The following is a 57,671-nucleotide window of genomic DNA, read 5'->3' on the forward strand; positions in this document are numbered from 1 at the left end:
CCGCCATCGCAGGCAAGCCAGCTCCCACATTTGGATCTTCAGTGGCTCAGATATCGCGGCTATTGATCGCCCGACGCAACGCCACCAGCCACTTCACCAGCTCCTGCGGATCTATCGGTTTAGCTTGGTTCATCATTCATTCCTTCGAATCCAGACCCAGCAACCATAGCCGCGACCCGCCAAAGCCGCGAATCCGCCGGTTATCTTTTTGGGTGATATCAATATGCTATTTGGGTATTTAAATTTTACTTTTTATACCTTTAAAGTTCGCGCTACCCGGCGTTACCCATGCCGGAACGGACAGCGCCCGCCGCATTACCCCTGCGGCGTCATGGACTCAAGATGACCTTCGATTTCGCTTTTATCCTCAGCACCTTGCCGGCGTTTCTCAAAGCCGTGGGGGTGACGCTGCAAGTGGGCTTGATCGCCATTGCCACTTCCTTGCTGGTTGCGCTGATCAACGCCGCACTGCTGGTGTTTCGCACGCCCTATCTGTCACGCCTGGTGGCGCTGTATGTGGAGCTGGCGCGCAATACACCGCTGCTGATCCAGCTGTTTTTCGTGTACTTCGCACTGCCGGCCCTGGGCTTCAATATCTCCGGGTTCTGGGCGGCGATCATCACCATGACCTTCCTCGGCGGCGCCTACCTCACCGAAGTGCTGCGCGCCGGGGTGGAAGCGGTGCCGCTGGCGCAGATCGAGTCGGGCAAGTCCATCGGCCTGTCGGACTGGCAATTGCTGCGTCATGTGATCCTGCCCCAGGCCGGTATCCTCAGCCTGCCGGCGCTGTTTGCCAATTTCATCTTTTTGCTCAAAGAGACCACCGTAGTGTCCGCCGTGGCGGTGCCGGAGATTCTCTACACCACCAAGAGCTACATCGCGCTCTACTACAAAACCTACGAAATGCTCGCCGTGCTGACGCTGATTTGCGTGTTGCTGTTCTTGCCGCTGTCGCTGCTGCTCAGCCGCCTGGAAAGGAGGCTCCAGCATGGCCAGTTCGGGTCTTGAATTGTTGTGGGTGTCGTTGCCGCAACTGGGCAAGGGCGCTGCACAAACCCTGTCGATATCGTTTTTGAGCATCGCCTTCAGCACCGTCGGCGGCGTGTTGTATGGCGTGTTGCGCACCTTGAATAACCGGCTGATCAACGCGGTGCTGCGGGTTTACCTGGAGCTGTTCCGGGCGATCCCGGTGCTGGTGTGGTTGTACTTGCTGTTTTTCGGGCTGCCGATTTTCTTTGGCCTGAGCATTCCCAGTTTCTGGTGCGCTGTGCTGGTGCTGTCGCTATGGGGCGCCAGCGAGGTCGGCGAGGTGGTACGCGGCGCACTGCATTCGCTGCCACGTGGCCAGCGCGAGGCGGGGCTGTCGATTGGTTTATCCGACCCGCAGCTGTACGGCTACGTATTGCTGCCCCAAGCCCTCAAACGCATGACGCCGCCGACCATCAACGTCTACACGCGCATCATCAAGACCAGCTCGCTGGCGGTGCTGATTGGCGTTGTGGATGTGATCAAGGTCGGCCAACAAATCATTGAGCGCACCTACGAGTCGGTATTGATCTACGGCGTGCTGTTCCTGTTTTTCTTCTTTATCTGCTACCCGTTGTCGGCCGCCTCCAAGGTGCTGGAACGGCGCTGGGGCCAGGCATGAGCGCATTGATCGAGTTCCAGGGTTTCAACAAATTCTTCGGCGAGGCGCAGGTGCTCAAGGGCATCGACCTGAGCGTGCAAAGTGGCGAAGTGGTGGTGATCCTCGGCCCCAGCGGCTGCGGCAAAAGCACCTTGCTGCGCTGCCTTAATGGCTTGGAAGTCGCCCACAGCGGCAGCCTGCGGTTTGCCGGCAAAGAGTTATTGGACAAAAACACCGACTGGCGCCAGGTGCGCCAGGACGTGGGTATGGTGTTCCAGAGCTACCACCTGTTCCCGCACATGAGCGTGCTCGATAACATCCTGCTCGGCCCGTTGAAAGTGCAAAAACGCGACCCGCGTGGGGCGCGTGAGCAGGCGGAAAAACTGCTGGCACGTGTCGGCCTGGCTGATAAGCGCGACGCCTTCCCGCGACAGCTGTCCGGCGGCCAGCAGCAACGCATCGCCATCGTCCGTTCGCTGTGCATGAACCCTCAAGTCATGCTGTTTGATGAAGTCACCGCCGCCCTCGACCCGGAGATGGTCAAGGAAGTGCTGGAAGTGATCCAGGGCCTGGCCCGCGATGGCATGACCCTGTTGATTGTCACCCACGAAATGGCCTTCGCCCGCGCCGTCGCCGACCGCGTGGTGTTTATGGAGGCCGGCCGCATCCTCGAACACAACACCCCCGAGGCATTCTTTACGAACCCGCAAACCGCACGCGCGCAGCAGTTCCTGGAGAAGTTCTCCTTTGTTTCAACACTGCCCAAAAAGACCAAGGAATTGGAGCTGATATGAAAAAACTACTGCTGCCACTGTTTGCCGTTGCCTTACTGGCCGGCTGCGATAAAAAGGCCGAAGAGCCCGCCAAACCCGTTGCTGCTGCCAGCTACATCGACAAGATCAAAGCGCGCGACAAGTTGATCGTCGGCGTGTTTACCGACAAACCCCCGTTTGGTTTCGTCAACGAAGCGGGCCGCTATGTAGGGTTTGATACCGACATTGGCCGCCAATTCGCCAAGGACCTGCTGGGCGATGAAAACAAGGTCGAGTTCGTAGCCGTCGAGCCGGCCAGCCGTATTCCGTTCCTGCAAAGCGACAAGGTCGACCTGATCCTCGCCAACATGACCGTGACGCCGGAGCGCAAGGAAGCGGTGGACTTCACCAACCCTAACTTGAAGGTCGCTGTGCAGGCGCTGGTGCCGAATGACAGCGCCGTGAAAAGCCTGGATGACCTGGCCACCCGCACCACCATCGTCACCACCGGCACCACCGCCGATATCTGGCTGACCAAGAACCACCCGGACTGGAAACTGCTCAAGTTCGAGAAAAACTCCGAGTCACTGCAAGCCCTCTCGGCCGGGCGTGGTGATGCTTACGCGCAAGACAACCTGGTGCTGTTCAGCTGGGCCAAGCAGAACCCTGGCTACCGCGTGCTGGAAGAGAAACTCGGTGATGAAGCACCGATTGCGCCGGCGGTGAAGAAGGGCAATATCGAACTGCGCGACTGGGTGAATGCGGAGCTGGCGAAGTTGGGCGAGGAGAAATTTTTGCTCAAACTGTATGACCAGTACGTGCGTAAAGAACTCAGCGATGACACCAAGCCTGAGAGTGTGATTGTTGAAGGCGGTAAGTGGCAGGGCTGATTATGTGCTGACTGCTCTACCGCTATCGCAGGCAAGCCAGCTCCCACCTTTGAATGTGTTCGCAAATCAAAATGTGGGAGCGGGCTTGCCCGCGATGAGGCCGGCCCAGTCATCTCTTATTCCGGCCAATGCCAGGCCGGCCCATCCAGAATCCCCTGGCCGACAATCTGAGTCTGCCCCAGCACCTTCTCCAACACGATGCAATTGCATTGCTCATCCTGCTGCAACGCCGCAATCAGGCGGCTGGCGTGCGACACCACCCACACCTGGCACTGCGTCGAGGCCTGGATAATCAAACGCGCCAACGCCGGCAATAAATCCGGGTGCAGGCTGGTTTCCGGCTCGTTGAGTACCATCATGGTCGGCGGCCGTGGCGTCAGCAGTGCCGCGATCAGCAGCAGGTAGCACAAGGTGCCGTCTGACAATTCCGCTGCCGACAAGGGCCGCAGCAAACCCTCCTGATAAAACTCAATCGCAAAACGCCCGCCTTGCAACGGCTCGATATTCAACCGTGCGCCGGGGAACGCATCACTGACTGCGCGCTGCAACGCCTCGGGGTCGCCGATTTCGCGGATGGTCTGCAATGCCGCAGCCAAGTCGCGCCCATCGTGATGCAGTACCGGCGTGCGCGTGCCCAGTTGCGGCTGGCGCACGGGGGCGTCCACATCGCTGCGAAAGTGATCATAAAAACGCCAGCCACGAATGCTTTCGCGCAGCAGCAACACTTCCGGCGAGCCACGCAGGCTGCCGACCTGATCGAAGAGGCTGTGGTAATTGGGCGTGTGCTGGGCCAGTACATCCCAGGCGCGGCCATCACGGGAGCGCACCATGGGTCCGGAGCGCTGCACCAGCAGGCTGGCCGGGCGGTAGACGTGACCGGCCCAGATGCATTCTTTCTTTACCTCCGGGTCCAGTTGGAACGCGGAAAGGGTCTTTTCCGGCAACCCAAGGGAGATTGCGTAGCTGAAGTCCTCAGCGGCAAACCCCAGGCGCAGGCGTTTGACGCCCTGGCGCACGGTTGGCTCAACGGCCACCTCGCCATTGCGCATGCGTCGGCTGACGTTCTCGGGCCCGGCCCAGAAGGTCGAATCCAGCCCGCCTTCGCGCGCCAGAGCATTGATCACCCCGCCTTGGGCGGTTTCCGCCAGCAGGCGCAAAGCGCGGTACAGGTTGGACTTGCCGCTGCCATTGGGGCCGGTGACCAGATTCAACCGGTCCAGCGGTACCACCAGTTTGTTAATCGAGCGGTAGTTGGCCACCGCGAGGGTCTTGAGCATGTGTATTTAGTCGGCGTGGGAACCCTTGGAGTATGGGATGCTCAATGCAGATAAGGAACCCTGATCTAAGCTCACAGTCGCATACTCACTGTCACATCGCGTCACGCAAAAGGAGCCTGCATGGGCGGTCGTATTTACACCTGTATTTTCGCACTTGGCCTGCTGACGCTGCTGAGCGGTTGCGGCCAGGAAAAGACCGAGCCCAAGGAACATTCGCGGGTGTTTGTGCAGACCGTGCAGCCCGCGGATTTTGCCGCCGCCGTGACGCTGACCGGCGATATCCAGGCTCGCGTGCAAACCGATTTGTCGTTTCGTGTGGGCGGCAAGATCATCCAGCGCATGGTCGACGTGGGCGACCGCGTGACCGCCAAGCAAGTGCTGGCCAAGCTCGATCCCAAGGATTTGCAGACCAACGTCGATTCCGCCCAGGCCCAGGTCGTGGCCGAGCAGGCGCGGGTCAAGCAAACCGCGGCCGCCTTTGTGCGCCAGGAAAAGCTCTTGCCCAAGGGCTACACCAGCCGCAGCGAATACGACGCCGCCCAAGCCGCGCTGCGCAGCAGCCAAAGTGCCCTGGCCGCTGCCCAAGCCCAATTGGCCAATGCCCGCGAACAACTCGGCTACACCGCGCTGATCGCTGACGCCCCTGGCGTGATAACGGCGCGCCAGGCCGAAGTCGGCCAGGTGGTGCAGGCCACCGTACCGATTTTCAGCCTGGCCACCGATGGCGAGCGCGATGCGGTGTTCAATGTCTATGAATCCTTGCTGGTGGAGCCGCCGCCCGATGCGCCGATTACCGTGAGCCTGCTGGACAACCCGAGCATCAAGGCCGTGGGTAAAGTGCGTGAAGTCACGCCCGCCGTGGCGGCCAATACCGGCACCGTGCAAGTCAAAATCGCCCTGCAATCGTTGCCCAAAGGCATGCAGTTGGGTTCGGTGGTCAGCGCCACGGCCAACGGCCCGGCCAAGGCCAGTATCGAGCTGCCGTGGTCGGCGCTGACCAAAGACCTCAACGAACCCGCCGTGTGGCTGATTGACGGCGACGGCAAGGCGCAACTGCACAAAGTCACGGTAGCGCGCTACCTGACCGGCAAAGTGATCATTGGCGATGGCCTCAAGGGCGGCGAAAAAGTCGTGGTGGCTGGCGGGCAATTGCTGCACCCGGGCATGATCGTCGAGATCGCCCAGCAAGGAGTCCAGCCATGAAGCGCCTGACGGCATTGCTTGCCGCCAGCCTGTTGCTGGTCGCTTGCTCCAAAGAGGAAGCGCCGCCCGAGCCCGTGCGCCCGGTGCTGTCGATGCAAGTGAAGTCCGAAGACCAGGAAACCCTCGGCCGCTTCGCCGGCACCATCCAGGCTCGCTACGAAAGCAACCTGGGGTTCCGCGTGCCTGGTCGTATCGCGCGCCGCGCCGTGGACGTTGGCGCCGAAGTGGAGAAGGGCGCCTTGCTGGCAGTTCTCGACCCCACCGATCAGCAAAACCAGTTGCGTGCCGCCCAAGGCGACCTGGCCCGGGTGCAGGCGCAGTTCATCAACGCCCAGGCCAACGCTCGGCGCCAGCAGGAACTGTTCAATCGCGGCGTCGGTGCCCAGGCCCAGCTGGATGTGGCGCAGACCGACCTGAAGACCACCCAGGCGACACTCGATCAAGCCAAAGCCTCGGTCAACCAGGCTAAAGACCAACTCAACTACGCCGAACTGCGCACCGACCACGCCGGTATCGTCACCGCCTGGAATGCCGAGGCCGGCCAAGTGGTCAGCGCCGGCCAGCAAGTGGTCACACTGGCGCGTCCGGACATCAAGGAAGCGGTGATCGACCTGCCTGCCGGGCTCGCCGAGCGCCTGCCGCCGGACGTGGTGTTCCTGGTTGCCGGGCAACTCGACCCAAACGTCAATACCACCGCCATCGTGCGCGAAATCGAACCTCAGGCCCAAAGCGCCACGCGCACCCGTCGTGCGCGCCTGACCCTGGCCGAGACGCCACCTGCGTTTCGCCTTGGCACGGCCATCAGCGTGACCTTGAGCAGCGCCATCGCACCGCGTATCGAATTACCGTTGACTGCTCTGCAGGAAGTCGACGGCAAGACCCGCATCTGGTTGCTCGACACCCAAAGCCAGACCGTGCAGCCGCGTGACGTCACGGTGATCAGCCGTGATGCCAACAGCGCCTTGCTCAACGGCGGCGTCAAACCCGGCGAACGCATCGTCACCGCTGGCGTGAACAGCCTGAAACCCGGGCAAAAAGTCAAAATCGACGAGGGCAGCCCGCGATGAAAGGGAGCTTCAACTTATCCGACTGGGCCCTTAAGCATCAGTCCTTCGTTTGGTACCTGATGTTCGTCGCGCTGCTGATGGGCGTGTTCTCCTACATGAACCTGGGCCGTGAGGAAGACCCATCGTTCACCATCAAGACCATGGTGATCCAGACCCGCTGGCCGGGCGCGACCCAGGAAGAAACCCTTAAGCAGGTCACCGACCGCATCGAGAAAAAACTCGAAGAACTCGACTCCCTTGACTACGTGAAGAGCTACACACGGCCGGGTGAATCCACGGTATTCGTCTTCCTCAAGGACACCACCAGCGCCAAGGCCATCCCGGAGATCTGGTACCAGGTGCGCAAGAAGATCGACGATATTCGCGGCACCTTCCCCCAGGGTTTGCAGGGGCCGTCGTTCAACGATGAGTTCGGTGATGTGTTCGGCTCGGTCTACGCCTTTACCGGCGACGGCCTGTCGATGCGCCAACTGCGTGACTATGTGGAGCAGGTGCGCGCCGAAATTCGTTCGGTGCCGGGGCTGGGCAAGGTCGAGATGATCGGCCAGCAGGACGAAGTGATTTACCTGAACTTCTCCACGCGCAAACTCGCGGCGCTGGGCATTGATCAGAGGCAAGTGGTGCAAAGCCTGCAATCACAGAATGCCGTGACGCCCGCCGGGGTGATCGAGGCCGGGCCGGAGCGAATTTCGGTGCGCACGTCCGGGCAATTCGCCTCGGAAAAAGACCTGGCCAACGTCAACCTGCGGCTCAATGACCGCTTTTATCGGTTGGCGGATATTGCCGATATCAGCCGTGGCTACGTCGACCCGGCGCGGCCGATGTTCCGCTTCAATGGCAAGCCGGCGATTGGCTTGGCCATCGCCATGCAGAAGGGCGGCAATATCCAGTCGTTCGGCAAGGCACTGCACACGCGCATGGACGAGCTGACCGCCGACCTGCCAGTGGGCGTCGGCGTGCATAAGGTTTCCGACCAGGCCGAAGTGGTGGAAGAAGCCGTCGGCGGCTTTACCAGTGCCTTGTTTGAAGCGGTGATCATCGTGTTGGTGGTGAGCTTTATCAGCCTTGGCATGCGTGCCGGCTTGGTGGTGGCGTGCTCGATTCCACTGGTGCTGGCGTTGGTGTTCGTGTTCATGGAATACAGCGGCATCACCATGCAGCGGGTGTCGTTGGGCGCCTTGATCATTGCCCTCGGCCTGTTGGTGGACGACGCAATGATCACCGTGGAGATGATGATCACGCGCCTGGAAAAAGGCGAAACCAAGGAGCAGGCGGCGACTTACGCCTATACCTCCACAGCCTTCCCGATGCTCACCGGTACGCTGGTGACCGTCGCCGGCTTTGTGCCAATCGGCCTCAACGCCAGTTCGGCGGGCGAGTACACCTTCACCCTGTTCGCGGTAATTGCCGTGGCCATGTTGGTGTCGTGGGTGGTGGCAGTGCTGTTTGCGCCGGTGATTGGCGTGCATATCCTCAGTGCCAAGGTAAAACCGCATAACGCTGAGCCTGGACGCATCGGCCGTGCCTTCAATGGCGGCATGCTCTGGGCCATGCGCAACCGCTGGTGGGCCATCGGCATTACCGTGGGCCTGTTTGTGGCCTCGGTGTTCTCGATGCAGTTTGTGCAGAACCAGTTTTTCCCGTCCTCGGACCGTCCGGAAATCCTGGTCGACCTCAACCTGCCACAAAACGCCTCGATCAATGAGACGCGCAAGGCCGTCGATCGACTCGAAGCGATCATTAAGGACGACCCGGATATCGCCCGCTGGAGTACCTATATCGGCCAGGGTGCGATTCGTTTCTATCTGCCTCTGGACCAGCAACTGGAAAACCCCTACTACGCGCAGTTGGTCATCGTGAGCAAAGGCCTGGAAGAGCGCGGCGCCTTGATTGCGCGCTTGCAAAAGCGCCTGCGTGATGACTTCGTGGGCATCGGCAGTTATGTGCAGCCGCTGGAAATGGGCCCGCCGGTGGGGCGGCCAATTCAATATCGCGTGTCGGGCAAAGACATTGATCAGGTGCGCAAACACGCTATCGAACTGGCGACCTTGCTGGATCAAAACACCCACCTGGGCGAGATCATCTACGACTGGAACGAGCCGGGCAAAGTGCTGCGCGTGGACATTGCCCAGGACAAGGCGCGCCAGCTCGGGCTGTCGTCGGAAGACGTGGCGCAGTTGATGAACAGCGTGGTCAGCGGCGCCTCGGTGACCCAGGTACACGACGATATCTACCTGATCAACGTGGTCGGCCGCGCCGAAGATGCCGAGCGCGGTACGCCGGAAACCTTGCAGAACCTGCAGATCGTCACACCCAACGGCACCTCGATTCCGCTGCTGGCCTTCGCCACCGTTCGTTATGAGCTGGAGCAGCCGCTGGTATGGCGTCGCGATCGCAAGCCGACGATCACCATCAAGGCCTCGGTGCGCGATGAGATGCAGCCCACGGACCTGGTGAAACAGCTGGCGCCGACCATCGACAAGTTCAGCGCTGGCCTGCCAGTGGGCTACAAGGTGGCCACCGGCGGCACCGTCGAAGAAAGCGGCAAGGCCCAAGGCCCGATTGCCAAGGTGGTGCCGCTGATGCTGTTCCTGATGGCGACCTTCCTGATGATCCAGTTGCACAGCGTGCAGAAGATGTTCCTGGTGGCCAGTGTCGCGCCGCTGGGCCTTATCGGCGTGGTGCTGGCGCTGATTCCCACCGGCACGCCCATGGGCTTTGTGGCGATTCTCGGCATTCTGGCGCTGATCGGCATCATCATCCGCAACTCGGTGATTCTGGTGACGCAGATCCACGAATATGAAGTGGCCGGCTACACACCGTGGGACGCGGTGGTGGAGGCCACCGAGCACCGGCGCCGGCCGATCCTGCTCACTGCAGCGGCGGCCAGCCTGGGCATGATCCCGATTGCGCGGGAAGTGTTCTGGGGGCCGATGGCCTACGCGATGATTGGCGGGATTATTATTGCGACCTTGCTGACGCTGCTGTTTTTGCCGGCGCTTTACGTGGCCTGGTACAAGATCCGCGAGCCGAAGCAAGAACATCAGGGGAAATAGCGGCGCTGCTTAAATCGCCATCGCAGGCAAGCCAGGTCCCACATTTTGAGGTGTGAATACCTTCAAATGTGGGAGCTGGCTTGCCTGCGATAGCGTCAGACCAAACAACCAACCTCTACGCCTTGCGCCACACACTCGCCAACCAAGGCTGCTGCTCTCGCGGCAACCCGGCGGGTCGGTAGTAATGCTCCAACTCCACAAATCCCGCCGCCGTCAGCAAACCCCGCCACGCTTCCAGGTCGTGATAAGACCCGTACCGAGGCCCATTCCAGCCTTCCTGATTCTCACCCCGAGGGTTGGAACTGAACAACACACCACCCGGCTTCAGCGCCCCATGCAACTGCTCGAGCACCCGTGGCAGTTCCTGTTTGGGAATATGAAACAGCACCGCATTGGCAAACACCCCATCAAAGCGCGCGGCGGGTAAGTCCAGCTTCAGGAAGTCCTGCTGCAACACCTCACAACCGCTGTCTTCACGCGCCATCTGTGCAAAGCGTTCAGAGCCATCGAGCCCCACGGCGATATGCCCCATGCGCGTAAACGTGCGCAAATCCCGCCCTGGCCCGCAGCCGAAATCGAGCACGGTGAACGGCGCCGAACCCTGGATATGCCGCAGCAGGGCGTCGATGTTCTGGCTCACATCGTGGTCGCGGGTGCCTTCACGGAAGTCTTCGGCGACTTTGTTGTAGTGGTCGAGGGTGGTGGTGGTGATCTGGTTGAGGTCGTCGGGGGCGAGTTTCATGGCCTGGTTTCGGGAGGATTGAGGTGAGGCTGACTATACGCCATGGCAGTGTTTAAAAAAAAAGCGGATGTGTTTAAGACACATCCGCCGTCCTTTTTACGCGGCACTCAATCCCTTACCCTATTAGGTTCACCAGCGTCCACGCGCCGAACAGGTGGTCATTACGGCCGCCTGAAGCAACTCCAAGGTTTTGCCAATGGTAAAACACGGCCGTTGCGGGGTCTGTGGTGACACCAAACCAGTAATGGCGAGTCACCGGCAGGCGTACGCCATACACGCGTTGCAAATCATAGACACCATCCCAGCCCACTTGCCTGTTACCGGTGTTAATCCACGCCAGTGCTGCGGGGAAATTGGTCTGCGTTTCGTTAATCACCAAACGATACACCTGGCTGACGTTGACGGTGCAGGACACCGTGTTGCCTGCCGAGTCGGTCGCATCAATAATCGTTGTACCCCAACCCATGCCTACCACCAAACCGCTGGCATTGACTGATGCGATCGTAGGTTTGCGAGACGCCCAAGTCACTTTGCCTGTCCCTCCGCTGGCGATCAATGTAGCCGTATTGCCATTGGATTCCAGCCCCGTCTTTGGCCAGCCGGGGACTTTGATAGAAAGCCCGGACAAGTTAATCGTGGAAGCATTTAACTTAAGTGGGGTGACCAAGTTATACGTCGTTGTCCGCAAGGCAGTCGCATTACTGCCATCGAGTCTCACGCTACCGGTGATCAAGATCTGTGTGTTAGGCGTCACAGTGTCCAGCCAGCTTCGGTTCACTTCTTTATCTTTTATACCGTTAATGGCTTGTTCTGCATCGATTGCAAACTCGATATTCAGCGGGGTTATGTCTTTGGCTTTTAGATCAATTGACACCCGTTGGCCTTTGATCATCAGAGGCCATGTCGCTAAGCTCGCCAGCACTTTGATATTGCTTTTAATGTTGAGGTCGATTGTGCCGTTATTGGGGATATTGTTGAGTAACACCTGTGGAAGGTCCCCTTCGCGCAGCGGTTGCACCGTCACCTCCTGAGGCGCAGAAGTAATCGGTTTGGTGCCAAAGGTGGTCACGGTGTACCGCATTGTCATGACCTTGTTGACCATCTTCGCCAGGATGTCGTCGCTGATCGGGAAGTCGATACGCCCCGTGCTTACACCGTTCTGCGCTGTAATCGTGGCCAATGTCCCGTCCGGGAAAATGATTTCCGGAGTGAATTTTTGCTCAGGTCTCATCCCTGCCACCGACACTGTCAAAAAAGCCTTTTTGGCATGGTCTGGCGCGTAGACGGATATTTTTCCCCCCGGTATGTTGGCAAAGGCCGGTGCGGGTTGGGTGGTTGCGATAGCTTCAACAACGTAGTTGTTTTCTTCAAACAGCATCGCTACGTTTTTGTCCCCTGAATTCGTCAGGTTCACCCAGCACTTGATGTTCAGGCGCGAGCGGTCTTGAAGACGAAGCAGGTTTTCCACGGGTGCGGCCAGGGAATAGCCCTTGGAAATATGATCCGCCGTGACTGTTCCGTCGATAAAGCTATCGGTGTAGGGCGTGCCATCGACGAAAGTACCGGTCAATTGCAGAATCACATTATTGCCGACGCTGATCAGGTCCCACGGCAGCACTCGAATGATGGCTTTATCCGTCAGCCTATAGAGCTGCAATAGCATCTCGGTAGCGCCTGCGTCGACGATAACCGGTGCCGGCCGGTACTCAAGTGGTTTGAGCAAGAACGACTTGGGCTCGGAGGTGAATGTGGTGTGCCCACGGATAAAGCTGTACCACACGCTGATCTGGTTGCCGTCCTTGCGAACGCCCTTGGAAATAACCTGTGGATCGATCAGGGCAGAGAAGTTTTTGCTCTTCGGATTCCACACCGCCGGTACTTCGGCGGTGCTGAGGTTAAACTTCCCGACCCAATGAACAGTCACTCGATCCTGAGCGCTGGCGTTGGTGAAATTGGCCAATACGGTGGCGCCTTTGATCACGGCTTTTGGCAGGATTTCGTACTGCAGCGGGCCGGCTTCAAGCACTTCGGCCGGATCGAGTACCGGCCTCTTGCCGATGGTGAGATAAGCCACTTTGGAGCGAGAGACAACAGGCGGAGTTCCTGACTGCGATACGCGGTACTTGAAGCTGATTTGGGCGTCCTGGTTGTTGTCCACCAGCCTGCGTTCCAGCGGGTAAAGGATGAATGGAAGGTTCTTGCCTTCGGTAGCGCTGTTGATACTGAAGGTGCCAGTGGCCGAGCCCGCCGAATTCATACCCGTCCAGCTCCAGTTGAGTGTGTCGCCCTTGCGTGAGTAAGAGAAAGGAAACGTTACCAGAAACTCGTCGTCATGCAGGCTTGCTGAGTCGATGAAACCGTCTGTGGCCAGTTGAACAATCGGTGCATCCAGTTCCTCGATCCACTTGCCGATCTGGACGTCCAATTTCTCGGACGTGAGGAGGGATGCCGAAGTGCCCTCGCCTTTGTCAACGGTGTAGTAAATCTGCACGCGTTTGCCTTCAAACGTTTTTAGCGTTTCCTTGGTCACGCGACGCGTTCCACCCTCGGCTCCCGCAAATTGCGTGTCTTCGTAAATGAGGTTGCCGTCAGTGGCAACGATCAAAAATTTTTCCTGAAAATTAGGGCTGTAGGGGAAGTAGCGAGGTATCGTTGCGTTAGTGTCTTTGTCGCTGGTCAGTATCCCCGCCAGCAATCCGGCGATGGTCACTGCCGGCAGCGACACTGGCAGCCCCCCCACGTTAACCAGGGCGCTGCCCGACGTTCTCAATACCACCCCAGCGGGGGTATGCGACTCGTACGCCAACCGGAATCGCCCGTTGGCCAAGGATTTGAAGAGATCGTAGGTGAGTGGAATCCTCAGTGTGCTACCCCGGCCGCTGTCTGTCACGGGCGGCAAGCGCACAACCTTGGTTCCCCCATCTTCTTGCAGCAGCGTCACGATGCCCGTGATCATGTTCAGAGGCCTGGGTATGGGGGACGCGCGCAACGGAGTGACCTCCATCTCCAGCAAGGCCTGGCTGTCGGCGCTCAGATCAAGATAATCCGCGGGTTCGCCATTTTTGAGAAAGTAGGGGAAAACCAACAAACTTGGGTCTTTTTCCGAGATCAGTTTGTAGCTTTTGGAAAACTGATAATCACCTCCGGGGCTGTTGCCCACGACATTCCTCACCGTGAACACGACTTCTATCTCGCCATTTGGAATGATCTGGCTGAGCACCTCCGGGCCGATTTTCACTTTGATCGGCCCAGGCCCTTTGGCTTCTTTCTCGGTCAACTGGTATTCGGTGCGGATACCTCCAACGAAGATGACGTAGACATCGTTTTTGCGCGCGTTGAGGGGCTTGTCGATCAGGCAAACGAATCCTTGCGCGGCGATGTCGCTATCAATGATCGAGCCCATGGGCAGATTTTCGATCGACAGACTAAGCCCGCTGTGCCAAGGCTTTGTGACCTCCTGATCAAACCCGGCGGGATGGGTAGGTATGATCAGTACTTTTTCAATGGGGGAGTAACTGTTCTGCAAACTGCCGGCGCGTCGGACTCGACCGCGTATCAAGACTTCGCCGCTCGGCACTTGATTTATTGACAGTAACGCTTTCGCTTTTACGTCGAGGAGAACATCCGATGCGATGGGGCTGTTCATGTCGTTGAGGTAGAGCATGTACTCGTCACCTGCAGCCATCCCAATCCATGGGGGAAATACGAATCTGGCCGGAAACAGATGTCGGATTCCCATCCCCCAAGCGGCGGCTTCATCCTCCCTTGGTTCAGGATCTGTGCCGAAGGGGGCCTGGAGTCGAACGGCAGGCGTATACGAAGTCGGTGGTTGTAGGTCTTCGTCGGAATCCGGAGGTAGGCTGGACATTGGTATCCCCTTACTCGTAATACGCGCCCCGATGGCGCGCAGGTAAACGAGATATGACGCCTGGGGGCTTGACATCGTCTAGCTGTCAAAGTTGACAGTGTCGACGGGCGGTGCGGCAATAGACGTGACGGTCAACTTGCGAGGGAGTCCCTTGGTTTCAGCGCTTGTTCAAACCCCGCGCCAACCGATCCCCACCCAACTGAATCACCGCCACCAACACCACCAGCAGCACAATCACCGTGAGCATGATCTGCGTATCAAAGCGCTGATACCCATACCGATACGCAATGTCCCCCAAGCCTCCAGCCCCAATCGCCCCGGCCATGGCCGACGAGTTGATCATGGTCACCAGGGTAATCGTAAAACCACCCACAATCCCCGGCAGCGCTTCGGGCAACAACACATGCCAGATAATGTGCCAGCGCCGGCAGCCCATGGCCTGTGCGGCTTCGATCAAACCATGATCGACCTCACGCAAACTCACCTCGGCAATCCGCGCAAAGAACGGTGTGGCGGCGATGGTCAGCGGCACCACGGCGGCCCACACGCCATAGGTGGTGCCGACGATCAGCCGCGTGAACGGGATCAGCGCGACCATCAGGATCAGAAACGGTATCGAGCGGAACAGATTGACGAACGCCCCCAGCACGCGGTTCAGCGCTGGTGCCTGGTAGATGCCACCTTTGTCGCTGGTGACCAGGAACACCGCCAGCGGTATCCCCACCAGCAATGCGATCAGCGATGACACGCCAACCATCAACAAGGTGTCGATGGCGCCCTGTAATAAGCGATCAAACCACATAGCCCAGCACCTCCACCTGTTGTGCCCACTGCCCGGCGCGGATGCGTAGTGCTTCGGCGTTATGCGGCGAGCCATTCACTGCCAGCAACAATTGCCCCAGGGCATGCCCCTGAATGCGTTCCACACCGCCTTGCAACAAGCGCACGCGCCCGCCGAGGGCGCTGAACAGTGCGGCCAGGTCCGGTTCGTCTGCGGCGCTGCCGGTGAACTGCAAGCGCAATACCAGGGCCGCGTCAGCCGAGGTCTGGGTGAGTTGCAGGCGGTTTTGCAGCTCTGGCGGCAAGCCGTGTTGCAACGGCGCCAACAGGGTTTTGCTGACCTCGTGCTGCGGGTTGCCGAACACTTGCCACACCGGGCCTTGTTCGACGATGCGCCCGTGTTCCAATACCACCACGCGGTCGCAGATATCGCGAATCACCGCCATCTCGTGGGTGATCAACACGATGGTCAGGCCCAGGCGCTGGTTGATCTCGCGCAACAGGCCGAGGATCGACTGGGTGGTTTCCGGGTCGAGGGCCGAAGTGGCCTCGTCGCACAACAAAATCTGCGGGTCATGCACCAGCGAACGGGCGATGCCCACGCGCTGTTTCTGCCCGCCGGAGAGTTGCGCCGGGTAGGCTGTGTGCTTGTCCTTGAGGCCGACCAGTTCCAACAGTTCCCGCACCTTTTGCTCACGCTGCGGCTTGGGCACTCCGGCGACTTTCAGCGGCAGTTCGACGTTCTGCCACACGGTCTTGGCCGACATCAGGTTGAAGTGCTGGAAGATCATGCCGATGCGCCGCCGCAGCGCCACCAAGCGGTCTTCGTCGAACTCCCCGATGTCCACCTGATCAATCAGTACGCGGCCGCTGCTGGGTTGCTCCAGGCGGTTGATGGTGCGGATCAGCGAGGATTTACCGGCGCCGCTGCGGCCGATAATGCCGAACACTTCACCGTGCTGGATCGCCAGATCAATGCCTTGCAGGGCATGCACGGCGCCGTCATAGGTTTTGCCCAGGTTGATAAAACGCACATGGGCGCGGTTCAGGTCCGGGTGCAACTCTGTCTGCTCGGCGTCCCTGGGCGGCGTGCCCAGGTCGCGCAGTTGGGCGTGGGCGGCGGTCATTTTTTATCTTCCCAGCCGACTTGGTAGAGTTTGCCGAGGGATTTATCCAGCGCCGCACGTACCATTGGTGAGTGCTGGTAAATGTCGACGAACTTGATCACGCGCGGGTCGGTTTTGCTCTTGGGCTGGATCACAAACTGGATCACGTATTCCGGGTGGTCGAGGCCGTCGAACAGCAGCGCCGACTCGGCATCGAAGGTCTTGGACAGGCGGATATAGGCCGGGTAGCCCTGCACCAGATCGGCGTCGTCATAAGCGCGCACCAGTTGCACGGCCTCGACTTGCAGGATCTTGAGCTTTTTCGGGTTGGCGATGATGTCTTCTTCGGTGGCCTTGTAGCCCACGCCCGGTTTGAGGCTGATCAGCCCGGCCTTGGCCAGCAATTGCAGACCGCGACCGCTGTTGATCGGGTCGTTGGCAATCGCCACGCTGGCGCCTTGGGGCAGGTCGTTGATGTTTTTGTACTTCTTGGAATACAGCCCGACGTTATTGATGATGCCCGGTGCATACGGCACCAGGTCAAAACCGGCGGCGGCCTTGGCGTTTTCCAGGAACGGAATGTGCTGGAAGTAATTCACGTCGATATCGCCGGCGGCCAGGCTGACGTTGGGCGCGATCCAGTCGGTGAATTCCACCAGCTCGACTTTCAGGCCTTGCTTGCCGGCTTCAGCGACGGCGGCTTCGAGGGGAATCGCGAAGGCGGCGGTGGTGCCGATTTTCAGCGGTGCGTCGGCGGCGAAAACGGCCGAGCTAAACAAACCGAAGGCCAGGACCAGTGCTTTGACTGGGTGGGAGAGCAGGGTTTTTTTCATAATCGATTTCCAGTCATAAGGTAATGGATAAGAACAATGCGGTCACTTGTGGGAGCTGGCTTGCCTGCGATAGCGGTCTGTCAGCCACATATGTGTTGCTGGCCCACCGCCATCGCAGTCAAGCCAGCTCCCACAGTTTTGGTTCAGTGTCGGTAGGTGGAGCCGGTATGTTGTTCGGGTAGGCGAGCGCCAGCGTGGAAGACTTTTTCGCGCAGTGTTCCCTGCTCATAAGCCGTCTTGTACGACCCACGCTTCTGCAACTCCGGCACCACCAGATCGATAAAGTCGACGTAGCTTTCCGGCGTCACGATGCGCGTCAAATTGAAGCCATCCAGCCCCGTCTCGCTGATCCAGGATTCCAGCTCATCAGCCACTTGTTCGGGCGAGCCAACCAAAGTGATGTAGCGTCCACCCAAGGCGTGCTGTTCGAGCAATTTGCGCCGGGTCCAGTCGTTGTTTTGCAGGTTCTTGGTGGCCGACTGGATCGCATTACTCTTCACGTACTGGATCGGTTCGTCGATTTCGTATTGGGCAAAATCAATCGCCGTGGACGCCGAAAAATGCGCCACGCCAGCCTCCGGGCTGGCGTAGCTCAAGTACTCGGCGTGCTTGGCCCAGGCCAGTGCTTCGGTGGCGCCAACAATCACGTTAAGCCCCATGAACACCTTGATGTCATCCGGGTTGCGCCCGGCCTCGACGGCACTGGCGCGCACCTTGTCCACTTGGATTTTGGTCGCAGCCTTGTTCTGGCCGCTGATGAACACGCACTCGGCATGTTGCCCGGCGAACAGCAGGCCACGGTCCGAACTGCCGGCCTGAAACAACACTGGCGTGCGCTGCGGCGAGGGTTCGCACAGGTGATAACCCTCCACCTGATAAAACTCGCCGTGGTGCTCGACCTTGTGCACCTTGCCCGGTTGCGCATAGACCCGTTGCTTGGGGTCGTTGAGCACCGCGTCGTCTTCCCAGCTGCCTTCCCAGAGTTTGTACAGCACCTGCAGGTACTCATCGGCCTGGTCATAGCGGCGGTCATGCTCGACCTGCTCGGTCAGGCCCATGGCCTTGGCCGCGCTGTCGAGGTAGCCGGTGACGATGTTCCAGCCGACCCTGCCACGGCTCAGGTGATCGAGCGTGGACATGCGCCGGGCGAACAGGTACGGCGGCTCGTAGGTGAGGTTGGCGGTGAGGCCGAAACCGAGGTTTTTGGTCACGGCGGCCATGGCCGAGACCAACAGCAACGGGTCATTGACCGGCAGTTGGATCGACTCTTTGAGCGGCACGTCGATAGCGTTCTGGTACACGTCGTACACGCCGACGATATCCGCGATGAACAAACCGTCGAACAGCCCGCGCTCCAGGGTTTGCGCCAGGTCGGTCCAGTATTCGACCGTTTTGTAGTGCGTCGAGGTGTCCCGTGGGTGGGTCCACAGGCCGTGGTTGATATGCCCGATGCAGTTCATGTTGAAGGCATTGAGCAGGATTTTTTTCTTGGTCATTCAGATGGTCCCCCGCAGTGGTGGGTTTTCATCGTTGAGGTAGTAATTGCCCACCGCGTGGTATTTCCAGCGCACCGGGTCGTGCAGGGTGTGCACGCGGGCGTTGCGCCAGTGGCGGTCGAGGCCGTGCTCGGCCAGGGTCGCCTGGCTGCCGGCCAACTCGAACAAGGTGCTGCCGGCAGCCAGGGAAATTTCCGTGCTCAGGGCGCGCACTTCGGCGACAGCAATCGAGGCTGCTGCGACGGTCTGGGCATTGCTGTCGGCCTGGGCGCGGTCGAGGTATTCACCCGCGCGCTCCAGCAAGGCCTCGGCGGCGTGCAGGCGAATGCTCAAGTGGCCGAAGCTCTTGAGCGTCAGCGGGTCTTCGCTGGCCTTGTCGTTGCCGGCGTCGATCCACGGGCGGGTTTTGGTGCGCACAAAGTGCAGCGCATCTTCAAAGGCGGCGCGGGCAATGCCGGTGTCGATGGCGGCGTGAAGGATCTGCGCCAGCGGGCCGACGGTGGTCGGGCGCTCGAAGGCGCTCTGGAACGGGATCACGTCATGGGCTGCCACCCAGACGTTTTCGAACACCACTGAACCGCTGCCCGTGGTGCGCTGACCGAAGCCACTCCAGTCGTCGATCACGCTCAAGCCCTCGCTGTTGCGGGGCACAAACGCCAGTTGCTGCACGCCGTGTTCATCCACCACCGAAGTAGGGATGCGTTGAGCGTAGATCGCACCAGTGGAGTAAAACTTGCGCCCGGTGATGCGAAAACCATCGCCATCGCGGGTGATGGAGGTGACGCGGTCATGGGCGGTTTTGGTGCCGAGTTCCGCCAAGGCGTTGCCGAAGCGTTGCCCGGCGAGTACTTCGGCGTACAGGCGCTGTTGCTGGGCGGGGCTGCCATTCACGCGCAGCACTTCCAACGCATAAAAATGGTTTTGCGGGATCTGGCCCAGCGAGGCGTCGGCCTGGGCGATCAGGGCGATGACTTTGGCCAGGGTGACGTTGGAAACGCCGGCGCCGCCGTACTCCTTGGGCACGCTGATACCCCACAGGCCGGAGCGCGAAAACACGTCCAGTTCAGGCAAGGGCAGGCGGCGTTCGCGGTCGCGCTGCGCGCTGTCACGGCGGAAGTCTTCGGCCAGGTCGCTGGCGACAATAAGGGCTTGTTCGTCGCTGGTGATGACCGCGACGTTAGGGGAAAAAGTCATGGGTTTCTCCAGATGTCTGGTCGGTCAGATCCAGGAATGTCGAGCAGGCAAAGTGCCGTTCAGTCGATAGGCGCCGATGGCGTGATATTTCCAGCGCACCGGGTCGTGCAGGGTGTGTACGCGGGCATTGCGCCAGTGGCGGTCAAGGTTGAATTCGGCGAGGGTTGCGCGGCTGCCGGCGAGTTCGAAGAGCTTTTCGCTCACCAGCAACGACACTTCGGTGGTCAGCACCTTGGCTTCGGCCACGGCAATCGAGGCGCGGGCGGCCGAGTGCGCGGTGATCGGTGCGGCGCTGACCTCGTCCAGCACCTTGCCGGCTTTGCGCAGCAGGGCTTCGGCGGCGTGCAGTTCGATTTTAAGTTTGCCGATATCGGCGATCACATACAGGTCATCGCTGGCGCGTTCGACCTTGGCGTCGATCCACGGGCGCGAGCGTTCGCGCACGAAAGCGATGGTGTCGTCCAGCGCACCACGGGCGATGCCGGCGTCGATGGCGGCCTGGATCAGTTGCGAGACCGCGCCCTGGATATTCGGGCTTTCGCCGAGGCGCCAGTTGTCGACGACCAACTCTGCGTCCACCGGCACCTGGTCGAGCAGTACCGTGCCGCTGGCGGTGGTGCGTTGGCCAAAGCCCGACCAATCGTCAACGATGCGCAGCCCTGGCGTGCCACGGCGCACAAACGCCATGACTTGCTTGCCGTCATCGTTCAGTGCTTTTACCGCGACCCAATGCGCGAACAAGGCGCCAGTGGAGTAGAACTTCTGGCCGCTGATCACATAGCCGTCATCCTTGGCAGTGAGGCGCGCCTTGAGTTCCAGGGTGTTTTTGGTACCGCGTTCGGGGCCGCCATTGCCTATTCGCCAGCCGTCGAGCACGCTCTGGAACAGCTGCTTTTTCTGGCGCTCGGTGGCGGTGCTTTGCAGCAGGTGCAGAATGCCGAAATGGTTCTGCGGGATTTGCCCGAGGGCCGGGTCCGCCGCGCTGATGATCGCGAACACTTCGGCCAGGGTCACGAATGACACTTGCGGGCCGCCGTATTCACGGGGAATGGAAATACTGCCCAGCCCGCTGCGGGTGAACTGCTCAAGCTGCGACCAGGGCAACTGGCGCTGTTGGTCGCGTTTAGCCGCTTGCAGGCGCGCGGCCTGGGCCAGCTCATGCGCCGCGCTCAACGCCTGGGCGTCGTTGCGCAGCACCGTGGCCGGCAACAGCAGTGGGGCTACGTCCAGATCACTCTGGGGGTGTGTTAGAGCCAAGTTAGACATCAACGCCGCTCCTTGGCTGCACGTAATGCCCTGGCGTTATGCACCGGGGTAATTCTGACCATACCGACCTCGCATTCAATGAAATAGAAACAAAAAAATCAGAGATGTCCGGTGGTCCGGTACATATACCCTAAGCGTGTTAAATCTTTAAATAAACTAACTTCTAGGAATATGCATAGAAGGGCTGTCACCCAGGTTCGCAGGGGGAACCGGGCTGACGCGGTTGATAGATCGTCGTGGCGCTGGCTGGCCGGGCTGGCGGCTGTGGCGCGCAGGTGGCGATATTCAAGGTGCGCACTGGCGCCCAGCGCGAATTATTGCCGACCCGATCGAGAATGCAGTACGTCACGTCCAGGCGGCTGTCGTCGCCTGCTTCGATAATCATGGCCGACGGCACCCACACCTGCACCGGCAGACCCACGCCTTTGGCCTGGATTTGCGGCAGGTCCAGGCGCACGTCGCCCCAGCGCAGGGTGATGGCATCGCCCGTGGCCATGTTCAGGTAGGGCTGGATGGTCAGCGGAATGCCGCGCCTTACCTGGCCGCCGTTGACGCCATAGCGCCGGATGGTTTCGGGCAGGCCCACAGGGGCGAGGTTCTGGTTTTCACCGTCCAGCAACGCAGAAGGGTGGCCACCGGGGTAGCAGGTCTTCACGGGCACCTGGGTGAGGTCTGAGCGTGCCGGGCCGTGGCCGACTTGCATGACTTGGTAGTGAACCCGTGCCGTGCCATCCTGAATAAAACTTTCGGGTACACGCAGGCGGGTCGGCGTGCCGACCTTGCACGCGGTAATCCGACGTGAGTCGGCAAAGCAGTTGTTCCAGAACAGCTCGATCAGGTCGCCCTCGTCCATGCCAGGGTAAGGCGCGATATCCACCTGCAATTGGCTAGCGGCGAGGGCATTGATGCCGTATCGATTCGCCTGGGGCAGGGTCGGGGCGGTGAGCGTGGCCTGGGGTGCGGTGCGCGTCATAAGTAATCTCCTTGATGCAGCCAGCAGCAATCGTTCCGGCGCCCGTGGCGCGATTGCGCGCTGGGTGCCGAAAGGAACGATTCAGTGAGTAGCCGGGATAGGATCCAATCCTCTGAGCGCTAGATAAGAGGGTTGGCTGGCAGGCGTCAATGGCGGCAAAAGGCTAAACGGCGAATTGAAGCAGATTCAGAAAAGGCTGACGGGGCGGGGGATTTTAAGGCGGGTTTGGCGGGGTGTTTTACCCATGGCTGGGAGGGTTTTGTGTAGGACTGTGGTGAGGGAGCTTGCTCCCGCTGGAGTGCGAAGCGCTCCCAGGATTTTGGGGCCGCTGCACAGCCCAGCGCAAGCAAGCTTCCTCACCACACTGCAAGCCAGTCAGTGGGCTAAAAACTTACTCAAAAACTGCTTGGTCCGCTCTTCCTTGGGGTTGGCAAACAGCGCCTTGGCTTCGCCTTGCTCCACGATCACGCCTTTGTCGAAAAAGATCACTCGGTTGGCCACATCCCGGGCGAAGCTCATTTCGTGGGTGACGATGACCATGGTGCGGTTTTCTTCAGCCAGGCTGCGGATGGTCGCCAGCACTTCGCCGACCAGCTCCGGGTCGAGCGCCGAGGTGGGTTCGTCAAACAGAATCACCTCCGGCTCCATGGCCAAGGCACGGGCAATCGCCACGCGCTGTTGCTGGCCGCCGGACAAGCGCCGCGGGTAGGCATCTTCCTTGCCTGCCAGGCCGACCCTGTCCAGCAGTTTGCGCCCCAGTGCGATCGCCGCCTCGCGTGGCATCTTCTTGACCACGATCGGGCCTTCGATGACGTTTTCCAGCGCGGTGCGGTGCGGGAACAGGTTGAAATTCTGGAACACAAAACCCACGTGCTGGCGCAAGCGCCGCACCAGGCCTTGTTGCTGGTTGAGCGGTTTGCTGCTGTCTATCTCGATATCACCGACCTTGATGCGCCCGCTGGTGGGTTCTTCGAGGAAGTTCAGGCAGCGCAGCAAGGTGGTCTTGCCGGAACCGCTGGGGCCAATGATGGCGACCACTTCGCCTTCCTTGACCTCCAGGTCGATGCCGTTGAGTACCACCTGACCTTTGAATTGTTTGGTCAGTTTTTCAACCACGATCATGCTCAGGACTCCAGGTCATGCCGGTTGACCCGGTCTTCCAGGCGATTTTGAAAGTGCGCCAGGATGCTTGCCAGGATCCAGTAGATCAGGGCAGCGGAGAGGTACATGGTGAAGATTTCGAAGGTACGCGCCGACACCAACTGTGCCTGGCGGAACAACTCCGGCACCTGAATGGTGGCGGCCAGCGCCGTGTCCTTGACCAGCGAAATAAAGCTGTTGCCCAGCGGCGGCAAGGCCGTGCGCATGGCTTGCGGCAGAATGGCCCGGCGCAGGGTCTGCGCGCGCGTCATGCCGATACTGGCGGCAGCCTCCCATTGGCCACGCTCGATGGAACTGATCGCGGCGCGCAGGATTTCACAGGCGTAAGCGGCCATGTTCAGCGAAAAGCCGATCATGGCCGCCGGGATCGGATCCAGCTCGATGCCCACTTGCGGCAAACCGTAGTAGATCAAAAACAGCTGCACCAGCAAGGGCGTGCCGCGAAAGAACGACACATAGACTCGGGCGGTCCAGCTCAGGAGCTTGAAGCGAGACAAGCGCATCAAGGCGAGGCCGAAGCCCAGCAACAAGCCGAAAAACATCCCGCCGAGGCTAAGAATCACCGTGTAGTACGCGCCCTTGAGCAGAAAGGGCGCGGAGTCCAGCGCGAGTTGGAAACCTGCTTCCATTATTCAGTGACGTCAGCGTTGAAGTACTTCTCGGACAGCTTCTTCAAGGTGCCATCGGCGCGCAGCTTGTCGAGGGCCTTGTTCACCGCGTCGAGCAGTTCCGGCTCGCCTTTGCGCAGGGCAATACCGGCTTCCTGACGGGAGAAGGCATCACCGGCAGCAGCAGTGTCCGGGGCTTTCTTGGCGTACTCCAGAGCGGCCAAACGGTCGATCAGGATGGCGTCGATACGGCCAATGCGCAGGTCCTGGAACTTGGTGGGGTCATCGTTGTAAGTCTTGATGATGGCTTTAGGCTGGTTGTCCTTGAGCCATTGCTCATAGTTGGTGCCCAGGCCCACACCGACTTTCTTGCCGGCCAGGTCGTTGGCGGTCTTGATGCTGTCGACGTTTTTCTTCAGTACCAGTGCCTGGATACCCGACACGGTGTATGGCTTGGAGAAGTCATACTTCTTCTTGCGTTCTTCGGAGATGGTCACTTGGTTGACCACTGCATCCAGGCGCTTGGATTCCAGGGCGGCGAGGATGCCGTCCCACGGCGTGGCCTGCAGCTTGACCTTGACGCCCAGCTCTTTGGCCAGCGCTTCGGACAGCTCGACTTCAAAACCGCTGAGCTTGCCGCTTTCATCGACAAAGCTGAACGGTGGGTAGGTGCCTTCCAGGCCGATCTTGATCTCGCCGGCTTTCTTGATGGTGTCCAGCTGCTCGCCGGCGATGGCTTGGCCCATCAGACCAGCCCCGAGTGCCAAGCCCAAAGTGCCAACCAGCAACGTGCGACGCAATACAGAAATAGTCATGAACAGCCCCTGTGTTTTTTATGTTGAGCGAAGCAGGTGACGCAGTAGTCGTATCCTGCCTTAAAGCGCGGTGCGCGTCTTCGCCTACGGCGCGACTATAAAGCCAGTTTTTAAGACTTGAAAATAATATAAAATTAATTTGATATTCTTTTGTGGAATATACAGCTGATCTAATGTGGGAGCTGGCTTGCCTGCGATAGCGGTCCGCCAGCTACAGATGTGCTGACTGATCCACCGCTATCGCAGGCAAGCCAGCTCCCACATTTTGATCCGTGTTTATTCAGTTAAACACGGAGTCATACGCAAACAACGCCGGTGCCCCGCCGGTGTGCAGGAAGATGATCGGGCCGTCCTCAAACCGCTGACGCCCGATGCCATCGAGCAAACCGGCCATGGCCTTGCCGGTGTAGACCGGGTCCAGCAGCAAGCCTTCCTGGCTGGCTAACAGCTTGACCGCCGCCAGGGTGCCGGCGTTCGGTTCGCCGTAGCGCGGGCCGAAATATTCGTCCCACAGGATCACTTTGAAGGCTTGCGGAATGCCCACGCCCAGCAACTCGGCGGTGCGTTCGGCCAAGCTTTGTACCTTCGGGAACTGGGCTTCTTCGGTGCGCGACACGGTAATGCCCACCACCGGCAGGTTCGGCAGCACTTCACTCAACGCCAGCGCGAGGCCGCTATGGGTGCCCGCGCTGCCCGAGGCCAGCACCACGGCGGCGAACTCAATGCCGCTGTCTTGGATCTGCCCGGCCAGCTCCAGCCCGGCGCGCACATAACCCAAGGCACCCAAGGCATTGGAGCCACCAATAGGCACGAGGTAGGGCTTCTTGCCGTTGCTGCGCAGCCGGTCGGCGAGGGCGTTGAGTTGGTCGTCGACGTTATCGAGGTTCTCGACCAATTCGACTTTGGCGTCGAACAACTCCAGCAGCAGGCGGTTGCCGTTGCCCAGGTAGTTGGGGTCTTCGGTGCCGGTGGGGTTTTCCAGCAGCGCCACGCAGCCCAGGCCAAGCTTGGCGGCCAGCGCGGCGGTCTGGCGCACATGGTTGGATTGGATGGCGCCGGCGGTCACCAGGGTGTCTGCACCTTGGGCAAGGGCATCGGCGGCCAGGTATTCAAGTTTGCGCAGCTTGTTGCCGCCCATGGCCAGCGGCGTGGTGTCGTCGCGCTTGACGTAAATGTCCCTGCCCAGCCAGGCCGACAGCCGCTCGAGTTTTTCCAGGGCAGTGGCGCCGCCCAGCAGTTCCAGGCGGTTAAAACGGTCGAGCTGTTGTTTGATCATGGCGACGTACAGTGGCTAAGGGATGGGGCGACTATAGGCAGGCACTTTTCAACCGGCAACCGCCAATCGCTTATGTCGGATAGTTCTTAGCATCACACCATTGGTTCTTAAGGGCGGCCAGGGTGCATACCGTAAAGTGATGGCCATATCGTCAGGAGTGAATACTGTGAGTGAGCGTTCCAGTCATTGGCAATTGCAGACCATCGTCAGCCAGCTGCGCAGCGCCCGGGATCAGTGGCGAACGCGCAATGGCCGCCTCAGTGGCGAGCACGGTGGCCGTGAGTTGCCGTCCCGCGAGGCGGTGGCGCAGATTCTTGAAGCGCTGTGCGGCGCGCTGTTCCCGATGCGCCTGGGGCCGGTGGACCTGCGTGAAGAAAGTGAAGATTTTTACGTCGGTCATACCCTCGACGTCGCCCTGAATGCCCTGCTGGCCCAGGCCCGCCTGGAGCTGCGCTACGCCGCGCGCCAGGGCGCCAAGGATGACAGCGAGGTCGACGCCCTGGCCATCCGGCTGATCCAGGACTTCGCCCTGGCCTTGCCTTCACTGCGCAGCCTGTTGGACACCGATGTGCTCGCCGCCTACCACGGCGACCCGGCCGCGCGCAGTGTGGATGAAGTGCTGCTGTGCTATCCGGGGATTCTGGCGGTGATTCACCATCGCCTGGCGCACCATCTATACCGCGCCGGGCTGCCGTTGCTGGCGCGGATCAGTGCAGAGATTGCTCACTCGGCCACCGGCATCGATATTCACCCTGGTGCGCAGATCGGTCCGAGTTTCTTTATCGACCACGGCACTGGTGTGGTGATCGGCGAGACCGCGATCATCGGCGAGCGTGTGCGCATCTACCAGGCCGTGACGTTGGGCGCCAAGCGCTTCCCGGCGGATGAGGACGGGCAGTTGCAGAAAGGCCATCCGCGCCATCCGATCGTTGAGGATGACGTGGTGATCTACGCCGGGGCGACGATCCTGGGGCGCATCACCATCGGCAAGGGCTCGACCATCGGCGGCAATGTGTGGCTGACCCGCAGCGTGCCGGCGGGGGCGAACATCACGCAGGCGAATTTGCAGCATGACGACGGCGCGCAGAAATAGTATTTGAGCCGCACACCGATCAATTGTGGGACCCGACAAGCCAGCTCCCACAGGGTTAACCGCATTTCAAATTAGACCCGTAATCGCTGAACGATTTACCTCTCTCGCCCGTCATACCAATCCTTGAGCTAGTGTAGGAATTGTCTACCACTCAGCCCTGCGATTAGTCCCAAACCGCCTACCTATGTTTAACTTGAATGCTCGTTCAAGTTAAACCCGGTGGTTCGCTGCCCGCTCACAACAGGAGGCTTACCTTTGCTGAGTCCGTTATTTACAGCCACATCACACACCTTCGGGGTGCATCGTTCATGAGTGCATCGTCCACCCCATCCAGCGGCCTGGTGCGCATGAATGCGCCGGTTTTCTACTTTGCCGCAAGCTTCATCCTGCTGTTTGGCATCACTGTTATCGCGATTCCGCAACAGGCCGGTGCCTGGCTGCTGGCCGCACAAAATTGGGCGGCCAATACGGTCGGCTGGTACTACATGCTCGCGATGACGCTGTATCTGGTCTTCGTGGTGGTCACCGCGCTATCGGGCTACGGCAAGATAAAACTCGGTGCCGACCACGACGAGCCCGAATTCAGTTATCTGTCCTGGGCCGGCATGCTGTTCGCCGCCGGGATCAGCATCACGCTGTTTTTCTTCTGTGTCTCCGAGCCATTGACGCACCTGGTGCAGCCGCCCCAGGGCGCGCCGATGAATGCCGATGCGGCTCGCCAGGCCATGCAGATTCTGTTTCTGCACTGGGGTCTGCACGGCTGGGGCGTGTTTGCCTTTGTCGGCATGGCCCTGGCGTACTTCGCCTACCGGCATAACCTGCCGCTGGCGCTGCGTTCGGCGCTGTACCCGCTGATCGGCAAGCGCATCAACGGCCCCATCGGTTATGCGGTGGACGGTTTCGGCATCATTGCCACGGTGTTCGGCCTGGGCGCCGACATGGGTTTTGGCGTGTTGCACCTCAACTCCGGTCTCGACTACCTGTTTGGCATCGCGCATACGCAGTGGATTCAGGTTGGCCTGATCACCTTGATGATGGGCGCTGCGATCCTCGTTGCCGTCGCCGGCGTCGACAAGGGCGTGCGAGTGATGTCCGACATCAACATGCTGCTGGCCTGTGCGCTGCTGCTGTTTGTGTTGTTCGCAGGCCCCACCCAGCACTTGCTCAACACCCTGATCCAGAACATCGGTGACTATCTCGGCGCGCTTCCAACCAAGAGCTTCGATGTGTACGCCTACGACAAACCCAGCGACTGGCTGGGCGGTTGGACGGTGTTCTACTGGGCCTGGTGGATCGCATGGTCGCCGTTCGTGGGCCTGTTCATCGCGCGTATTTCCCGTGGTCGGACCATCCGCGAGTTCGTCTTCGGCGTACTGTTGATTCCGCTGGGCTTCACCCTGGCGTGGATGTCGATTTTCGGCAACAGCGCCATCGACCAGGTGCTCAACCACGGCATGACCGCGTTGGGCCAGTCGGCCATCGATGACCCTTCGATGAGCCTCTACCTGCTGCTGGAAACCTACCCTTGGAGCAAGACGGTGATCGCCGTTACGGTGTTTATCAGCTTCGTGTTCTTCGTCACTTCGGCGGATTCCGGCACCGTCGTGCTGTCGACCTTGTCGTCCAAAGGCGGCAACGCCGATGAAGATGGGCCGAAATGGCTGCGGGTGTTCTGGGGGGCGATGACGGCGCTGGTCACCAGTGCCCTGCTGTTTGCCGGCAGTATCGACTCGCTCAAATCGGCAGTGGTGCTGACCTCGTTGCCGTTCTCGCTGATTTTGCTGCTGATGATGTGGGGGCTGCACAAGGCCTTTTACCTCGAATCGCAGAAGCAGATTGCCCAGCTGCATTCGCTGGCACCGGTGTCGGCTGCGCGCAAAGGCCGAGGTGGTTGGCGCCAGCGTTTGAGCCAGGCCGTGCACTTCCCGTCACGCGATGAGGTGTACCGTTTCCTCGAATCGACGGTGCGCCCGGCGATCGAAGAAGTGACGGCGGTGTTCGTCGAGAAGGGCCTGAATGTAGTGACTCAGCCGGACCCGTCCAACGACAGCGTCAGCCTGGAAATCGGGCATGGCGAGGAGCATCCATTCGTTTACCAGGTGCAGATGCGCGGCTACTTCACGCCGTCGTTTGCCCGCGGTGGCATGGGCTCCAAAGAGATCAACAACCGCCGTTACTACCGCGCCGAAGTGCACTTGAGTGAGGGCAGCCAGGACTACGACCTGGTCGGCTACACCAAGGAGCAGATCATCAACGACATCCTCGACCAGTACGAGCGCCACCTGCAGTTCCTGCACCTGGTGCGTTGACCCACCGATCGTTCCCACGCTCCGCGTGGGAATGCCGCCTGGGACGCTCCGCGTCCCGCCGCAGAGATGACGCAGAGCGTCAATGGATGCATTCCCACGCAGAGTGAACTGACCCCCAAAGGTTGGACACAACCTTTGGGGGTGTCATGGGTAAGTACACAGAGCAAGTAAAACTGGCAGCAGTGCAGGACTACTGTTCCGGTAGCGCGGGTTTGAGGGATGTGGCACACCGTCACAATGTGGATTTTTCATCCCTTCGCCAGTGGGTTGCGGCCTATCAGGTGCATGGCGCTGCCGGGCTGAAACAGAAAAAGCTGCAGCGCTATAGCAACGACTTCAAACTGTCTGTTTTGAAACGTATGCGTAAGGAACAGCTGTCCTATCGGCAGACGGCGGCCTTGTTCGACATCCGCAGGTTCGGCATCATCGGCCTCTGGGAGCGCCGCTATGATGAGGGCGGTTTTGATGCCCTTACCAAGCAGCCTAATAGAGCCGGACGTCCGAAAAAAATGCCAACCACCATTCCTCCTGTTCAACCCGACTCACCCGATGATGAGTCGCGCTCACGCGATGATTTGCTTGCCGAGGTAAAGCAGTTGCGGATGGAAAACGACTACCTAAAAAAGCTCGATGCCTTGGTTCAGGAGAAGAAACGAGTAGCGCAGCAGAAAAAGCGCGAATCGTAATAGGACTGAGGCCGCGGCACTCTCTCGAAAGCCTGCTGAAGTTCGCCGGTTTGGCACGCAGCACCTTTTACTATCAGCAAAAGGCGCTGCAAGCGGCTGATAAGCACGCTGAGCTGAAAGACAAGATTCGTTCGACGTTCGATGAGCATAAGGGCCGGTATGGCTACCGCCGGATAACGGCTGCGGTACGAAGCGCTGGTCATCTCGTCAATCACAAGACGGTTCAGCGACTGATGGCGCAGCTTCAGCTCAAGAGCTTGGTGCGCGTGAAGAAATACCGAGCCTACAAGGGTGAGGTAGGCAAGGTAGCGGCAAATCTTTTGAGGCGTGAGTTCGAAGCTCCGTCACCCAATCAAAAGTGGGTAACCGACGTTACAGAGTTCAAAGTTGGAGGCCAGAAGCTTTATCTGTCGCCCGTTTTGGATCTGTACAACGGCGAAATCATTTCCTATGAGGTTGCCAGAAGGCCGCTGTTCGATATGGTCGGGAAGATGCTCAAAGGTGCATTCAAGCGACTTCAGCCGCATGAAAAACCGGTTTTGCACTCAGACCAGGGCTGGCAGTATCGAATGCCCATTTACCTGCAGGCTCTCAAAAAAAGCTCCGTGACGCCGAGCATGTCGCGCAAGGGTAACTGCTACGACAATGCGGCCATGGAGAGTTTTTTCGGCACACTGAAGTCAGAGTTTTTTTATCTGAATAAATTTAACGACCTTGATGAGCTTCACGCTGGCATCGACGAGTACATCCAGTATTACAATCACTCGCGTATCAGACTGAAGCTAAACGGCCTGAGTCCTGTTGAATACAGAACTCAGGCCGCTCAGGCATAGATGGGTAAACGTCCAACTTTGTGGGGTCAGTTCAGAGCGTGGGAACGATCAAATGCCCGCAAGCCCGCGTAATTAAAGGCTTTCTTAAACTTAATTTCATTCGTGAACTAAGTGTTTTGACTCCGAACTGTCATCTGGCCACTGCGTAATTGTGTGAAGCGTTTGACGCTTTCATTTCAGAACAGTGACGGAGACCGGTAACAATGAAGACGTTAATAAGCCCCATGGTGGGTGCCGCCATGGCGAGCTTTATGCTGTCCGCCCATGCCGATTTTATCGACGACAGCCACGCCGACGTGACCCTGCTCAACCGCTATCTCAACCAGCAAGGTCGTGATGTGGTGGGCAGCAATGCCAAGGCGCATAGCGTGCGGGATTGGGGCCAGGGTTTCGAGTTCAACTTCAAGTCCGGCTACACCGAAGGCCCGGTAGGTTTTGGCCTGGACTTGCAGGCGTTTTACGGCTTGAAACTCGACTCCGGCGGCGACCTCAACGACAAGGATCACCAGGGCCGTTACCCCGGCAGCATGTTCCCGTTGGACAACGGCAAATCCGCCGACCAGTTCGGTGTACTCAGCCCGACCTTCAAGATGCGTTTCGCCAAAGATGAACTGCGGGTTGGCACGCTGTATGGCAACAATCCGGTACTGGCCAACACCGACGGCCGGCTGTACCAGCAGACCAATACCGGCGTGCAACTGGTCTCCAAGGACCTCAGCGACTTCACCTTCACCGGCGGCGATATCTTCAAGACCAAGATCCGCAACGAAACCGGCGACCAAGGCATGATCACCGCCGGCGGCACCCGAGAAAGCGATCGCTTCCTGTTCGGCGGTGCGGATTACACCGGAATCCAGAACACCACTGTGAGCCTGTGGTACTCCAACCTTGAGGATTACTACCAGCAGTTCTTCCTTGGTGCCAAGCGCCATGACGCGTTGTCCGTGGGCGCCATCGACACCGACGTGCGCGTGTTCCGCAGCCTTGGTGTAGGCGCCAACGCCGACGGCGATAAAGACTTTACCGGCGCCGGTCTGTATGGCGACGGCACCAGCAAAGGCCGCATCAACCAAACCACCGCCAGCTTGCTTGAGAGCTACAGCCTGGACGGTCACACCGTCGGCCTGGGCATTCAGAAAAACAGCGGCGACAGCGATTTTCCGTACCTGGATTCCGGCCTCAACAGTGGCGACAACCGCCAAGGCCCAGGCTCAGGCGCCGACACCCCGGCGCTCACCAACATGCAGTTGAATAAATTTCAACACGCCGGTGAGCGCACCTGGCTTGCGCAGTACAAGTATGACTTCGGTAAGCTGGGCCTCACCGGCCTGACGTTCTCCGCTGCCTACGCCCACGGCGATGACATCCGCACCGTGCAAGGCACCACCAGCGAGTGGGAACGCAACATTGCCGTGGCTTACCAAGTACCGACCGGCACCCTCAAGGGCCTGGGCGTGACCTGGAAAAATGCCCACGCCAGCCCGGACATTACCGGTGCCACCGTCCAAGATGAAAATCGCTTTTATGTCAGCTATGTCGTTCCACTCTGGTAGGAAATTGCTGTAGAACGGAACGGCAGGCTTAAGCGATTCAGCTGGTTAAAAGGCCTGGGAATAACCTTATTCCCGGGCCTTATTTGCCTACGTCCAAGAGAGGATTCGATGACTTACATTGCTGCCGAAAACCGCTATGAATCTATCCCGTACCGCCGCGTAGGTCGCAGTGGGTTGGTGCTGCCGGCACTGTCCCTGGGGCTGTGGCACAACTTTGGCGACAGCACCCCGATCGATACCCAGCGCGCCCTGCTGCGCACCGCGTTCGACCTGGGGATCAACCACTTCGACCTGGCCAACAACTACGGCCCACCGTATGGCAGCGCCGAGATCAACTTCGGCCGTTTGCTGCGCGAAGACTTCAAGCACTACCGCGACGAGCTGATCATTTCCAGCAAAGCCGGCTGGGACATGTGGCCCGGCCCTTACGGCCAGGGTGGCGGTTCGCGCAAATACGTACTGGCGAGCCTGGACCAGAGCCTGCAACGCCTGGGCGTCGACTACGTGGATATTTTCTACTCCCACCGTTTTGACGCCGACACCCCGCTGGAAGAAACCGCCAGCGCCCTTGCCACTGCCGTGCAGCAGGGCAAAGCGTTGTACATCGGTATCTCGTCTTATTCCGGGGTAAAAACCCGCGAAATGGCGGCGCTGCTGCAAGAGTGGAAAGTGCCGCTGTTGATTCACCAGCCGGCCTACAACCTGCTCAACCGCTGGATTGAAAAAGACCTGCTGGACACCACCGATGAGCTGGGCGCAGGGGTGATTGCTTTCACACCACTGGCCCAGGGTTTGCTCACCGACAAGTACCTCAACGGCGTGCCGGCCGATGCGCGGGTCAACCGCCCAGGTGGCGGCTCGTTGCAGGCCAAGCACTTGTCTGAAGCCAACATTGCCCATGTGCGCGGGTTGAATGAAATCGCCAAGCGCCGTGGCCAGAGCCTCGCGCAACTGGCCCTGGCCTGGACCCTGCGTGACCCACGGGTGACCAGTGCCTTGATTGGTGCGAGCCGCCCGGAGCAGATCATTGAAAACGTCGGCGCGTTGAAGAACCTGAGCTTCAGTGCAGAAGAGCTGGCGGAGATTGATCGGTTTGCGCAGGAAGGCGGGATTAACCTGTGGGAAAAACCATCCACTGCTGAATAAGCCGGCACAACTCGGTCCCACATTTTGATCTTCAGAGTGGCACATTCACTCGGTAGTACTCGGTCAATGTGGGAGCCGGGCTTGCCCGCGATGGCGGTGGGTCAGTCGATGAATGTATGGGCTGGTCCGCCGCTATCGCAGGCAAGCCCGCTCCCAACTTTTGATCTTCGGTGTGGCAAATTCACTCGGTTGTACGCGGTCAATGTGGGAGCGGGCTTGCTCGCGATGGCTGTGTGTCAGTCGATGAATGTATGGGCTGGTCCGCCGCTATCGCAGGCAAGCCAGCTCCCACATTTTGATCTTCGGTGTGGCAAATTCACTCGGTCGTACTCGGGTCAATGTGGGAGCGGGCTTGCCCGCGAAGGCGGTGGGTCAGTCGATGAATGTATGGGCTGGTACACCGCTATCGCAGGCAAGCCAGCTCCCACATTTAGATTTTCAGAGTGGCAAATTCACTCGGTTGTACTCGGGTCAATGTGGGAGCCGGGCTTGCCCGCGATGGCTGTGTGTCAGTCGATGAATGTATGGGCTGGTACACCGCTATCGCAGGCAAGCCAGCTCCCACATTTAGATTTTCAGTGTGGCAAATTTACTCGGTTGTACTCGGTCAATGTGGGAGCGGGCTTGCCCGCGATGGCTGTGTGTCAGTCGATGAATATATGGGCTGGTACACCGCTATCGCAGGCAAGCCAGCTCTTATCAAACAAAAAATAACTCATTGTTTTTGCTCTTAAAAATTAAGCCGCTTCAATCAGCTGCAACCCCAACTTTCGCGCCTTGCGTTCCAGGGCGCGCAGTTGTCGGTCTCGGCTACGTTCTTCAAATTCCTCCATTCCCTTCTCAACATAAGGCTGACCTTTGGTCAGCATCGCGTAGATCAGCCGTGCCAGTTGATGAGCTGTCGCCTTGATGGCACAACAGGTGTCCATCCGGGTCAGGCGCGCTCGGTGGCTGGCACCGATAAAACTTTTATCGTTGCGTGCAATAGAGGCAGCTTGCTTCAGCGCTTGCGCAGCTCGATTAATCACTTTCACCGTCTTTCCAGGAAGGGGTTTTCCTCCCGAAATTCTCGTCGGCGGTGCAAGGCCTAGCCACGAACAGAAGTGCTGCGAAGTCGGAAAGCGTGATAAATCCGCCCCAATTCACTGGCCAAAACCAACGCCGTGTCGATTCCGATGGTTGGGATTGCGGTCAAATCCACGCCCATGACCTTGTTCAGCGCGCGATGCAAAATCAGTTGCTGCTCATTTGAGCGGTGTGGGTTGCGCAGTGTTTTGCTGGGCGGAACAACATCCGCCTGAAGAACGGGTAGTCGCTCCAGTGCCTGCGCAATGGCTTGATCACACTCGCCAATCTGTTTTTCCAGAAAATCATAAGCTGCCAACTCCTGACTCAGCGCATGCAAATGCTCGGCTCGCCAATTACCGCGCAAGCTGCGGGCGACAGTGGCCTGGTCTGCTTTGACGCGCTTGTCTCTGAGCATGGCGAGTACTTCGGGGTCCCGTTCGCCTTTAACGATTGCTCGCAAAATGCTCATGCCCGTCACCCCGGCAATGTTGCTGATGACCTGAGCCAGCTGGATGTTCATTTGGACCAGCGCCTTTTGCATCCGATTAAGCGCTTTGGCTTGGTCACGCACCTTATTGCCACGCTGACGGACCAGTGAGCGCAGTGAGCACACTTCGTCCGAGGGCCGAAAAGCGCCTCTCAACAGGCCGTGCGTCATGAGCTGAAGAATCCACTGGCAATCCAGTACATCGGACTTTCGTCCGGTAATTTGTCGAGTCGCGCGGGAGTTAACGAGATAGACCTCAAAACCTCGTCTATCCAGTATCTCGAAAAGTGGGATCCAATAAACGCCGGTCGCCTCCATCGCCACCATCTTGACGCCCATGGACTCAAACCAATCGGCCATGGCGTGCAAATCGTCGGTGAAGGTTGAAAACCTTTTAACCGGGTCATCGCATTTCGTCGGATCAACGGCAGCCAAATGTTCACCGCCGCCAACATCAACGGCAGCGCAGTCAGGGTGAATAACTTCAAACCGTTTTTGGTTCTTGCGCGTCATGACAATTCCTCGCAGGATTGAATGACGCGGGCGGGGTACACGGTGGCGAGCGGATTCACTCTCTTATACGTGGTCACAGCTAGCTGTGCCGACAATGACTCCACGCCGATACCGTGCAGGCCACTCTCCCACTCGGGTGCTGTCACACCAGTGCTGGTTACGGCCTTTGCCCCGCCCGCGTTCTTCAACCTTACGATGAACCAGTTTGATGCGCGACAGCGCTACATCGAAGAGGTGGCGGGGCCTCCCACATTTAGATTTTCAGTGTGGCAAATTTACTCGGGCGTACTCGGTCAATGTGGGAGCCGGGCTTGCCCGCGATGGCTGTGTGTCAGTCGATGAATGTATGGGCTGGTCCGCCGCTATCGCAGGCGAGCCAGCTCCCACATTTGATCTTCATTGATTCAGAGGCTCTGCCTGGCTTAGAACGGTACGTCGCCCAGGATCGTGGCGCGATGCATCACGCGTCGTTGCGGCCGGTAGTCATCCACGGCGTAGTGCTGGGTCACGCGGTTATCCCAGAACGCTACGTCGTTCTCCTGCCAGCGCCAGCGAATGGTGAATTCCGGCCGCGTTGCGTGGGCAAACAAAAGCTTGAGTATTGCCTCGCTTTCAGCCGGCTCCAGTTCGTTGATTTTGGTGGTGAAACCGTCACTGACAAACAAAGACTTACGCCCGCTGACCGGATGCGTGCGCACCACCGGGTGTGACAGCGGTGGATTCTTCTTGCGAGTCTCTTCCCAGCGCACCAGGTCTTCGGCGGTGTTGCCAAAGCGCTCCAGGGGGAAGGATTTGGTGAAGTCGTGAGTCGCCGTCAGGCCATCGAGCAGGCGTTTGAAAGGCTCCGACAAGGCTTCATACGCCGCAATGCCACTGGCCCACAACGTGTCGCCACCAAACGCCGGCAGCAGCTTGGCGCTGAGTACTGCACCGAGCGCAGGCGTCGGCAGGAAGGTCACGTCGGTGTGCCATACGGCGTTGTCGCGCACGTCGGTCACGGCGGTGTCGAGGATCAGCACTTCGGGCTGCTCCGGCACATTGGGGTAGATCGGGTGAATATGCAGGTCGCCAAAATTCGCCGCAAACCGCGCCTGTTGCTGCGGGGTAACGGCTTGGCCACGGAAGAACAGCACCGAGTGGCTGAGCAGCGCCTGCTCAATGGCGTCACGTTCTTGGAGGCTCAACGGTTGGGTGATATCGACGCCACTGATCAGGGCGCCCAAGGCGGTGCTGATTGGCGTAACGGTCAGGCTGCTCATGCGGTTCTCACTCAATGTGCCTGGCCATGCCAAGGCACTAATTTGCGCTGCAGGGCACGCAGGCCCATTTCCATGGCGAAGGCAATCAGGGCGATCACTAGAATCCCCAGCACTACCACGTCGGTGACCAGGAACTGCGCCGCTGACTGCACCATAAAGCCCAGGCCGCTGGTGGCGGCGATCAGTTCGGCGGCAACCAAGGTCGACCAACCCACACCCAGGCCGATGCGCACGCCGGTAAGGATGTCGGGCAGGGCGCTTGGCAGGATCACATGGCGAATCAACTGGGCGCGGGTGGCGCCCAACGACTGCGCGGCACGCAGCTTGGCCGGGTCAACCGTGCGCACGCCGGTCGCGGTGGCGATGGCGATAGGCGCAAAGATCGCCAGGTAAATCAGCAACACCTTGGACAGCTCACCGATGCCGCACCAGATCACGATCAGCGGCAGGTAAGCCAGGGGCGGAATCGGCCGGTAAAACTCGATCAGCGGGTCGAGGACGCCACGGGCAATGCGGTTGGAACCAATCGCAATCCCCACTGGCACGGCGGTCAGCACCGCAAAGCCCAGGCCCAGGCCGATGCGCGTGAGGCTTGCACCCAGATGCTGCCACAAGGTGGAATCCATATAGCCCGTGGTCGCCAGCAGCCAGCCTTTTTGCAGCACGGCGGATGGCGGCGGCAGGAACAAGGGTTCAATCAAGCCAGTGGCGGTAACGGCCCACCAGAGCGCCAGCAAGGCGACCAGGGTGAGTACGCTGATCCAGCGCGTGCTCAGGCTGCGACGTACCGCAATCACCTTGTGCGCTTCCGGCTTGGCGGCCGTGGCGGGAAGTTCGTAGCTGCTCATGCGGACACCTGCCGTTGCGAGAACACTTTGCCCAGCACGTGTTCACGGGTTTCGATAAAGCGCGGGTCGGACTTGATCGCCCGCGCCGATTCACCGGCGGCGTAGCGTTGACCGAAGTCCAGGTGCAGGCGCTCGACGATCTGGCCTGGGTTGGGCGCCAACAGGATCAGGTCGGTGGCGAGAAATACCGCTTCTTCAATGTCATGGGTTATCAGGAACACTGGCTTGGCCGTGCGCCGCCAGACTTGCAGGAGCAACTCCTGCATCTGTTCGCGGGTGAAGGCATCGAGGGCGCCGAAAGGCTCGTCCATCAGCAGCACGCGTGGGTCGGCCGCCAGCGCGCGGGCCAGGCCGACACGCTGTTTCTGGCCACCGGAGAGCTGCCAGATACGGCGGCTGTCGAAACCGGCCAGGTCGACCAGCGCGAGCATTTCCCGGGCGCGTACTTCGCGTTGTGCCTTGGGCACACCGGCCAGTTCCAGACCAAAGCCGACGTTGGCAAGAACGTCCTGCCAAGGCAGCAGAGCGTCATCCTGGAACACCACGCCGCGTTCGGCGCTCGGGCCTTTGACCGGCACGCCATCGAGGGTGATGCGCCCGGCAGAAGGTTCGACGAAGCCGGCAATCAAGTTCAACAGCGAAGTCTTGCCACTGCCGGACGGGCCGAGGGCCACCAGCAATTGCTGAGGCCCAAGGTCGAGTGAAATATCGGACAGTACCGGTTCTGTGGCGCCTGGGTACTGTGCGCTGATGCGCTCCAGTTGTAGCAAGGCCATCGCGATGAACTCCTTGAATCAGTTAGTGATGAACTTGGCGCTGACGTAAGGGGCGTAGTCCGGCAGCACGGCGTCGACTTTGCCTTGTTCCTTGAGGAACGCTGCGGTGTCGGTGACAGCCTTGGTGGTCGGTGCGCCCAGCAGGGTCACTTGGTCAGCGGCCAGTGGGTAGACGTTGCCTTGCAGCAGCAGTGGGATATCACTGGCCTTGGCACCGGAGAGCTTCACCAGTTTGTCGACGTTGCCTTTGTCGGCCAGCCAGGCCTGTGGGTCTTTGCGGTAGGCGGCGTAGGCGTCGAGGGTGACTTTGGCGAAGGCGGTGACGATTTCCGGGTGCTTCTCGGCGAAGTCTTTGCGCACGATCCAGGCATCGAAGGTGGGCGCGCCAAACTTGGCCAACTCGCCGGAGGTGATCAGCACTTTGCCGTTTTCCTTGGCAACGCCCAGGGCCGGGTCCCACACGTAAGTCGCGTCGATATCGCCGCGCTTCCACGCTGCAATGATTGCCGGTGGTGCGAGGTTGAGGATGGTCACTTTGGAAGGGTCGATGTTCCAGTGCTTCAGCGCGGCCAACAGGCTGTAATGGCCGGTGGAAACGAAAGGCACGGCAATCTTTTTGCCGACCAGGTCCTGTGGGCCGTTGATCCCCGAACCATTGCGCGCTACCAGCGCTTCGGCGCCGCCGATCTGGGTGGCGACCAGGAAGGTTTCAACCGGCACTTTGCGCGTTACCGCAGCGGTCAGCGGGCTGGAACCGAGGTAGCCGATCTGTACGTCGCCAGAGGCGATGGCGGCGATGATGTCGGCGCCATTGTCGAATTTGCGCCAGTCGATCTTGGCGTTGGTGGCTTTTTCATAGGCGCCGTCGGCCTGGGCGACTTTTGCTGGGTCTACGGTGGTCTGGTAGGCGATGGTCACATCTGCCGCCTGGGCAAACAGGCTGGCACCGGCCAGGGACAATGCGGCCAAGAGGCGCAATGGGGTAAGCAGTTTCAAGGGGAAGCTCCTCAATCAGGCGGCCGAGGGTCGGCGTGTGAGGAGACTAAATGATCTAAGAACTCGAAAATAAATAACATTTTCGAATTAGCTTATGAGGAGAAGAGTGAGCGCAGGTCTTCAACCCAATGAAGACAAATGTGGGAGCTGGCTTGCCTGCGATAGCATCACCTGGGTATCACTGATACACCGAGGTGTTTGCATCGCAGGCAAGCCAGCTCCCACACAATCCAGCGTGGTGCCTTAGTTACTGATCGCCAGAATGCTCGCCTGGTACGACCCGACAAACACGTCAAAGTCGCCCACTTCGTTCTGCTCCAGCTCCGCCTGTTGTGCCAGCGACTTACGCGCCAGCTCTTCAAAGCGTGCCTGCTCCTCGGCCGGTAAAGGTTCCTTACGGAAGTGCGCGGCATGCACCTCACTCTGATGCAGGGAGAACTGCGCAAAACTCTCTTTGCGTTCGGCCATCGCCGCCAGCACCTGGGCAGATGGCGTCAGGGAAGCGTCCTTAACCTTCGCCAGCTGAGCGTCCAGCGCCTGGCTGTGTTCGGTGATGCCATGGCTCTGATCCAGCAAGGCCGCCAGCGGGGCGATCTGCTCCAGCAGCTCGGTGGCCCATTCCTTCATGTCCACCGCCTGGCCTTCACGCTGCAATTGCAGGCCGGGGCGACGGCCTTCCTTGACCACACTGAGGAAGTTGGAGGTGGCATTGCCGCACTCGTTGTTGGCGAACAGCGGGCTGTCGTTCAACGCGCAGTACAGCAGGAACGCATCGAGGAAGCGTGATTCCGGCAGGTCGATGCCCATCGGCAGGAATGGGTTGATGTCCAGGCAGCGCACTTCGATGTACTGGATGCCACGCGCCATCAGCGCCTGGATCGGGCGCTCGCCGGTGTAGGTCACGCGTTTGGGGCGGATGTTGGAGTAGTACTCGTTTTCGATCTGCAGGATGTTGGTGTTGAGCTGCACCCACTCACCATCCTTATGGGTGCCGACTTCGACGTAAGGCGCGTACGGCGTTGCCACCGCTTCACGCAGGCTGTCGGTGTAGCTGCTCAAATCGTTGTAGCACGGCGTCAGGCCGGCTTGGGCGTTGCTCTGGTAACCCAGGTCGCTCATGCGCAGGCTGGTGGCGTACGGCAGGTACAGCGTGTCGGCGTCCAATACTTCCAACTGGTGTGAACGACCGCGTAGGAAGCCCGCGTCCAGGGCCGGTGAGGCACCGAACAGGTACATCAGCAGCCAGCTGTAGCGGCGGAAGTTACGGATCAGCGCGATGTAGGCCGTGGACTGATAGTCGCGGTCGGTGCCGACGAAGCCTTCAGTCTCCTTGAGCAACGTCCACAGCTGTTCCGGCAGGGAAAAGTTGTAGTGGATGCCGGCGATGCACTGCATGGTCTTGCCGTAGCGCAGGGCCAGGCCCTTGCGGTACACGTACTTGAGCTGGCCGATATTGGAGGTGCCGTAGTAGGCGATCGGAATATCTTCCTCGGCCGGCAACGGGCACGGCATCGAAGGGCTCCACAGGTACTCGCTGCCGAGCTTGCTGTAGGCAAACCGGTGGATCTTGTCCAGGCTGCTCAGGGTATCGGCCGGGTTGGGCAGGGCGGGAGTGATGAACTCCAGCAGCGATTCCGAGTAATCGGTGGTGATCAATTCATTGGTCAACGCGGCGCCCAGGGCTTCGGGGTGCGGCGTTTGCGCCAGGCGACCCTCACCGGTGACGCGTAGGCATTCACGCTCGATGCCGTGCAAGCATTGCTCTAGCAGGGAGAGGTGTTCGCGCTTGCCGAGCAGGGCCAGGCGGCGGTTGAGAAGTTCGCTCAAGTTGGATTCCTTCACGCGTCAGTCGCCCCAATATGGGGGTGGGCAGGACGGTCTACAAGGGTGAAGTTGAAACTGGCGTTATCGCCTGGTTTTGAGTCGATTTGACCCGCTTTGAAAAAGCCTACTTCACTCCATGAGTTGGGCTATAGCGCAGCAAGAAAATTCCGACGCTGTTGTCGCAGCGCCGAAATTAACTCAAATCGAGGGCGGGGAGCTAGAGGACAGCGAAGGTGCCTTGCGCTTTTGCGACAAGTCTTTCGCCTTGATACACATCGGCTTCGACCACCAATGTGCGTCTGCCGGCGTGAATCACCCGGCTGGTGCACAGCACATCACCGTCTTCGACGGCGCGGATATAGTTGATCTTGCACTCGATGGTCGCGCTCTGTTGGTCAAAACCATGGGCGCTGGAACAGGCCAGCCCCATGGTGATGTCGACCAAACTGAAAATCGCCCCGCCATGGAGCTTGCCCGCGCGGTTGCGCAGCTGCGGCTCCAGGGTCAGGGCCACCTCGGCAACGCCCTCGTCCAGGCGTTGCAGGCGGCAGCCGATCAGCTCGCTGAACGCGCTCTGGGTCAAACCGGCCGGGATCTCCATCAGCGTTTCTTCAACTGCTTGGCGTTGGCAAACAGCGACGCCATGGCGTTGTTGCTCGGCGCGGCAGTGGCAGTGGGCTCTTTACGCGGGGCATTGCCCTGGGACTGGCGCGGTGCCGAGCCTGGGCGTGCACCACGGGCGCCGTCGATTTTCTCGCCGGGGGTGTCGCTCATGCGCATCGACAGACCCACGCGTTTGCGCGGGATATCGACTTCCATGACCTTGACCTTGACCACGTCACCGGCTTTTACCGCTTCGCGCGGGTCCTTGATGAACTTCTCCGAAAGCGCAGAGATGTGCACCAAACCGTCCTGATGCACGCCGATATCCACAAAGGCGCCGAAGTTGGTCACGTTGGTGACCACGCCTTCGAGGATCATGCCCGGCTGCAGGTCCTTGAGGTCTTCAACGCCGTCCTGGAACTCGGCGGTCTTGAACTCGGGACGCGGGTCGCGGCCAGGTTTTTCCAGCTCTTGCAGGATGTCGGTGATGGTCGGCACACCGAAGGTTTCGTCGGTGTACTTCTTCGGGTCCAGGCGCTTGAGGAACGCGGCGTCACCGATCAGCGAACGGATATCGCGGTCGGTCTCGGCGGCAATGCGTTGCACCAGCGGGTAGGCTTCCGGGTGGACCGCAGACGAATCCAGCGGGTTATCGCCGTTCATGACGCGTAGGAAACCGGCGGCCTGTTCAAAGGTTTTTTCGCCCAGGCGTGCGACTTTTTTCAGCGCTGCGCGGGTTTTGAACGCGCCGTTCTCGTCACGGTGGGTGACGATGTTCTGCGCCAGGGTAGTGTTCAGGCCGGAGATACGTGCCAGCAGCGCGACCGAGGCGGTGTTTACATCCACGCCCACCTTGTTCACGCAGTCTTCCACCACTGCATCCAGGCCGCGCGCCAGTTTCAGCTGCGACACGTCGTGCTGGTACTGGCCGACACCGATGGATTTAGGGTCGATCTTCACCAGCTCTGCCAGCGGATCTTGCAGGCGACGGGCAATGGAGACGGCGCCACGAATCGACACATCGAGGTCCGGAAATTCCTTGGAAGCCAGTTCCGAGGCCGAATACACCGAAGCACCGGCCTCGGAGACCATGACCTTGGTCATCTTCATGGCAGGGTATTTTTTGATCAGCTCGGCGGCCAGCTTGTCGGTTTCACGGCTGGCGGTACCGTTGCCGATGGCGATCAGGTCCACGGCGTGCTTGGCGCACAGGGCGGCCAGGATGGCGAGGGTCTGGTCCCACTTGTTGTGCGGCACGTGCGGGTACACGGTGGCGTGGTCCAGCAGCTTGCCGGTGGAGTCGACCGCCGCAACCTTACAGCCGGTACGCAAGCCTGGGTCGAGACCCAAGGTGGCACGCGGGCCGGCCGGTGCGGCCAGCAGCAGGTCGTGCAAGTTGTGGGCGAACACGTTGATCGCCTCGGTTTCGGCGCCGTCGCGCAGCTCGCCGAGCAGGTCGGTTTCCAGGTGGGTGTAGAGCTTGACCTTCCAGGTCCAGCGCACGACTTCACCGAGCCACTTGTCCGCCGGACGGTTCTGGTTCTGGATGCCGAATTGTTGACCGATCATGCCTTCGCACGGGTGCATGGTGCCGGGCAGTTCGTCGCCGACTTTGAGCGCGGAGCTCAGAATGCCCTCGTTGCGACCCCGGAAAATCGCGAGTGCGCGGTGCGACGGCATGCTCTTGAGCGGTTCGTCGTGCTCGAAATAATCGCGGAACTTGGCGCCTTCTTCCTCTTTGCCGGCGATAACGCGAGCGCTGAGAATAGCTTCCTGCTTGAGGTAGGTACGCAGTTTTTCCAGCAGACCGGCGTCTTCGGCAAAACGCTCCATGAGGATGTACTTGGCACCTTCGAGGGCGGCCTTGACGTCGGCGACGCCTTTTTCGGCATCGATAAAGCGTGCAGCTTCGGTTTCCGGGGCCAGCGAAGGGTCGTTGAACAGACCGTCGGCCAGCTCGCCCAAACCGGCTTCCAGGGCGATCTGGCCCTTGGTGCGGCGCTTCTGTTTGTACGGCAGGTAAAGGTCTTCGAGGCGGGTCTTGGTGTCGGCAAGCTTGATGTCGCGTTCCAGTTGCGGGGTCAACTTGCCCTGTTCCTCGATACTGGCGAGGATGCTGATGCGCCGTTCGTCGAGTTCTCGCAGGTAGCGCAGGCGCTCTTCCAGGTGACGCAATTGAATGTCGTCGAGGCTGCCGGTCACTTCTTTACGGTAACGGGCGATGAAAGGCACCGTAGAGCCTTCATCCAGTAGCGCGACGGCCGCTTCGACCTGTTGTGGGCGTACACCGAGTTCCTCGGCAATGCGGCTGTTGATGCTGTCCATAAAACCACCTGAAATTCTTGAAAGCAGCTCGCAGGCCCGGAAAACAAGGCGTTGCGAGGCTGGTTGAGCGGCGCCAGCGGCACCGCTGCCTGGGTCAAAAGGCTGCCTATTGACCCTCGAAATCGGGAAATTGCTGCCCAGCGCTGAAAAAACGGCTGAGGCTGCAAACAGTAAAGTCTGACAGTGCCCTGCGTGAAGGCGCCGCATTATAACCAGCGTTCTGCCCTTGGGGGGTACTGCGCCGGTGGTTGTAGGACGCGGGTTCGCTGGCGGTGGAGGAAAAATCTGCTAACAATGCACACGGTGCGTAAAACGGCAGCTACGCCATAATGCGCGCCGAGATAAGAGGAGCATCTAATGAGCAGCACTGCACAAACTGCTGAAGGCGAAAAAATTCTCATCGTTGACGACGATCCGGGGCTGAGCAGCCTGTTGGAGCGTTTTTTCAACTCCAAGGGCTACCGTGCCCGCGCGGTGCCGAACACCGAGCAGATGGACCGCCTGTTGGGGCGTGAAGTATTCAATCTGGTCGTACTCGACCTGATGCTGCCCGGCGAAGACGGCCTTACCGCCTGCAAACGCCTGCGCGGTGCGAACAACCAGATCCCCATCATCATGCTGACTGCCAAAGGTGATGAGCTGAGCCGCATCAAGGGCCTGGAGCTGGGCGCTGATGATTACCTGGCCAAGCCGTTCAACCCTGACGAGTTGATGGCCCGGGTCAAAGCCGTATTGCGTCGCCAGGCACTGCCGGTGCCGGGCGCACCAGGCAGCGAAGACGAGAGCGTCACCTTTGGCGAATACGAGCTGTCACTGGCGACCCGCGAGCTTAAACGTGGCGAAGAAGTGCACATGCTGACCACCGGCGAGTTCGCCGTGCTCAAGGCACTGGTGATGAACGCTCGCCAGCCGCTGACCCGCGACAAGCTGATGAACCTGGCCCGTGGTCGCGAGTGGGACGCCCTGGAGCGCTCCATCGACGTGCAGATCTCGCGTCTGCGCCGGATGATCGAGCCGGACCCGGCCAAGCCGCGGTACATCCAGACGGTGTGGGGCGTGGGTTATGTGTTTGTGCCGGATGGCACTGCAACCAAGTGACCGATGACTTGCAGGGGCGGGCATCCCGGCGTTTGACTCCATGAGGGTCGACGGGATGCCCGGTGTCTGCAATTCTGCGAGCGCCGCTCGTTCCTGCAAGGTGTTTAGCTGTCTCCTATGAAAACCCCGTTGTGGTTCCCGCAAAGTTTTTTCTCTCGCACCCTTTGGCTGGTGCTGATCGTCGTTCTGTTTTCCAAGGCGCTCACGCTGGTTTATCTGTTGATGAACGAAGACGTGCTGGTAGACCGGCAGTACAGCCACGGTGTCGCCCTGACACTGCGTGCCTACTGGGCCGTTGATCCTGAAAACCGCGAAAAGGTAGCAAAGGCTTCGACGCTCATTCGAGTCGACGGCGCTGGTGTGCCCGAAGGTGAGCAGCATTGGCCTTACAGCGAGATTTATCAGCGTCAGATGCAGGCTGAGTTGGGAGAGGACACCGAGGTACGCCTGCGCATGCATGTTTCACCTGCACTCTGGGTCAGGGCCCCGAGTCTGGGAGATGCCTGGATCAAGGTACCCCTTTATCCCCATCCGCTGCGCGGGCAAAAAATCTGGAACGTGTTGGGCTGGTTCCTGGCCATCGGTTTACTTTCAACCGCTTCCGCGTGGATTTTCGTCCGACAACTCAACCAACCGCTTAAACGCCTTGTGTTTGCCGCCCGCCAACTCGGGCAGGGGCGCAGTGTGCGCCTGCCGATCAGTGATACGCCCAGTGAGATGACCGAGGTGTACGGTGCCTTCAACCAGATGGCGGAGGATGTCGAACAGGCCGGGCGCGAACGCGAGCTGATGCTGGCGGGCGTGTCCCATGACTTGCGCACGCCACTGACGCGTTTGCGGCTGTCCCTGGAGTTGATGGGCAACCATAACGACCTGACCGATGACATGGTGCGCGACATTGAGGACATGGACGCGATTCTCGACCAGTTCCTGGCGTTTATCCGCGATGGCCGTGATGAGGTGGTAGAGGAAGTCGACCTCACGGACCTGGTGCGTGAGGTGGTGGCGCCCTACAACCAGAATGGCGAACAGGTGCGCATGCGCCTGGAGCCGATCCAGCCGTTTGCATTGCGTCGGGTGTCGATGAAACGCCTGTTGAACAACCTGATCGGCAACGCCTTGCATCACGCGGGATCAGATGTGGAAGTGGCCGCCTATGTATCCGGCGACAGCACTGCGCCCTACGTGGTGTTGAGCGTCATGGACCGTGGTACCGGCATTGACCCGGCGGAGCTGGAAGGTATTTTCAACCCATTCACCCGTGGCGACCGTGCGCGGGGCGGCAAGGGTACGGGGTTGGGGTTGGCGATTGTGCGGCGAATTGCTTCGATGCATGGCGGCAATGTTGAGCTGCGCAACCGCGAAGAGGGCGGCCTGGAAGCCCGGGTGCGCTTGCCGCTGGGCTTGATGTTGCCTAGAGACGCGGTCTAAAAAACAACATCAATCAAATGTGGGAGCTGGCTTGCCTGCGATAGCGGTGGGTCAGCAAACCATTCGTTGACTGATACACCTGCTATCGCAGGCAAGCCAGCTCCCACACTGTTTTGCGGTGTTTGGTAGGTTGAGCTTATTCAGCCCTTGCCCTTGGTCCGGGTCATATTCGGCCCACCATTCTTCTCCAGATGCTGAATGATGATCCCCGCCACATCCTTGCCGGTGGTGGTCTCGATTCCTTCCAGGCCCGGCGATGAGTTCACTTCCATCACCAGCGGGCCGTGGTTGGAGCGCAGGATATCCACACCTGCCACGGCCAGGCCCATCACTTTGGCGGCCCGCAGCGCGGTCATGCGTTCTTCCGGGGTGATCTTGATCAGGCTTGCACTGCCGCCACGGTGCAGGTTGGAACGGAATTCCCCGGGCTTGGCCTGACGTTTCATGGCGGCAATCACCTTGTCGCCGACCACAAAGCAGCGGATGTCCGCACCGCCGGCTTCCTTGATGTATTCCTGCACCATGATGTTCTGCTTGAGGCCCATGAACGCCTCAATCACCGACTCTGCGGCAGTCGCCGTCTCACACAGCACTACGCCGATACCCTGGGTGCCTTCAAGCACCTTGATCACCAGCGGCGCGCCGTTGACCATCTCGATCAGGTCGGGGATGTCATCGGGGGAGTGGGCAAAGCCGGTCACCGGCAGGCCGATACCCCGACGCGACAGCAATTGCAGGGAGCGCAGCTTGTCCCGCGAACGGGCGATGGCCACCGATTCATTGAGCGGGAACACGCCCATCATTTCGAACTGGCGCAACACCGCGCAGCCGTAGAACGTCACCGAAGCGCCGATGCGCGGGATCACCGCATCAAAACCTTCCAGCGGTTTGCCCCGGTAGTGGATCTGCGGCTTGTGGCTGGCAATGTTCATATAGGCACGCAACGTGTCGATCACCACCATTTCATGGCCACGTTCGGTGCCGGCCTCGACCAGGCGGCGGGTGGAATACAGACGCGGGTTTCGCGACAGCACAGCAATCTTCATGCAGCACCTGGGGCAGAAATAGTAGAGACCGGGAACACCGGCTTGTCTTGAACGTACTTGACGCCGGGACTGACCACCAACTGGCCGTCAATCAGCGCCTTGGAACCCAGCAACAGGCGGTAACGCATGGCCTTGCGACAGGCCAGGGTGAATTCCACCCGCCATACTCGGTCACCCAGTGCCAGGGTGGTGCTGATTACATACCGCACCTGCGCATGGCCGTTGGAGCTCTTGATAGTTTTCATCGTCACCAGGGGCGCTTCGCAGCGACGATGGCGCAGTTGCACCACGCTGCCCAGGTGCGCAGTGAAGCGCACCCACTTCTCACCGTCGCGCTCAAAGGGCTCGATATCGGTGGCGTGCAGGCTCGAGGTGCTGGCACCGGTGTCGATCTTCGCGCGCAGGCCAGCCACTCCCAGATCGGGAAGAGCCACCCACTCGCGCAGACCCACAACGGTCAAATGGTCAAATGTCTTCAATATGGGTAACCGGTCAGTTCGCCCAGGCCTGAGGGGAAACCTCGGCCAGGGCTTTGAATGCAGGCCTGGCGAACCAGTAACCTTGCATCAGAAATATTCCGCAGTCGGACAGAAAGTCGCGCTCGCCGGTACTTTCGATACCTTCGGCAATGACAGTAACGCCCAACTGCTCACAGATTGTGACAATCCCCTGGACGATTACCTGACGGACACGATCCTGGTCGACATCGCGAATCAGCGCCATGTCGAGTTTGATCAGGTCAGGTTGGAAATCGGCCAGCAGGTTCAGCCCCGAATAGCCCGCCCCGAAATCGTCGATGGCGGTCTTGAAGCCGAATTCGCGGTATTCACGCAGAATATTGGTCAAATGGCGATAGTTATCTACATGCTCGTTTTCCAGCGTTTCGAAAATCAGCCGATCCAGCGGGAAATTATGCGCGCGGGCCGCCTCCAGAGTGCTGCGAATGCACAACTCCGGCCGGTACACGGCATTGGGCATGAAGTTGATCGAAAGATAACTTTGCATTCCCAACGCGGCGGCTCCCGCAATCGCCTGAGTACGGCAGCGTTGGTCAAAGCGATAACGGTTGCTGTCGTTGACCTGGTCCAGCACCGACAGCGCCCCTTCACCGTGAGTACCGCGCACCAATGCTTCGTGGGCAAAAATCGACCGGTCGCGAAGGTCTACGATAGGCTGGTAGGCGAAGGAAAAATCGAAACCCAAGGCTTCGCTTTGCTGGCAACCTACGCAACGCTGGTTGGGCGAGGTGAGTGAAATGGGAAAGTCGGTCACAGCGTATCCTCGCGAAAACAGGGAGTGCCTGGCGTATCTTAGGTGAGGCTTGGGATTTATGCGTTGAAGGGATTCAACGGTAAAGTTGCGACATTTTTCAGAGCGAGGAATTCAAGTGGCTCAAAAGCAGGAAGAGGAAGAAAAGGTCCGTTTGGACAAGTGGCTGTGGGCCGCGCGTTTTTTCAAAACCCGTGCGCTGGCCAAGGCGGCCATCGAGAGCGGCAAGGTGCACCATCGCGGCGAGCGCTGCAAGCCGGGCAAGGAACCGCGCGTCGGCGACGAGTTGCAGATTCGTACAGGTTTTGACGAAAAGACGGTTGTCGTTCAGGCGCTTTCCGTCGTGCGCCGTGGCGCCCCAGAAGCGCAGGCGCTTTACGCCGAGACCGAAGCCAGCATCGCCAAGCGCGAAAACGCGGCGGCCATGCGTAAGGCCGGGGCTACGGGCATGACCACTGACGGCAAGCCAAGCAAGAAGCAGCGGCGTGATTTGTTCAAGTTTCGCGGCAGTGGCAATGATGATTAATGACACGGATCTTCCTTCAAAAGGAGATCAAAAATGTGGGAGCAAGCCAGCTCCCACATTAGGACTGCGGTGTTACGCGGCTATGCGCATGACACTCAACCGCCCTATGACTGGCAGCTTCCCGAGCAACCCGAAAACCGGCGCTGTCACCCGCATCAGCAACCCCGACACCTTCGCCGCAAACGGCGTGAAATACCCCCAACCCAACGCCAACAACGCCAGCAATACCCCGCCGATGTAGTCGTCCTGGCCCCAATGCGCGCCCGCCACCAGCCTCGGCATCATGAACAACAGGGCCAGGCCCCAGATCACCACTACTTGGGTAAAACGCTGGGCAAACACTGTCATGAACATGCCCCAGATCAGCAGCACCGACGCATGATCGCCCGGGAAGCTCTGGCTGGAACGGTCCTTCAGCTCCCAGGTTTTCTCCAGGCCCGGGAAATAATCACTCATATGAATTGCGCCGCTGATCACCATCGACGGGCTGTGGTGCTGCCAGCCCATTTGCGCCGTAAGCTTGGAAAACAGCATGCGGATAAACAGCAACAGCAGCAGAATGCTCAGAAAACCGAAAAACGCCTGGCGTACGTGAATGGCCTTGAACACCCAGTCACCGCGAATCAGCAGCGTCAGCAAAATCACCCCGACCACCGCATCAAACGGTCGCAAACTGGCCACCGCCCACACATGCAACCACGTCGAATTGCTTGCCAGTGGGTCATTGAGCAGATGAAACAGCCATTCGTCGAAAACCACACACAGCATCTGTCCCGTGGGCCACAGCCAAAAACACAGCAGCCCGATAGCGACTAGATTGCAAAAGGCCCACCCCCGGAGGTTCCACCTGGCTTGGAACAAACCCGGATTGTTCATAAACTGTCCCTCTTCGCTCTGTAAAAACGCACCAAAAAGGTGCCAAAGCGTTTAATTCTATAAACCTTGTAACCAATTTGTCATCAATTCAGATACCCAGACCTATGACTGATCTACCGGATACCGACTTCACCCAACGCTTCATCTTCGATGAGAACGACGCCCGCGGCGAACTGGTCTCGCTGGAGCGCAGCTATGCCGAAGTCCTCGCCAAGCACCCCTATCCGGAGCCGGTCGCGCAACTGCTCGGTGAACTGATGGCGGCGGCCTCGCTGCTGGTAGGCACTATGAAGTTCGACGGTTTGCTGATCCTGCAGGCCCGTTCCGAAGGCCCGGTGCCGATGTTGATGATCGAGTGCTCCAGCGAGCGCGAAATCCGTGGCCTGGCCCGTTACGAAGCCGACCAGATCGCCCCGGACGCGACCTTGTCAGACCTGATGGCCAATGGCGTGCTGGCGATCACCGTCGACCCGACCGAAGGCCAGCGTTACCAGGGCATCGTCGACCTCGACGGCGAAACCCTATCGGACTGCTTTACCAACTATTTCGTGATGTCCCAGCAGGTCGGCACCAAATTCTGGCTCAACGCTGACGGCAAGCGCGCCCGTGGCCTACTGCTGCAGCAACTGCCGGCCGACCGCATCAAGGACGACGATGAACGCACCGACAGCTGGCGCAAACTGACCGCCCTGGCCGGCACCCTGACGGCTGAAGAACTGCTGGGCCTGGACAACGAAACCATCTTGCATCGCCTTTACCACGAAGAGGCCGTGCGCCTGTTCGACGCCCAGGGCCTGCGCTTCCGTTGCAGTTGCTCGCGTGAGCGTTCGGCCAATGCCTTGGTCAGCCTGGGCCTGGAAGATGCGCAGGATCTGGTGGTGGAACATGGCGGCAATATCGAGATCGACTGCCAATTCTGTAACCAGCGCTACCTGTTCGATGCGGCCGATGTAGCCCAATTATTCGCCGGCGCAGGCATCGACACACCCTCCGACACCCGCCACTAAAACGTTTAAGCACAGGTAAATCACCTGACAAACGCCGGATTAGCGCAGTTCTGACGGGAGGGCCCTACTCTTTTTGGGCTTTTCTGGCATAATCCGGCCCACTTTTTTCGCGGTAGTAGTGCGCAACTTTCTACTACAAAACGTTTGGAGCACTCGGCCATAGGCCGACGGGGAACCTCATGACGCAAGCCAATAACGCCGTATACACCGATCTGAGTGTTGACGATCTGGTCAAAGAAGCCCTGCAGCGCGGTGAAGGCGTGCTTGCCGATACTGGCGCGCTGGTCGTAGAAACCGGTCACCGCACCGGTCGTTCGCCGGTTGACCGTTTCATTGTTGAAGAGCCTTCCACCCAGGACGCAATCGCCTGGGGCCCGATCAACCGCAAGTTCCCGGCCGACAAGTTCGATGCCCTGTGGGCTCGCGTCGAGGCATTCAACAACGCGCAAGAGCATTTCGTTTCCCATGTTCACGTAGGGGCTGCAGAAGACCACTACCTGGCCGTGAAAATGACCACCCAGACTGCCTGGCAGAACCTGTTCGGTCGTTGCCTGTTCATCAACCCAGCCCAGTACAACCCGGCCGGCCGTGATGAGTGGCAAGTGCTTAACGTCGCCAACTTCGAATGCGTGCCAGAGCGTGACGGCACCAACTCCGACGGTTGCGTGATCCTCAACTTCGCACAGAAAAAAGTGCTGATCGCCGGCATGCGTTACGCCGGTGAAATGAAAAAAGCCATGTTCTCGGTGCAGAACTTCCTGCTGCCGGCCGCCGACGTGCTGCCAATGCACTGCGCCGCCAACATCGGCGAAGCCGGCGACGTGACCCTGTTCTTCGGCCTGTCGGGCACTGGTAAAACCACCCTGTCGGCCGACGAAAGCCGTTACCTGATCGGTGACGACGAACACGGCTGGGGCGAAGGCGTGGTGTTCAACATCGAAGGCGGTTGCTATGCCAAGTGCATCGACCTCTCCGAGAAGAACGAGCCGGTTATCTGGAAAGCCATCAAGCACGGCACCGTGCTCGAAAACGTGGTGATCGACGATGCCAAGCACGCCGACTACACCAACGTCAGCCTGACCCAGAACAGCCGCGCCGCTTACCCGCTGGAGCACGTTGCCAAGCGTTCCGAGAAGAACCTGGGCGGCGAGCCAAACGCTGTGATCTTCCTGACCTGCGACCTGACTGGCGTACTGCCGCCCGTGTCGATCCTCAGCGAAGAACAAGCGGCTTACCACTTCCTGTCCGGCTACACCGCTCTGGTGGGCTCGACCGAAATGGGTTCGGGCAGCGGCATCAAGTCGACCTTCTCCACCTGCTTCGGCGCGCCGTTCTTCCCACGCCCAGCCGGTGAATACGCAGAACTGCTGATCAAGCGCGTGCGCGGCTTCGGCTCCAAGGTCTATCTGGTCAATACCGGCTGGACCGGCGGCGGCTACGGCGTCGGCAAGCGCTTCAACATCCCGACCACTCGCGGCGTGATCGCAGCGATCCAGAGCGGCGCGTTGATCGGTGCTGAAACCGAACACCTCGACACCATCAACCTCGACGTGCCTTTGGCCGTACCGGGCGTTGATACCGGCCTGTTGAACCCACGTAACACCTGGGCTGACAAGGCTGCCTACGACGAAGCGGCGAAAGCGCTGGCCGGCCTGTTCATCGAGAACTTCAAGAAATTTGAAGTGAGCGATGCGATCAAGGCGGCTGGGCCTAAGTTGTAAGGTTCGGTTGTTGTGAAAAAGCCGCCCTCCGGGGCGGCTTTTTTGTGGGCGAAAGGTTAGATGGCGATATGCAAAACTACGGCGCCGACCAGCACCAGTGCGACACCCACAACCTGCACCGCCGACAACCGCTCCTTGAAAAACACGAACCCCAGAATCGCCGCAATCCCACCGGACAACGTACTGATCACCGTCACCACCGAAACCGAGCCCGCCATCGCACCCCACGAAAATGCCGAGAACCCACCCAGGTTCATCAAGCTCGCGCCGGTCAAGGTCGCGCAGTTTTTCAGCGGCGGGATTTTCAGGCCGTCCTTGATCTTCAACACCATCACCACCAGCACACACAGGCCCACCAGGTAACCCAGCCACAGCATGGTGATCGGCCCCAACGCCGGAAGTGTGTAGCGGCCCTGCAGCCAGAAGCTGGTGCCATACAGCAAGGCCGCGAGCATGGCGTAGGCGATGGACTGACGCGGGTTGTTGTGGGGCGTGCCGTTGTCCTTGTGGATGCTGGACAGGATCACACCGATTACGCAGAGGCCGATGCAGCCGAGTTGGATCAAGTTGATGTGTTCGCCGCTGGCCCAGGACAGCAAGGTGGTGACTACGCCGTAGGACGTTACCAAAGGCGCAACGATGGCGGCTTTGCCCAGGGCGAAGGCCTTGGACAGTGCCAGCGCGCCGGAGACGGTGAGCAGGGCGGCGGTGATGCCCAGGAGCCAGACGCTCAACGGGGCATTCAAGGATTTGAACAGGAAGGCCGGGAAGATCACCAGCAACAGGGTCATGATCAAAAAGCCAAGGGCTTGGCCGAAATACACCGCGCGTTTAACGCCTACGGCTCGGGCGTTGAGGCCCACGAGAAAGTCCGTGCCGCCCCAGAGGAGAGCGGCCAGCAGGCCCATTATTACGTCCATGTAAGGTCCTTGTTGTTGTGTCAGCAACTTCAGTTGCCCGCGATGCAGGCGACTCGGTCTGTCAGTAATACCGAGGTGATGCCATCGCAGGCAAGCCAGCTCCCACACCGGTATTCGGTGGTCTTGGGATCAGCTCAGGTTTTCCAGGGTTTGCGTATCCCAGCTATGGGTCTTGATCGCCAGGTAGAGCATGCCGATGGTCAGCGGGACTTTGTCGCCCCGGCCCTTGGCGCGACGTTTGAGGAACACATCGAACACCGGCGGTTTGAAGTAACGATAAGCATCGTAGTCGCCCAGGTCGAGGGCAAACTCTTGTTCCATCGCTTCCATCAATTGCTTGGCCTCGGCGCCGTCGCAGCCGAGCTCAAGGTTGATTGAGGTTTCGAGGCGCAGGGTCTTGTGCTTCGGCAGGCCGATTTCTTCGTGCAGCAGTTGCAGAAGCTGCTGCATCACGGGGTCTTCGGGGAAGTTGGGGGCCAGGTTCATGGTGGGGGCACGCAGGAGTGGGTGAGGGGGATGGTTGCGGTGGCGGCGGTATTTGTTTCGGGTAAACAACAGACGAATGCCGATAATAAAGGCGAATGTCGGAAGACTGTCGAATTGTAATTCGCTTAGCCAGGAGGTGGCGACGATTAGAAGTGTTGATCCGGTTACGATGAGAGCCAGCCCGAACCATTTTCTGAGCTCGGGATGCTTCAACTTACTATCGAACAGGACAGTAAGGGCAATAAGAATGAGGAGCGAGCCCCAAGAGCTGTAGTCGACCATCGTTGAGTCCTTTCGATGTTCACGGTTTTTACCGGGACAGTTGAGAGGTCACTAGTTTCGGTCATGTGAAGGGAGGTTATGTAGAGGGCTGGGCAGGTGTTTTGATCAGTTTGGGAAGAGGACTACGCGGCGTTTGCCTGCTTCCCACAAAGCTTTCCGGCATTTGCGGTTTGACAGTGATTTTTTTGGTAACACCCACCCAATGTGGGAGCCGGGCTTGCCCGCGATGGCGGTGTGCCAGGTATGGAAATATTGCCTGACATCCCGCCATCGCGGGCAAGCCCGCTCCCACAGGTTTAGCTCAGTGGTTGGCTTGGTTGTGGTTGAGTGTCGACTGCCGGTTGCAGTTGAACGTGCTGCGCTGCTTCCAGCAGATCACAACCATCCTGCACCAGCAGATACAGGGCATTGATGATGTGGGAAATGTCTTTTAGGTCGGCGTGTTCGTAGGTCAGGCAGGTGAAGGTTTCCAGTAAGTGGTGGCAGCGCGGATGCGCTGGTGTGCAGCGCACTGGATATCTTCGGCGGCGGCTTCGGTGTGGATGAGGAGTGGGTGGGTGTCGGTGAAGTTGGTGCGTAACTGACGATAGCGATTCATCGTTTCAAGTATTTGCATTTGAAGGTACTCGGTTTGCTGTTAGGTAACCGACATCACCGTGGCCAAACGGTGGGTGGCGGACTGTGCGCAGGTTGGCCAGCCGGAAACAGCAATCCGGCACGTCCGAAGACGTCCCACACACAGCCGCCATAACAGTGCTTTACGAGACGATAGACGTTCGCAAAGCATGTAGTGGCACTTGTGTGCGCTGTTTTCGAGTGACCAAACCCGATCGCTGACTTGGCAGCGATGGGCCAAACCTTAGAAGTGGACGTTATTTCGAGCAATAAACAGATGGTTTAAGTAGTGGTGATCAGATCGTTCCCACGCTCCTGCGTGGGAATGCCTCCCGTGACGCTCTGCGTCACCAGTGCCGAAGGCTGAATCCGGGCGCGGATGGCGGGACGCGGAGCGTCCCAGGCGGCATTCCCACGCAGAGCGTGAGGAACGATCAGTCAGGACGAGGTCATAAACCCTATTGGGATCAACTGGGCATAGAGGGTGGATGCCTTGACGATAGGCAGCGCATTTGCGGCGAAGTATTCGGGCGTTTCAACGGCATGCACGGCCAGTTGCTCGGAGGTGGGTTTTGGCGCAGCTGCACAGCCCAGCAAGGGCATTGCGAGGAGCAAAGAAAGCGGTGGCACGCGAGACATTCACGACTCCTTGTCGGGGCTTGTATTCAAGCGTGCTACTGTCTGCATTTTTGCGCGGTCTTGCTGGTTTTCTCTGTATTAGTTTGTAGCGTTTATCCCCGACCGTTTACCGATCGCTGGTCTATGTTTTTGACTCGTTCAGCGGTCAATGGAGTGACAGCTTATGCACAACACCCTCCAACAGGTCTTTGGTTATCCACAGTTTCGTTTGGGCCAGGAAGCCGCGATCAGCGCGGTGCTGGCCGGTCGTTCGGCCGCGGCTATTTTTCCCACCGGCTCGGGCAAGTCTTTGTGTTATCAGCTGTCGGCGGTGCTGTTGCCGCACCTGACGCTGGTGGTGTCGCCGCTGTTGGCGCTGATGCAGGACCAGTTGGGTTTCCTGCAGCGCCATGGCATTTCGGCCGGCAGTATCGATTCGGCGCAGAGCCGCGAAGACGTCAATGAGGTGATGGCCCGTGCGCGTTCGGGTGAGCTGAAGATCCTGATGATTTCCGTGGAGCGCTTGAAGAACGAGCGCTTCCGTAACTTCCTGCAAAGCGTGCAGATTTCGCTGCTGGTGGTCGACGAGGCGCACTGCATTTCCGAGTGGGGCCACAACTTCCGTCCGGACTATTTGAAGCTGCCGGACTACCAGCGCCAGTTCAATATCCCACAAGCGTTGCTGCTGACGGCTACAGCCACGCCCAAGGTAATTGCCGACATGCAGGCCAAGTTTGCGATTGCGCCGGATGATGTGATCACCACGGGCTTCTACCGGCCCAATCTCAACCTGCTGGTGGAGCCGGTGAGTGGCTACGACAAACGCCGGCGCTTGGTTGAATGGATGAACGAACGGGCCAACCAGCCCAGCATCGTCTACGTCACCCAGCAAAAAACCGCCGAGCAGATTGCCGAACACCTGACCCGCAATGGCATCCAGGCCGAGGCGTATCACGCCGGGTTGCCCCACGATAAACGCGAGGGTATCCAACAGCGTTTCATGGGCGGGCGCTCCAATTGCATCGTTGCCACCATCGCGTTCGGTATGGGCATCGACAAGAGTGACATCCGCAACGTGGTGCACTTCGACCTGCCCAAGTCCATCGAGAATTACAGCCAGGAAATCGGCCGCGCCGGGCGTGACGGGCAGCCGTCCGATTGCCTGGTGCTGGCCAACCGCGACAGCCTCAATGTGTTGGAAAACTTTGTGTATGGCGACACGCCGGAGCAGGAGGGCATTCGCCGTGTACTGGAGGAGTTGCAGGCGGCGCGAAGCGAGGGCCAGTGGGAGTTCCTGTTGAGGTCGCTGTCGGACCACAGCAACATCCGCGAGCTGCCGCTCAAGACGCTGCTGGTGCAGTTGGAACTCAAGGGTGTGATCGCACCGCGTTATGCGTTTTACGCCGAATACCGCTTTAAGTACCTGATCGAACCCGAGGCGTTGCTGGCGCGGTTTTCCGGCGAGCG

46 protein-coding genes and 2 pseudogenes (1 of these 48 cut by a window edge) are annotated in these 57,671 nt (G+C 59.5%); 18 read left to right on the forward strand and 30 right to left on the reverse strand.

Annotated elements, in window-relative coordinates; translation table 11 throughout:
* Positions 1-342 precede the first annotated feature (342 nt).
* From P5706_RS00930 to P5706_RS00945, 4 genes are read left to right on the forward strand one after another with little or no spacing between them, the layout of a single operon-like run.
* Positions 343-1,008: an amino acid ABC transporter permease gene (locus tag P5706_RS00930; protein WP_003187615.1), complete on the forward strand. Its 666-nt coding sequence runs from the start codon at positions 343-345 to the stop codon at positions 1,006-1,008.
* The gene (locus tag P5706_RS00935) at positions 989-1,648 is read left to right on the forward strand and encodes an amino acid ABC transporter permease (RefSeq protein ID WP_138817330.1); all 660 of its coding nucleotides are present in this window, start codon (positions 989-991) and stop codon (positions 1,646-1,648) included. Before P5706_RS00930 ends, P5706_RS00935 begins: the two co-directional genes overlap by 20 nt.
* Entirely contained in the window at positions 1,645-2,421 is a 777-nt protein-coding gene (locus P5706_RS00940) for an amino acid ABC transporter ATP-binding protein (protein WP_285678341.1), read from the forward strand. Before P5706_RS00935 ends, P5706_RS00940 begins: the two co-directional genes overlap by 4 nt.
* Positions 2,418-3,269: a transporter substrate-binding domain-containing protein gene (locus P5706_RS00945; RefSeq protein ID WP_056858162.1), complete on the forward strand. Its 852-nt coding sequence runs from the start codon at positions 2,418-2,420 to the stop codon at positions 3,267-3,269. The genes P5706_RS00940 and P5706_RS00945 overlap by 4 nt, the downstream gene beginning before the upstream one ends.
* Positions 3,270-3,385: 116 nt before the next feature.
* Here P5706_RS00945 and P5706_RS00950 read toward each other — a convergent pair whose 3' ends face one another.
* Positions 3,386-4,546, reverse strand: coding sequence for an AAA family ATPase (locus tag P5706_RS00950; RefSeq protein ID WP_285678342.1), 1,161 nt, complete (start codon positions 4,544-4,546; stop codon positions 3,386-3,388).
* A gap of 120 nt (positions 4,547-4,666) precedes the next feature.
* Between P5706_RS00950 and P5706_RS00955 the strand changes: the two genes are divergently transcribed.
* The 3 genes from P5706_RS00955 to P5706_RS00965 are packed head-to-tail and all read left to right on the forward strand — an operon-like array spanning position 4,667 to position 9,872.
* Complete coding sequence (locus P5706_RS00955; RefSeq protein WP_200431158.1) at positions 4,667-5,749, forward strand: efflux RND transporter periplasmic adaptor subunit; 1,083 nt, start codon at positions 4,667-4,669, stop codon at positions 5,747-5,749.
* The gene (locus P5706_RS00960) at positions 5,746-6,816 is read left to right on the forward strand and encodes an efflux RND transporter periplasmic adaptor subunit (protein ID WP_285678343.1); all 1,071 of its coding nucleotides are present in this window, start codon (positions 5,746-5,748) and stop codon (positions 6,814-6,816) included. The genes P5706_RS00955 and P5706_RS00960 overlap by 4 nt, the downstream gene beginning before the upstream one ends.
* Positions 6,813-9,872, forward strand: coding sequence for an efflux RND transporter permease subunit (locus P5706_RS00965; RefSeq protein ID WP_200431156.1), 3,060 nt, complete (start codon positions 6,813-6,815; stop codon positions 9,870-9,872). The genes P5706_RS00960 and P5706_RS00965 overlap by 4 nt, the downstream gene beginning before the upstream one ends.
* Before the next feature lie 115 nt (positions 9,873-9,987).
* Here P5706_RS00965 and P5706_RS00970 read toward each other — a convergent pair whose 3' ends face one another.
* The 13 genes from P5706_RS00970 to P5706_RS01030 form a co-directional block, all read right to left on the reverse strand.
* Positions 9,988-10,614 carry a class I SAM-dependent methyltransferase gene (locus P5706_RS00970; RefSeq protein ID WP_200431155.1) on the reverse strand — a complete coding sequence of 209 codons (627 nt, stop codon included), beginning with the start codon at positions 10,612-10,614 and terminating at the stop codon, positions 9,988-9,990.
* 115 nt (positions 10,615-10,729) lie between these two features.
* Entirely contained in the window at positions 10,730-14,278 is a 3,549-nt protein-coding gene (locus P5706_RS00975; protein ID WP_285678344.1) for an immunoglobulin-like domain-containing protein, read from the reverse strand.
* Positions 14,279-14,639: 361 nt separating this feature from the next.
* Positions 14,640-15,284, reverse strand: a complete 645-nt coding sequence (locus P5706_RS00980) for a methionine ABC transporter permease (protein WP_065930862.1) — start codon at positions 15,282-15,284, stop codon at positions 14,640-14,642.
* The gene (locus P5706_RS00985; RefSeq protein ID WP_285678345.1) at positions 15,274-16,389 is read right to left on the reverse strand and encodes a methionine ABC transporter ATP-binding protein; all 1,116 of its coding nucleotides are present in this window, start codon (positions 16,387-16,389) and stop codon (positions 15,274-15,276) included. Before P5706_RS00985 ends, P5706_RS00980 begins: the two co-directional genes overlap by 11 nt.
* Positions 16,386-17,201, reverse strand: coding sequence for a MetQ/NlpA family ABC transporter substrate-binding protein (locus P5706_RS00990; protein ID WP_285678346.1), 816 nt, complete (start codon positions 17,199-17,201; stop codon positions 16,386-16,388). The genes P5706_RS00985 and P5706_RS00990 overlap by 4 nt, the downstream gene beginning before the upstream one ends.
* 143 nt (positions 17,202-17,344) lie before the next feature.
* Entirely contained in the window at positions 17,345-18,697 is a 1,353-nt protein-coding gene (locus P5706_RS00995; protein ID WP_285678347.1) for an LLM class flavin-dependent oxidoreductase, read from the reverse strand.
* A complete protein-coding gene (locus tag P5706_RS01000; RefSeq protein WP_285678348.1) occupies positions 18,698-19,891 on the reverse strand; it encodes an SfnB family sulfur acquisition oxidoreductase in 1,194 nt (397 codons plus the stop codon).
* Between the two features lie 24 nt (positions 19,892-19,915).
* Positions 19,916-21,157, reverse strand: a complete 1,242-nt coding sequence (locus P5706_RS01005; RefSeq protein ID WP_285678349.1) for an SfnB family sulfur acquisition oxidoreductase — start codon at positions 21,155-21,157, stop codon at positions 19,916-19,918.
* Between the two features lie 187 nt (positions 21,158-21,344).
* The gene (locus P5706_RS01010) at positions 21,345-22,130 is read right to left on the reverse strand and encodes a hypothetical protein (RefSeq protein ID WP_200431147.1); all 786 of its coding nucleotides are present in this window, start codon (positions 22,128-22,130) and stop codon (positions 21,345-21,347) included.
* Between the two features lie 375 nt (positions 22,131-22,505).
* Positions 22,506-23,252, reverse strand: a complete 747-nt coding sequence (gene tcyN / locus P5706_RS01015; protein ID WP_200431146.1) for an L-cystine ABC transporter ATP-binding protein TcyN — start codon at positions 23,250-23,252, stop codon at positions 22,506-22,508.
* 2 nt (positions 23,253-23,254) lie between these two features.
* Complete coding sequence (gene tcyL, locus P5706_RS01020; RefSeq protein WP_017135731.1) at positions 23,255-23,920, reverse strand: cystine ABC transporter permease; 666 nt, start codon at positions 23,918-23,920, stop codon at positions 23,255-23,257.
* Positions 23,920-24,714, reverse strand: a complete 795-nt coding sequence (gene tcyJ / locus P5706_RS01025; protein WP_200431145.1) for a cystine ABC transporter substrate-binding protein — start codon at positions 24,712-24,714, stop codon at positions 23,920-23,922. The genes tcyL and tcyJ overlap by 1 nt, the downstream gene beginning before the upstream one ends.
* A gap of 280 nt (positions 24,715-24,994) precedes the next feature.
* A complete protein-coding gene (locus P5706_RS01030) occupies positions 24,995-25,990 on the reverse strand; it encodes a D-cysteine desulfhydrase (protein WP_200431144.1) in 996 nt (331 codons plus the stop codon).
* A 166-nt stretch (positions 25,991-26,156) separates the two neighbouring features.
* Between P5706_RS01030 and epsC the strand changes: the two genes are divergently transcribed.
* The 5 genes from epsC to mgrA all read left to right on the forward strand — a co-directional run bounded on the left by epsC (position 26,157) and on the right by mgrA (position 33,610).
* Positions 26,157-27,083, forward strand: coding sequence for a serine O-acetyltransferase EpsC (epsC, locus tag P5706_RS01035; protein WP_138817314.1), 927 nt, complete (start codon positions 26,157-26,159; stop codon positions 27,081-27,083).
* Between the two features lie 347 nt (positions 27,084-27,430).
* Complete coding sequence (gene betT, locus P5706_RS01040; RefSeq protein WP_200431242.1) at positions 27,431-29,392, forward strand: choline transporter BetT; 1,962 nt, start codon at positions 27,431-27,433, stop codon at positions 29,390-29,392.
* Between the two features lie 146 nt (positions 29,393-29,538).
* Positions 29,539-30,911 (forward strand): IS3 family transposase gene (locus P5706_RS01045; RefSeq protein ID WP_285678350.1). Its coding sequence is split into 2 segments (ribosomal slippage): positions 29,539-30,010 and positions 30,010-30,911, totalling 1,374 coding nucleotides; the frame shifts between segments, so codons are not numbered across the junction.
* Between the two features lie 224 nt (positions 30,912-31,135).
* Positions 31,136-32,464 carry an OprD family outer membrane porin gene (locus tag P5706_RS01050; protein WP_017135726.1) on the forward strand — a complete coding sequence of 443 codons (1,329 nt, stop codon included), beginning with the start codon at positions 31,136-31,138 and terminating at the stop codon, positions 32,462-32,464.
* A gap of 108 nt (positions 32,465-32,572) precedes the next feature.
* Complete coding sequence (gene mgrA / locus P5706_RS01055) at positions 32,573-33,610, forward strand: L-glyceraldehyde 3-phosphate reductase (protein WP_056858182.1); 1,038 nt, start codon at positions 32,573-32,575, stop codon at positions 33,608-33,610.
* Between the two features lie 737 nt (positions 33,611-34,347).
* Here the strand turns inward: mgrA and P5706_RS01060 are convergent.
* From P5706_RS01060 to P5706_RS01095, 8 genes and pseudogenes are all read right to left on the reverse strand, one after another.
* Positions 34,348-35,678 (reverse strand): annotated as a pseudogene (locus P5706_RS01060) (IS110 family RNA-guided transposase).
* Positions 35,679-36,100: 422 nt separating this feature from the next.
* A complete protein-coding gene (gene tauD / locus P5706_RS01065; RefSeq protein WP_200431143.1) occupies positions 36,101-36,937 on the reverse strand; it encodes a taurine dioxygenase in 837 nt (278 codons plus the stop codon).
* 11 nt (positions 36,938-36,948) lie between these two features.
* Entirely contained in the window at positions 36,949-37,785 is an 837-nt protein-coding gene (gene tauC / locus P5706_RS01070) for a taurine ABC transporter permease TauC (RefSeq protein WP_285678354.1), read from the reverse strand.
* A complete protein-coding gene (tauB, locus tag P5706_RS01075) occupies positions 37,782-38,561 on the reverse strand; it encodes a taurine ABC transporter ATP-binding subunit (RefSeq protein ID WP_064450187.1) in 780 nt (259 codons plus the stop codon). The genes tauC and tauB overlap by 4 nt, the downstream gene beginning before the upstream one ends.
* Positions 38,562-38,579: 18 nt before the next feature.
* Complete coding sequence (gene tauA / locus P5706_RS01080; RefSeq protein WP_219267255.1) at positions 38,580-39,557, reverse strand: taurine ABC transporter substrate-binding protein; 978 nt, start codon at positions 39,555-39,557, stop codon at positions 38,580-38,582.
* Positions 39,558-39,800: 243 nt separating this feature from the next.
* Positions 39,801-41,384 (reverse strand): glutamate--cysteine ligase, encoded by a 1,584-nt coding sequence (gene gshA / locus P5706_RS01085; protein WP_285678355.1) that lies wholly within the window; start codon positions 41,382-41,384, stop codon positions 39,801-39,803.
* A gap of 214 nt (positions 41,385-41,598) precedes the next feature.
* A complete protein-coding gene (locus tag P5706_RS01090; RefSeq protein ID WP_017135364.1) occupies positions 41,599-41,982 on the reverse strand; it encodes a PaaI family thioesterase in 384 nt (127 codons plus the stop codon).
* Positions 41,982-44,309: a Tex family protein gene (locus P5706_RS01095; RefSeq protein ID WP_285678356.1), complete on the reverse strand. Its 2,328-nt coding sequence runs from the start codon at positions 44,307-44,309 to the stop codon at positions 41,982-41,984. Before P5706_RS01095 ends, P5706_RS01090 begins: the two co-directional genes overlap by 1 nt.
* 357 nt (positions 44,310-44,666) lie before the next feature.
* Here P5706_RS01095 and ompR point away from each other — a divergent pair, with 357 nt between their 5' ends.
* Both ompR and P5706_RS01105 read left to right on the forward strand, forming a co-directional pair.
* On the forward strand, positions 44,667-45,407 hold the full coding sequence (ompR, locus tag P5706_RS01100) for an osmolarity response regulator transcription factor OmpR (protein ID WP_200431137.1): 741 nt from the start codon (positions 44,667-44,669) through the stop codon (positions 45,405-45,407).
* Between the two features lie 117 nt (positions 45,408-45,524).
* Complete coding sequence (locus P5706_RS01105; RefSeq protein WP_017135367.1) at positions 45,525-46,838, forward strand: ATP-binding protein; 1,314 nt, start codon at positions 45,525-45,527, stop codon at positions 46,836-46,838.
* A gap of 140 nt (positions 46,839-46,978) precedes the next feature.
* On the opposite strand, the gene rimK is transcribed toward P5706_RS01105, so the two are convergent.
* The 3 genes from rimK to rimA are packed head-to-tail and all read right to left on the reverse strand — an operon-like array spanning position 46,979 to position 49,156.
* Positions 46,979-47,884 (reverse strand): 30S ribosomal protein S6--L-glutamate ligase, encoded by a 906-nt coding sequence (gene rimK / locus P5706_RS01110; protein WP_003171022.1) that lies wholly within the window; start codon positions 47,882-47,884, stop codon positions 46,979-46,981.
* A complete protein-coding gene (rimB, locus tag P5706_RS01115) occupies positions 47,881-48,363 on the reverse strand; it encodes a retropepsin-like aspartic endopeptidase RimB (RefSeq protein WP_034117234.1) in 483 nt (160 codons plus the stop codon). Before rimB ends, rimK begins: the two co-directional genes overlap by 4 nt.
* 13 nt (positions 48,364-48,376) lie before the next feature.
* On the reverse strand, positions 48,377-49,156 hold the full coding sequence (rimA, locus tag P5706_RS01120) for a S6 modification regulatory phosphodiesterase RimA (RefSeq protein ID WP_285678357.1): 780 nt from the start codon (positions 49,154-49,156) through the stop codon (positions 48,377-48,379).
* A gap of 115 nt (positions 49,157-49,271) precedes the next feature.
* On the opposite strand from rimA, the gene P5706_RS01125 reads away from it, so the two are divergent.
* Positions 49,272-49,679 carry an RNA-binding S4 domain-containing protein gene (locus tag P5706_RS01125; RefSeq protein WP_200431134.1) on the forward strand — a complete coding sequence of 136 codons (408 nt, stop codon included), beginning with the start codon at positions 49,272-49,274 and terminating at the stop codon, positions 49,677-49,679.
* A 72-nt stretch (positions 49,680-49,751) separates the two neighbouring features.
* Here the strand turns inward: P5706_RS01125 and P5706_RS01130 are convergent, their stop codons facing one another.
* Positions 49,752-50,555 (reverse strand): phosphatase PAP2 family protein, encoded by an 804-nt coding sequence (locus P5706_RS01130; protein ID WP_200431133.1) that lies wholly within the window; start codon positions 50,553-50,555, stop codon positions 49,752-49,754.
* 104 nt (positions 50,556-50,659) lie between these two features.
* Between P5706_RS01130 and hslO the strand changes: the two genes are divergently transcribed.
* Both hslO and P5706_RS01140 read left to right on the forward strand, forming a co-directional pair.
* The gene (gene hslO, locus P5706_RS01135; protein ID WP_200431132.1) at positions 50,660-51,562 is read left to right on the forward strand and encodes an Hsp33 family molecular chaperone HslO; all 903 of its coding nucleotides are present in this window, start codon (positions 50,660-50,662) and stop codon (positions 51,560-51,562) included.
* Between the two features lie 179 nt (positions 51,563-51,741).
* Positions 51,742-53,283, forward strand: coding sequence for a phosphoenolpyruvate carboxykinase (locus P5706_RS01140; protein WP_065930841.1), 1,542 nt, complete (start codon positions 51,742-51,744; stop codon positions 53,281-53,283).
* Between the two features lie 56 nt (positions 53,284-53,339).
* Here P5706_RS01140 and P5706_RS01145 read toward each other — a convergent pair whose 3' ends face one another.
* From P5706_RS01145 to P5706_RS01160, 4 genes and pseudogenes are all read right to left on the reverse strand, one after another.
* Complete coding sequence (locus P5706_RS01145; protein WP_285678358.1) at positions 53,340-54,203, reverse strand: DMT family transporter; 864 nt, start codon at positions 54,201-54,203, stop codon at positions 53,340-53,342.
* Between the two features lie 129 nt (positions 54,204-54,332).
* The gene (locus P5706_RS37090; protein ID WP_285678359.1) at positions 54,333-54,971 is read right to left on the reverse strand and encodes a DUF1493 family protein; all 639 of its coding nucleotides are present in this window, start codon (positions 54,969-54,971) and stop codon (positions 54,333-54,335) included.
* Positions 54,972-55,267: 296 nt separating this feature from the next.
* A pseudogene (locus tag P5706_RS01155) lies at positions 55,268-55,569 on the reverse strand (hypothetical protein).
* 455 nt (positions 55,570-56,024) lie between these two features.
* On the reverse strand, positions 56,025-56,225 hold the full coding sequence (locus P5706_RS01160) for a hypothetical protein (protein ID WP_285678360.1): 201 nt from the start codon (positions 56,223-56,225) through the stop codon (positions 56,025-56,027).
* A gap of 163 nt (positions 56,226-56,388) precedes the next feature.
* Between P5706_RS01160 and P5706_RS01165 the strand changes: the two genes are divergently transcribed.
* Positions 56,389-57,671: the 5' portion of a RecQ family ATP-dependent DNA helicase gene (locus P5706_RS01165; RefSeq protein ID WP_285678361.1), read on the forward strand. Its footprint extends 655 nt past the window's final position; only the first 1,283 of its 1,938 coding nucleotides appear in the window; its start codon is at positions 56,389-56,391; its stop codon lies beyond the right edge, outside the window.

Origin of the sequence: Pseudomonas sp. ChxA (genome assembly GCF_030263855.1) — a bacterium.
Classification (GTDB): domain Bacteria; phylum Pseudomonadota; class Gammaproteobacteria; order Pseudomonadales; family Pseudomonadaceae; genus Aquipseudomonas; species Aquipseudomonas fluorescens_CB.

Bases quoted from the DNA above. Each gene is read 5' to 3' on its own strand.
- P5706_RS01145 (WP_285678358.1), bottom strand. From the start codon at position 54,203: ATGGACGTAATAATGGGCCTGCTGGCCGCTCTCCTCTGGGGCGGCACG.
- P5706_RS01140 (WP_065930841.1), top strand. From the start codon at position 51,742: ATGACGCAAGCCAATAACGCCGTATACACCGATCTGAGTGTTGACGAT.
- rimK (WP_003171022.1), bottom strand. From the start codon at position 47,884: ATGAAGATTGCTGTGCTGTCGCGAAACCCGCGTCTGTATTCCACCCGC.
- P5706_RS00975 (WP_285678344.1), bottom strand. From the start codon at position 14,278: ATGCTCTACCTCAACGACATGAACAGCCCCATCGCATCGGATGTTCTC.
- P5706_RS37090 (WP_285678359.1), bottom strand. From the start codon at position 54,971: ATGGTCGACTACAGCTCTTGGGGCTCGCTCCTCATTCTTATTGCCCTT.
- hslO (WP_200431132.1), top strand. From the start codon at position 50,660: ATGACTGATCTACCGGATACCGACTTCACCCAACGCTTCATCTTCGAT.
- tcyN (WP_200431146.1), bottom strand. From the start codon at position 23,252: ATGATCGTGGTTGAAAAACTGACCAAACAATTCAAAGGTCAGGTGGTA.
- P5706_RS01010 (WP_200431147.1), bottom strand. From the start codon at position 22,130: ATGACGCGCACCGCACCCCAGGCCACGCTCACCGCCCCGACCCTGCCC.
- P5706_RS00950 (WP_285678342.1), bottom strand. From the start codon at position 4,546: ATGCTCAAGACCCTCGCGGTGGCCAACTACCGCTCGATTAACAAACTG.
- mgrA (WP_056858182.1), top strand. From the start codon at position 32,573: ATGACTTACATTGCTGCCGAAAACCGCTATGAATCTATCCCGTACCGC.
- P5706_RS00945 (WP_056858162.1), top strand. From the start codon at position 2,418: ATGAAAAAACTACTGCTGCCACTGTTTGCCGTTGCCTTACTGGCCGGC.
- P5706_RS01030 (WP_200431144.1), bottom strand. From the start codon at position 25,990: ATGATCAAACAACAGCTCGACCGTTTTAACCGCCTGGAACTGCTGGGC.
- P5706_RS00990 (WP_285678346.1), bottom strand. From the start codon at position 17,201: ATGAAAAAAACCCTGCTCTCCCACCCAGTCAAAGCACTGGTCCTGGCC.
- tcyJ (WP_200431145.1), bottom strand. From the start codon at position 24,714: ATGACTATTTCTGTATTGCGTCGCACGTTGCTGGTTGGCACTTTGGGC.
- P5706_RS00980 (WP_065930862.1), bottom strand. From the start codon at position 15,284: ATGTGGTTTGATCGCTTATTACAGGGCGCCATCGACACCTTGTTGATG.
- P5706_RS00985 (WP_285678345.1), bottom strand. From the start codon at position 16,389: ATGACCGCCGCCCACGCCCAACTGCGCGACCTGGGCACGCCGCCCAGG.
- P5706_RS00955 (WP_200431158.1), top strand. From the start codon at position 4,667: ATGGGCGGTCGTATTTACACCTGTATTTTCGCACTTGGCCTGCTGACG.
- P5706_RS01090 (WP_017135364.1), bottom strand. From the start codon at position 41,982: ATGGAGATCCCGGCCGGTTTGACCCAGAGCGCGTTCAGCGAGCTGATC.
- P5706_RS00965 (WP_200431156.1), top strand. From the start codon at position 6,813: ATGAAAGGGAGCTTCAACTTATCCGACTGGGCCCTTAAGCATCAGTCC.
- P5706_RS01160 (WP_285678360.1), bottom strand. From the start codon at position 56,225: ATGTCTCGCGTGCCACCGCTTTCTTTGCTCCTCGCAATGCCCTTGCTG.
- P5706_RS01000 (WP_285678348.1), bottom strand. From the start codon at position 19,891: ATGACTTTTTCCCCTAACGTCGCGGTCATCACCAGCGACGAACAAGCC.
- P5706_RS01095 (WP_285678356.1), bottom strand. From the start codon at position 44,309: ATGGACAGCATCAACAGCCGCATTGCCGAGGAACTCGGTGTACGCCCA.
- P5706_RS01050 (WP_017135726.1), top strand. From the start codon at position 31,136: ATGGTGGGTGCCGCCATGGCGAGCTTTATGCTGTCCGCCCATGCCGAT.
- P5706_RS00935 (WP_138817330.1), top strand. From the start codon at position 989: ATGGCCAGTTCGGGTCTTGAATTGTTGTGGGTGTCGTTGCCGCAACTG.
- P5706_RS01005 (WP_285678349.1), bottom strand. From the start codon at position 21,157: ATGTCTAACTTGGCTCTAACACACCCCCAGAGTGATCTGGACGTAGCC.
- betT (WP_200431242.1), top strand. From the start codon at position 27,431: ATGAATGCGCCGGTTTTCTACTTTGCCGCAAGCTTCATCCTGCTGTTT.
- P5706_RS00970 (WP_200431155.1), bottom strand. From the start codon at position 10,614: ATGAAACTCGCCCCCGACGACCTCAACCAGATCACCACCACCACCCTC.
- tauB (WP_064450187.1), bottom strand. From the start codon at position 38,561: ATGGCCTTGCTACAACTGGAGCGCATCAGCGCACAGTACCCAGGCGCC.
- P5706_RS01105 (WP_017135367.1), top strand. From the start codon at position 45,525: ATGAAAACCCCGTTGTGGTTCCCGCAAAGTTTTTTCTCTCGCACCCTT.
- P5706_RS00995 (WP_285678347.1), bottom strand. From the start codon at position 18,697: ATGACCAAGAAAAAAATCCTGCTCAATGCCTTCAACATGAACTGCATC.
- tauD (WP_200431143.1), bottom strand. From the start codon at position 36,937: ATGAGCAGCCTGACCGTTACGCCAATCAGCACCGCCTTGGGCGCCCTG.
- P5706_RS00960 (WP_285678343.1), top strand. From the start codon at position 5,746: ATGAAGCGCCTGACGGCATTGCTTGCCGCCAGCCTGTTGCTGGTCGCT.
- ompR (WP_200431137.1), top strand. From the start codon at position 44,667: ATGAGCAGCACTGCACAAACTGCTGAAGGCGAAAAAATTCTCATCGTT.
- tcyL (WP_017135731.1), bottom strand. From the start codon at position 23,920: ATGGAAGCAGGTTTCCAACTCGCGCTGGACTCCGCGCCCTTTCTGCTC.
- P5706_RS00940 (WP_285678341.1), top strand. From the start codon at position 1,645: ATGAGCGCATTGATCGAGTTCCAGGGTTTCAACAAATTCTTCGGCGAG.
- P5706_RS00930 (WP_003187615.1), top strand. From the start codon at position 343: ATGACCTTCGATTTCGCTTTTATCCTCAGCACCTTGCCGGCGTTTCTC.
- P5706_RS01130 (WP_200431133.1), bottom strand. From the start codon at position 50,555: ATGAACAATCCGGGTTTGTTCCAAGCCAGGTGGAACCTCCGGGGGTGG.
- tauC (WP_285678354.1), bottom strand. From the start codon at position 37,785: ATGAGCAGCTACGAACTTCCCGCCACGGCCGCCAAGCCGGAAGCGCAC.